This window comes from Mycetohabitans sp. B3 (assembly GCF_021498065.1).
Taxonomy (GTDB): domain Bacteria; phylum Pseudomonadota; class Gammaproteobacteria; order Burkholderiales; family Burkholderiaceae; genus Mycetohabitans.
This window is the reverse complement of the sequence record NZ_JAHLKN010000027.1, coordinates 1-57,671: the sequence shown is the minus strand read 5'-3', so window position 1 is coordinate 57,671 and position 57,671 is coordinate 1. Positions and strand designations below refer to the sequence as shown.

Annotated in this window: 44 protein-coding genes and 7 pseudogenes (1 of these 51 running past the window's edge); 24 read left to right on the top strand and 27 right to left on the bottom strand. The window is 58.6% G+C overall.

The features are described 5' to 3' along the window. Both tdh and KQH55_RS08675 read right to left on the bottom strand, forming a co-directional pair. Window positions 1–850, bottom strand: the 5' portion of a protein-coding gene (gene tdh, locus KQH55_RS08680; protein ID WP_076788480.1) for an L-threonine 3-dehydrogenase. 179 nt of this gene lie to the left of the window's left edge; the window shows 850 of its 1,029 coding nt (coding positions 1–850); the start codon lies at window positions 848–850; its stop codon lies beyond the left edge, outside the window. 9 nt (window positions 851–859) lie between these two features. Further along, window positions 860–2,059 (bottom strand): glycine C-acetyltransferase, encoded by a 1,200-nt coding sequence (locus tag KQH55_RS08675; protein ID WP_076788482.1) that lies wholly within the window; start codon window positions 2,057–2,059, stop codon window positions 860–862. 143 nt (window positions 2,060–2,202) lie between these two features. On the opposite strand from KQH55_RS08675, the gene KQH55_RS08670 reads away from it, so the two are divergent. After that, complete coding sequence (locus tag KQH55_RS08670; RefSeq protein WP_076794027.1) at window positions 2,203–2,838, top strand: helix-turn-helix domain-containing protein; 636 nt, start codon at window positions 2,203–2,205, stop codon at window positions 2,836–2,838. Between the two features lie 1,024 nt (window positions 2,839–3,862). Here the strand turns inward: KQH55_RS08670 and KQH55_RS08665 are convergent. After that, entirely contained in the window at window positions 3,863–5,032 is a 1,170-nt protein-coding gene (locus KQH55_RS08665; RefSeq protein ID WP_076794029.1) for a DNA-binding protein, read from the bottom strand. Window positions 5,033–6,919: 1,887 nt separating this feature from the next. Here KQH55_RS08665 and KQH55_RS08660 point away from each other — a divergent pair. Next, window positions 6,920–8,266 carry a replication initiation protein gene (locus KQH55_RS08660; protein WP_076788488.1) on the top strand — a complete coding sequence of 449 codons (1,347 nt, stop codon included), beginning with the start codon at window positions 6,920–6,922 and terminating at the stop codon, window positions 8,264–8,266. Between the two features lie 38 nt (window positions 8,267–8,304). Here the strand turns inward: KQH55_RS08660 and KQH55_RS08655 are convergent, their stop codons facing one another. Both KQH55_RS08655 and parA read right to left on the bottom strand, forming a co-directional pair. Beyond that, complete coding sequence (locus KQH55_RS08655; protein ID WP_235090603.1) at window positions 8,305–9,408, bottom strand: ParB/RepB/Spo0J family partition protein; 1,104 nt, start codon at window positions 9,406–9,408, stop codon at window positions 8,305–8,307. A gap of 23 nt (window positions 9,409–9,431) precedes the next feature. Beyond that, complete coding sequence (gene parA, locus KQH55_RS08650; protein WP_076788492.1) at window positions 9,432–10,091, bottom strand: ParA family partition ATPase; 660 nt, start codon at window positions 10,089–10,091, stop codon at window positions 9,432–9,434. A gap of 1,050 nt (window positions 10,092–11,141) precedes the next feature. Here parA and arsC point away from each other — a divergent pair. Further along, window positions 11,142–11,498, top strand: coding sequence for an arsenate reductase (glutaredoxin) (arsC, locus tag KQH55_RS08645; RefSeq protein ID WP_235090602.1), 357 nt, complete (start codon window positions 11,142–11,144; stop codon window positions 11,496–11,498). Between the two features lie 688 nt (window positions 11,499–12,186). Here the strand turns inward: arsC and KQH55_RS08640 are convergent. From KQH55_RS08640 to KQH55_RS08630, 3 genes are all read right to left on the bottom strand, one after another. Beyond that, window positions 12,187–13,341: a hypothetical protein gene (locus tag KQH55_RS08640; RefSeq protein WP_235090601.1), complete on the bottom strand. Its 1,155-nt coding sequence runs from the start codon at window positions 13,339–13,341 to the stop codon at window positions 12,187–12,189. 796 nt (window positions 13,342–14,137) lie between these two features. Continuing rightward, window positions 14,138–14,500 carry a hypothetical protein gene (locus tag KQH55_RS08635; protein ID WP_235090600.1) on the bottom strand — a complete coding sequence of 121 codons (363 nt, stop codon included), beginning with the start codon at window positions 14,498–14,500 and terminating at the stop codon, window positions 14,138–14,140. A gap of 152 nt (window positions 14,501–14,652) precedes the next feature. Beyond that, entirely contained in the window at window positions 14,653–15,786 is a 1,134-nt protein-coding gene (locus tag KQH55_RS08630) for an AGE family epimerase/isomerase (protein WP_076788497.1), read from the bottom strand. Between the two features lie 211 nt (window positions 15,787–15,997). Between KQH55_RS08630 and KQH55_RS08625 the strand changes: the two genes are divergently transcribed. Beyond that, on the top strand, window positions 15,998–16,786 hold the full coding sequence (locus KQH55_RS08625) for a 5'-methylthioadenosine/adenosylhomocysteine nucleosidase (protein ID WP_235090599.1): 789 nt from the start codon (window positions 15,998–16,000) through the stop codon (window positions 16,784–16,786). A 227-nt stretch (window positions 16,787–17,013) separates the two neighbouring features. Here the strand turns inward: KQH55_RS08625 and KQH55_RS08620 are convergent, their stop codons facing one another. After that, window positions 17,014–17,517: a Fur family transcriptional regulator gene (locus KQH55_RS08620; protein WP_235090598.1), complete on the bottom strand. Its 504-nt coding sequence runs from the start codon at window positions 17,515–17,517 to the stop codon at window positions 17,014–17,016. Window positions 17,518–17,527: 10 nt separating this feature from the next. After that, window positions 17,528–19,828: pseudogene (locus tag KQH55_RS08615) on the bottom strand (heavy metal translocating P-type ATPase); the annotation flags it as partial. Window positions 19,829–20,097: 269 nt separating this feature from the next. On the opposite strand from KQH55_RS08615, the pseudogene KQH55_RS08610 reads away from it, so the two are divergent. Further along, window positions 20,098–20,442: pseudogene (locus KQH55_RS08610) on the top strand (TolC family protein); the annotation flags it as partial. 135 nt (window positions 20,443–20,577) lie between these two features. Next, window positions 20,578–20,997 carry a hypothetical protein gene (locus tag KQH55_RS08605; protein ID WP_139337271.1) on the top strand — a complete coding sequence of 140 codons (420 nt, stop codon included), beginning with the start codon at window positions 20,578–20,580 and terminating at the stop codon, window positions 20,995–20,997. A 164-nt stretch (window positions 20,998–21,161) separates the two neighbouring features. Here the strand turns inward: KQH55_RS08605 and KQH55_RS16905 are convergent. Then, a pseudogene (locus KQH55_RS16905) lies at window positions 21,162–21,299 on the bottom strand (FMN-binding negative transcriptional regulator); the annotation flags it as partial. Between the two features lie 318 nt (window positions 21,300–21,617). Here KQH55_RS16905 and KQH55_RS08600 point away from each other — a divergent pair. Further along, window positions 21,618–23,126 (top strand): DUF1254 domain-containing protein, encoded by a 1,509-nt coding sequence (locus KQH55_RS08600; protein ID WP_235090597.1) that lies wholly within the window; start codon window positions 21,618–21,620, stop codon window positions 23,124–23,126. 366 nt (window positions 23,127–23,492) lie between these two features. On the opposite strand, the gene KQH55_RS08595 is transcribed toward KQH55_RS08600, so the two are convergent. The 4 genes and pseudogenes from KQH55_RS08595 to KQH55_RS08585 all read right to left on the bottom strand — a co-directional run bounded on the left by KQH55_RS08595 (window position 23,493) and on the right by KQH55_RS08585 (window position 27,688). Next, window positions 23,493–23,726, bottom strand: coding sequence for a hypothetical protein (locus tag KQH55_RS08595; protein WP_076788511.1), 234 nt, complete (start codon window positions 23,724–23,726; stop codon window positions 23,493–23,495). Between the two features lie 103 nt (window positions 23,727–23,829). Beyond that, window positions 23,830–24,870 (bottom strand): glycosyltransferase, encoded by a 1,041-nt coding sequence (locus tag KQH55_RS08590; protein WP_235090596.1) that lies wholly within the window; start codon window positions 24,868–24,870, stop codon window positions 23,830–23,832. Between the two features lie 358 nt (window positions 24,871–25,228). Further along, window positions 25,229–25,543: pseudogene (locus tag KQH55_RS16900) on the bottom strand (EamA family transporter); the annotation flags it as partial. Between the two features lie 87 nt (window positions 25,544–25,630). After that, complete coding sequence (locus tag KQH55_RS08585; protein ID WP_076794518.1) at window positions 25,631–27,688, bottom strand: sigma-54-dependent Fis family transcriptional regulator; 2,058 nt, start codon at window positions 27,686–27,688, stop codon at window positions 25,631–25,633. 474 nt (window positions 27,689–28,162) lie between these two features. Between KQH55_RS08585 and KQH55_RS08580 the strand changes: the two genes are divergently transcribed. The 10 genes and pseudogenes from KQH55_RS08580 to KQH55_RS16895 all read left to right on the top strand — a co-directional run. Then, window positions 28,163–29,224 carry an NAD(+)/NADH kinase gene (locus tag KQH55_RS08580; protein WP_235090595.1) on the top strand — a complete coding sequence of 354 codons (1,062 nt, stop codon included), beginning with the start codon at window positions 28,163–28,165 and terminating at the stop codon, window positions 29,222–29,224. Window positions 29,225–29,251: 27 nt separating this feature from the next. Further along, on the top strand, window positions 29,252–30,235 hold the full coding sequence (locus KQH55_RS08575) for a thiamine pyrophosphate-dependent dehydrogenase E1 component subunit alpha (protein ID WP_076788516.1): 984 nt from the start codon (window positions 29,252–29,254) through the stop codon (window positions 30,233–30,235). Window positions 30,236–30,367: 132 nt separating this feature from the next. Next, window positions 30,368–31,372 (top strand): alpha-ketoacid dehydrogenase subunit beta, encoded by a 1,005-nt coding sequence (locus tag KQH55_RS08570; protein WP_076788518.1) that lies wholly within the window; start codon window positions 30,368–30,370, stop codon window positions 31,370–31,372. 3 nt (window positions 31,373–31,375) lie between these two features. Next, window positions 31,376–32,488, top strand: coding sequence for an acetoin dehydrogenase dihydrolipoyllysine-residue acetyltransferase subunit (locus tag KQH55_RS08565; RefSeq protein ID WP_076788519.1), 1,113 nt, complete (start codon window positions 31,376–31,378; stop codon window positions 32,486–32,488). Between the two features lie 2 nt (window positions 32,489–32,490). Further along, window positions 32,491–33,474 carry a lipoyl synthase gene (gene lipA / locus KQH55_RS08560; protein ID WP_076788521.1) on the top strand — a complete coding sequence of 328 codons (984 nt, stop codon included), beginning with the start codon at window positions 32,491–32,493 and terminating at the stop codon, window positions 33,472–33,474. Between the two features lie 77 nt (window positions 33,475–33,551). Next, window positions 33,552–33,776 (top strand): hypothetical protein, encoded by a 225-nt coding sequence (locus KQH55_RS08555; RefSeq protein WP_076794051.1) that lies wholly within the window; start codon window positions 33,552–33,554, stop codon window positions 33,774–33,776. A gap of 331 nt (window positions 33,777–34,107) precedes the next feature. Further along, the gene (locus KQH55_RS08550) at window positions 34,108–35,274 is read left to right on the top strand and encodes an SDR family oxidoreductase (RefSeq protein WP_170872328.1); all 1,167 of its coding nucleotides are present in this window, start codon (window positions 34,108–34,110) and stop codon (window positions 35,272–35,274) included. Between the two features lie 222 nt (window positions 35,275–35,496). Further along, window positions 35,497–35,822 (top strand): annotated as a pseudogene (locus KQH55_RS08545) (type II toxin-antitoxin system RelE/ParE family toxin). Next, a complete protein-coding gene (locus KQH55_RS08540) occupies window positions 35,815–36,147 on the top strand; it encodes a helix-turn-helix transcriptional regulator (protein ID WP_076794054.1) in 333 nt (110 codons plus the stop codon). The pseudogene KQH55_RS08545 and the gene KQH55_RS08540 overlap by 8 nt, the downstream one beginning before the upstream one ends. 118 nt (window positions 36,148–36,265) lie before the next feature. Further along, window positions 36,266–36,831 (top strand): annotated as a pseudogene (locus KQH55_RS16895) (PDDEXK nuclease domain-containing protein); the annotation flags it as partial. A gap of 54 nt (window positions 36,832–36,885) precedes the next feature. Here the strand turns inward: KQH55_RS16895 and tet are convergent. After that, a complete protein-coding gene (gene tet / locus KQH55_RS08530) occupies window positions 36,886–38,109 on the bottom strand; it encodes a Tet(A)/Tet(B)/Tet(C) family tetracycline efflux MFS transporter (protein ID WP_139337272.1) in 1,224 nt (407 codons plus the stop codon). A gap of 61 nt (window positions 38,110–38,170) precedes the next feature. On the opposite strand from tet, the gene KQH55_RS08525 reads away from it, so the two are divergent. The 4 genes and pseudogenes from KQH55_RS08525 to KQH55_RS08510 all read left to right on the top strand — a co-directional run bounded on the left by KQH55_RS08525 (window position 38,171) and on the right by KQH55_RS08510 (window position 42,436). Beyond that, window positions 38,171–38,851, top strand: coding sequence for a TetR/AcrR family transcriptional regulator C-terminal domain-containing protein (locus KQH55_RS08525; protein WP_076788529.1), 681 nt, complete (start codon window positions 38,171–38,173; stop codon window positions 38,849–38,851). Between the two features lie 48 nt (window positions 38,852–38,899). Continuing rightward, on the top strand, window positions 38,900–39,709 hold the full coding sequence (locus KQH55_RS08520) for a cupin domain-containing protein (RefSeq protein ID WP_235090635.1): 810 nt from the start codon (window positions 38,900–38,902) through the stop codon (window positions 39,707–39,709). A gap of 838 nt (window positions 39,710–40,547) precedes the next feature. Beyond that, window positions 40,548–41,403: pseudogene (locus tag KQH55_RS08515) on the top strand (integrase core domain-containing protein); the annotation flags it as partial. 115 nt (window positions 41,404–41,518) lie between these two features. Further along, the gene (locus KQH55_RS08510) at window positions 41,519–42,436 is read left to right on the top strand and encodes a LysR substrate-binding domain-containing protein (protein ID WP_076794061.1); all 918 of its coding nucleotides are present in this window, start codon (window positions 41,519–41,521) and stop codon (window positions 42,434–42,436) included. Window positions 42,437–42,489: 53 nt separating this feature from the next. Here the strand turns inward: KQH55_RS08510 and KQH55_RS08505 are convergent, their stop codons facing one another. Genes KQH55_RS08505 through KQH55_RS08485 form a run of 5 tightly spaced genes read right to left on the bottom strand, consistent with a single transcriptional unit; the run spans window position 42,490 to window position 46,745 of the window. Beyond that, a complete protein-coding gene (locus KQH55_RS08505) occupies window positions 42,490–43,059 on the bottom strand; it encodes a TIGR00725 family protein (protein WP_076794063.1) in 570 nt (189 codons plus the stop codon). After that, window positions 43,013–43,831, bottom strand: coding sequence for an ABC transporter permease (locus tag KQH55_RS08500; protein ID WP_076788540.1), 819 nt, complete (start codon window positions 43,829–43,831; stop codon window positions 43,013–43,015). Before KQH55_RS08500 ends, KQH55_RS08505 begins: the two co-directional genes overlap by 47 nt. A 3-nt stretch (window positions 43,832–43,834) precedes the next feature. Further along, window positions 43,835–44,938 carry an ABC transporter substrate-binding protein gene (locus tag KQH55_RS08495; RefSeq protein WP_076788542.1) on the bottom strand — a complete coding sequence of 368 codons (1,104 nt, stop codon included), beginning with the start codon at window positions 44,936–44,938 and terminating at the stop codon, window positions 43,835–43,837. Further along, a complete protein-coding gene (locus tag KQH55_RS08490) occupies window positions 44,935–45,984 on the bottom strand; it encodes an ABC transporter ATP-binding protein (protein ID WP_076788543.1) in 1,050 nt (349 codons plus the stop codon). Before KQH55_RS08490 ends, KQH55_RS08495 begins: the two co-directional genes overlap by 4 nt. Further along, entirely contained in the window at window positions 45,981–46,745 is a 765-nt protein-coding gene (locus tag KQH55_RS08485; protein WP_235090594.1) for an ABC transporter permease subunit, read from the bottom strand. Before KQH55_RS08485 ends, KQH55_RS08490 begins: the two co-directional genes overlap by 4 nt. An 845-nt stretch (window positions 46,746–47,590) precedes the next feature. On the opposite strand from KQH55_RS08485, the gene ahpC reads away from it, so the two are divergent. After that, the gene (ahpC, locus tag KQH55_RS08480; RefSeq protein WP_041754923.1) at window positions 47,591–48,154 is read left to right on the top strand and encodes an alkyl hydroperoxide reductase subunit C; all 564 of its coding nucleotides are present in this window, start codon (window positions 47,591–47,593) and stop codon (window positions 48,152–48,154) included. A 116-nt stretch (window positions 48,155–48,270) separates the two neighbouring features. After that, window positions 48,271–49,869 carry an alkyl hydroperoxide reductase subunit F gene (gene ahpF, locus KQH55_RS08475; protein WP_076794065.1) on the top strand — a complete coding sequence of 533 codons (1,599 nt, stop codon included), beginning with the start codon at window positions 48,271–48,273 and terminating at the stop codon, window positions 49,867–49,869. Between the two features lie 23 nt (window positions 49,870–49,892). On the opposite strand, the gene KQH55_RS08470 is transcribed toward ahpF, so the two are convergent. Both KQH55_RS08470 and KQH55_RS16890 read right to left on the bottom strand, forming a co-directional pair. Continuing rightward, window positions 49,893–50,042: a hypothetical protein gene (locus KQH55_RS08470; RefSeq protein WP_370643213.1), complete on the bottom strand. Its 150-nt coding sequence runs from the start codon at window positions 50,040–50,042 to the stop codon at window positions 49,893–49,895. A 226-nt stretch (window positions 50,043–50,268) separates the two neighbouring features. Next, on the bottom strand, window positions 50,269–50,556 hold the full coding sequence (locus tag KQH55_RS16890; RefSeq protein WP_373566377.1) for a class II D-tagatose-bisphosphate aldolase non-catalytic subunit: 288 nt from the start codon (window positions 50,554–50,556) through the stop codon (window positions 50,269–50,271). Between the two features lie 107 nt (window positions 50,557–50,663). Here KQH55_RS16890 and KQH55_RS08460 point away from each other — a divergent pair, with 107 nt between their 5' ends. Next, the gene (locus KQH55_RS08460; protein WP_076794069.1) at window positions 50,664–51,797 is read left to right on the top strand and encodes a porin; all 1,134 of its coding nucleotides are present in this window, start codon (window positions 50,664–50,666) and stop codon (window positions 51,795–51,797) included. A gap of 109 nt (window positions 51,798–51,906) precedes the next feature. On the opposite strand, the gene KQH55_RS08455 is transcribed toward KQH55_RS08460, so the two are convergent. From KQH55_RS08455 to KQH55_RS08440, 4 genes are all read right to left on the bottom strand, one after another. Next, window positions 51,907–53,187 carry an AcvB/VirJ family lysyl-phosphatidylglycerol hydrolase gene (locus KQH55_RS08455; RefSeq protein WP_235090592.1) on the bottom strand — a complete coding sequence of 427 codons (1,281 nt, stop codon included), beginning with the start codon at window positions 53,185–53,187 and terminating at the stop codon, window positions 51,907–51,909. Continuing rightward, window positions 53,184–55,733, bottom strand: a complete 2,550-nt coding sequence (mprF, locus tag KQH55_RS08450; protein WP_235090634.1) for a bifunctional lysylphosphatidylglycerol flippase/synthetase MprF — start codon at window positions 55,731–55,733, stop codon at window positions 53,184–53,186. Before mprF ends, KQH55_RS08455 begins: the two co-directional genes overlap by 4 nt. 1,185 nt (window positions 55,734–56,918) lie before the next feature. Beyond that, window positions 56,919–57,293: a hypothetical protein gene (locus KQH55_RS08445; RefSeq protein ID WP_139337273.1), complete on the bottom strand. Its 375-nt coding sequence runs from the start codon at window positions 57,291–57,293 to the stop codon at window positions 56,919–56,921. A gap of 206 nt (window positions 57,294–57,499) precedes the next feature. Beyond that, window positions 57,500–57,671: transposase (locus KQH55_RS08440; protein ID WP_373566368.1), on the bottom strand; the 172-nt coding region annotated here is incomplete at its 5' end.

Below are 57,671 nucleotides of genomic sequence, written 5' to 3'. Positions count from 1 at the left end.
TGATCTCCAGTCCTTTGAAGATCACATGGTTCCAATCGATCGCAGTGCTTGCCGGCGGGATACCCAGCAGCGCAATCTTGCCACCGTGATTCATATGCTCCAGCATCGATGTAAACGCGCTCGGCGCGCCCGACATTTCGAGTCCGACGTCGAATCCTTCGGTCATGCCGAGTTCGTGCATAACCTGCGTTAATGATTCGCGCGACACATTGACAGTACGGCTTGCGCCCATCTTCTTGGCAAGCTCGAGTCGGTATTCGTTGACGTCCGTGATCACAATATTGCGGGCACCAACATGGCGGGCGATTGCCGCGGCCATTGCGCCGATCGGCCCCGCACCGGTGATCAGCACGTCCTCACCGACAAGGTTGAAACTCAACGCCGTATGCACTGCATTGCCAAATGGATCGAAGATCGCGGCCAACTCGTCGTCGATGTCATCCGGTATCTTGAAAGCATTGAAGGCCGGAATCGCCAGATAGTCGGCAAACGCGCCTGCGCGGTTTACGCCGACTCCGATAGTATTACGACACAGATGACGCCGGCCGGCGCGACAGTTCCGGCAGAGCCCGCAAGTAATATGACCCTCGCCGGATACTCGGTCGCCCACCTTGAACCCTCGCACTTCTTGCCCGATGTCGACAATTTCGCCGACGTACTCATGTCCGACGTGCATCGGAGTCGGGATGGTTTTGCTCGCCCACTCGTCCCACTTCCAGATATGGAGGTCGGTGCCGCAAATCGCCGTCTTGCCGATGCGGATTAATATGTCGTTATGTCCGATCTCCGGTTTTTTCACCCTAGTCAATGTCAGGCCCGGTCCCGGCTCCAGCTTCGCCAGCGCACGCATGGGCGCTCCTCAAATGACATTCAATGCTCGGCCGACGCGCTCGAACGCATCGACGGCCGCATCAATCTGTTCCGGCGTGTGCGCGGCGCTCATCTGGGTGCGGATCCTCGCCCGTCCTTTCGGCACCACCGGATACGAAAACCCGATTACATAGACTCCCTCGGCCAGCAATGCCTCGGCCATCCGGCCGGCGAGTTGCGCATCGCCAAGCATGACCGGGATAATCGGGTGCTCACCCGGAATCAATGTAAAGCCCAGCGAACTCATTGCGCGACGGAAACGGGCGCCGTTCTCGCGAACGCGTCGGCGCAATGCCGCCCCTTCGTCGCTGCGCAGCAATTCCAGCACGGTGAGCGACGCATGCGCGATGCTGGGCGCGAGCGTATTGGAGAACAAGTATGGCCGCGAGCGTTGTCGCAGCAGCTCGACGATCGGCGCACGGGCCGCGACGTATCCGCCCGATGCACCGCCCAGCGCCTTGCCCAGTGTCCCGGTGATGATGTCGACCCGGTCCTGCACACCACAGTGCTCGGGCGTGCCCCGTCCGTGCTCCCCAATGAAACCGACAGCGTGCGAGTCATCGACCATGACCAGCGCGCCATAACGGTCCGCCATATCGCAGATCGCCTTCAACTGCGCGATGCTCCCATCCATGGAGAATACGCCATCGGTCGCAATTAGCTTGAACCGCGCACCGGCCGCGTCGGCCGCCTGCAACTGCGCTTGCAGGTCGTCAATGTCGTTGTTCCGATATCGAAAGCGCTTGGCCTTGCATAACCGTATGCCGTCGATGATGCTTGCATGATTCAATTCGTCACTGATGACCGCGTCGTCCTCCGTCAACAGGGTCTCGAATAATCCACCGTTTGCGTCGAAGCAACTAGAGTAAAGAATAGCATCATCGGTGTGCAGGAACGAGGCTAGTGCCGCTTCGAGTTGTTTGTGAACCGATTGGGTCCCGCAAATGAAGCGTACCGACGCCATGCCGAACCCATCCCGGTCCAAGCCGTCCTTTGCTGACTTCACGATGCGCGGGTCATCAGCAAGGCCCAGATAATTGTTCGCACAGAAGTTTAGCACCTGAGCACCGTCCACCAGCGCGATGCTCGATGATTGTGGCGAGACAATCACGCGCTCTGACTTATAAAATCCGTCTGCACGGATCTGCTCCAGCATAGTGCGCACGTGCGCGAGATAAGCGTCGTTCATGAACACTCCTGAGGTGGGATGCATAATGCCGATGCAAGCCGCAGCGCTTAGCCTGTTAACATCCAAGCATTCTGGCTTGCTGAACCGATTCAATATCGAATCCATGTTCGGTATATCGAACAATTTACTCTACCGAGACATCCATGACAAGTTCCGGCCCACGCTCGCCGGCGCGCCGTACCACCCCGCGCAAACCGCCAGGCAGCACGCGGAGCGACGATGGTGTTACGCCTCCCCGTGTTGGCGCCCACATCCAGCGGTTGCGCAACGAACGCAAAATGACGCTCGAGGATTTATCCCGCGCGGCGGGGGTATCGAAGTCGATGCTATCCGACATCGAACGCGACAAAGCCAATCCCACGATCGCAGTGGCCTGGCGCCTGACCAATGCGCTCGGCGTCAACCTGGATCGCCTGTTCGCATCGGCAAGCCATGACGCGGATCCCATACAGGTCGCCGGCCCGCATGACATCCCGACGCTGTCCGGCACGGACGCGAAATATCAGCTGCGGGTCTGGGGCCCGATCGAGTTGGCAGGCCGATTCGAGTGGTATGAATTGACACTGCAGTCCACCGGTGCGCTAGTTTCCGGTGCACACGAGCCCCATACGCATGAACACCTGACCGTGCTGCACGGCACAATCGAGTTGGAATCGGGTCCGTCGAGCCGCAAACTGAAGGCGGGGGAAACGGCACGCTACCCGGCAGATAAACCGCACGCCATCCGCAACGCCGGCAAGGGCAAAGCCACGGCACTGTTGGTCGTCGTACACCCATAACGACGGCAACGTGATCCCCATCCACGTCGGCGAGTCACGACCATAGCTCGCCGATAAAGCCTCCCCCTCTCCCGTAAATTCTCACCTTAGCCGTAGAAGCCGCATTCACGCCGACTGCTCGCCATTTTTTCAAACATTAGTTGTCCGATGTTAAATCGAGGTCGGCAATCGTTGGCATATCTGCGATTTTTGCACGGGATTCTGTTGATCACACCACGATCAACGTCCATGTTGCCATTTTTCCGGGGGGCGGGTCGTACCTATGCGCACGATTTGCCAAACCTTGCCACGCACGGCAAAGGCCATTTTCTAGTAATGCAGATAGATCCCGATACTGAACAGCTGGTTGTACACGGCGCATCAAGGCTATCGACGCGTAAACACTGACGTGTCAAAGGGAGAGGCTCTAGCCAGCGGCTCTCCGCCAATCCATCGCGTTCCGCTGATTACCGAGGGAAAGATGACATCCGCGATGTGGAACGAATTGCCTGGATTTTGCTATAGGCCCCGAAAACCCTCACCTTTATGCTTATGCAGGCAGCAGCACGATGACAGGGATCCGTCGATGGTAAACGCAGATGCAGAGGCAACGTGCTCAGCCCCGACATCCAGTCAAACGAGGATACGTGGTCGGACGTGTTCAGCGAACAACCGGATGGCGCAGCAAGACGGCAGGCCTCAGGTCCCCCCCGTGGCGGCTCATGTCCTGCTCCTGTAAAAGCTCACTCCTCAGCCCCCGAAGATTCTCACCATCGTTTTCTGCGAAAGCGCTTCCATCAATGCCCTGTAAAATCTCACCTTATCTCCCGAAAAAGCTCACCTCAAAAGATATCCAGCGCCGCAATGCCCTTTTACGGCCTATTCAGATGCGAGCGCGGCCGCCCCGCAGTGCAATGTACCAAATGATAGCTCCCGAAAAATCTCACCTTTGAATGCAGTGTGACGCCTTGCGTCAGCGCATCGCTTAGCCTAGCTGTATCGTAAACCGCCAAGCTGACAGCGTTGCAAGCCGCTTGTCCCACGTTCAGCTTGATACCGATGATGAGACGGCAGCGGCAAATCGATTATAAGCGGACAGCCGAGAAGGGGCTTCACCGGAGGTGCGCTCGCATGCTGGGCATTGCAATTCGAAGCGTCCATCGTGCTCATACAGTTCAGGCTCCGCATCACCGCATGCCGCACATGTCGATGGCAGTGCGACGAAACCGTCAACAGCGGTACCAATCGACGCAATTTCCTCATGGGTGAGACGGCCAGCTAGCGCCAGGTCGGCAACCAATTTGCCAAGTGTCGACGGTACGCCCGCTTGTACGCGGAACTGCTCTATTTGCCGACTCAATCGGTCAACTTCGTCCGACTTTGTATCCAGTTGGTTTTGCAGCGTGTCGGCACGCGCCTTGATTGCCGCTAGTTGCTGGACATGCTCGAATTCCTTACGGCTTTGCTCACGCAAGCCGGCTTGGTACGAAGACGAGGCTGAACGTAGCGTGTCCAGTTCGACCAATAACGGCTTGACTCGGCGCTCAGCGTTCGCGATGGCATCCTTAATCTCGGCTGCATAGTGCTCAGTACGGGCTTTCAACTCAGTCTGTAGTGACTCGACTTTATTGCGTAACGTCGAAATCTCTGCTTCGCTATCCGCCAACCGGCCTTTCAGCAAGATCACTTGTTCGTGCGCCCGTCTGGCCATGGCTCGTTCGGTTGCCAGCCGCTCGGCCAATTCCCCTTCTTTGAGCGTTGCACCAGTCCACGCGTCATGATGCCGTTGTAATTCGGCACGGGCATGCTCATACAATAGCTGCGCATCTCGGGCTTTTTGCTCTGCTGCGGCGATAGTCTGTTGCATCTCGACACGTTTTTGCGCGAGTTCATCCCGTGCTGCGGCAAGTGCGGCATCGTAAAGGCTGCGAAGCAGTTCGCCAGCGGTGCTGTGGAGCGCTGGCGGCAGTACACCGGCATCGATCCGCACCTTTGACGTGTCGCGTACTCGCTCCCAGAAAAACTCGATATCTTTCGGAATGTCACTGGCGCTGCCGACACCGGTCAATTCCCGGACATTGGCTAGTGTTGGGCGGACCGCGTGATCGAAAAATAGACGTTTACACGCATGCAGCGACAATTCGCGACGCCGGGTGCCCTGCGCTTTCAAGCTTAGCAGTTCGTCCCGTATCGCCTGCTTGTCTTCATCATTCATCGGAGCAAGCCTAGCATAGTCAACTGGAGCAATCATAACAAACTACGTAAGATTTGCTACCAATTTATTCACTGAGCGTTACTCTCCCTGCCATGGTGTTGGATCACCATATTTTGAGTAAAAGGAACTGGAATCGGTGTGAAACATTAAATAGGGCGGTCAAAAATATCTTTATGTTCCAAGTGTTTGGCGCACTCCGCAGGATTTAACTTAATGTTTCACGAGCCCGGTTAGCCCAGTTGGTTAGGCTAGTTAATCCCCGCTGGGTGCTCCCAGAACGCCGGCTAGCTAAAGAGAAAAAGCGTAGCGGTTGCTACTTCGATGATTGCAGTGGTACAGGGTAACCACAGTAGCGCGTTATGCCATAGCTTTTTCAGAGACTCGCGGGTTTCTTGAGTCAGTTAACAGAAACACGTAGAAGTATCTTTAAAAACGTTAACGCCAGCTCAAACCCTTGTCTGGCATGGCTTTCCGGGCGACAAGGTGAGGGTTTCCAGGAACTCAGGTGAGACTTCACGGGATGCCACGGTGATGGGGTTCAGGGAGTCTGGTGAGGAGTGACAGGAAACATCGTGAGCGGATTCGGGGGCAGGTCACGCAGCTTTGGTGGCTATAGGTGAGACTTTTCAGGACGATACCCGCGCGGGCCCCCAACCAGTAAAGCGTTGGTGCGGTGGAGTATTTGGTTGAAAAACATTATGGTGAGCTTTTTCAGGAGGTAGTGGTCGCAGTGCGGGGCTGCCTTTCGTTGCTCAATTTTTTGGCAAGGTGAAGTTTTTCGGGACTTAAGCGTCTTTCAAGGTGAGCCGATACGGGAGTAGACGTAAGGTAGACGGCGTTCTGCGTATCGTGGCGCTGCAAAGGTGAGCTTTTTCGGGGGCGGTGGTTTTCTCTTCCTTCGCGGATCATGGTTCGCCTCCGAACGGCATGAAGGCGCATTGAGCGGGAGTTCAGTACGAATATTTGCTCAAGTAAGCATGGCGGCACCGTTAGGTGAGTCTTTTCGGGAGCCGGATTGCAGCTTAGGTAGGCCGTTCAGTATGCGTTACCGGGCAATAAGGTGAGATTTTACAGGATCGGCCAGCGTGAGCATACAATGCCATTTCGGCCGTTCCGTTACGTGGGGTGAGCCGTCACTTTTCATGAAGTATTTGATTTATAAGGGATTCTGAGCACCGTATCATTGCTGCTATACTATAAAGGTGAGCTTTTTCGGGGCCTCAGGACAGAAGAAGGGGGGCACTGTCGCCGGGGTTGATGCTGTTCAATGTTCTGCGTAAGGGTGAGGGTTTTCGGGACTTATAGCATTTGGTCTCGAAGCCGCATGCACTTTTAACGGGTAGGTGCCCCTTTTTCGAGCGCTATGACGAGTGTTTTCGGCGTGTTATATGGCCAATGACGGACTGTGGCGGCTTTCCTCCCGACAAAGGTGAGCGTTTTCGGGAGGTTCTGCAGCGCAATAAGAGAGCGTTGTTCTGTCGATCCCCCGCCAGCGGGGCGCAGGTCGTTGATCAACGGTGAGCGTTTTCAGGAAAGGCCTGCAATAAACCTTTGCTTATCTGCAATCGTAACAAAAACCGCTTTAAGGACAAGGACATGCAGTCCATTTCAGCCGACGTATGAATTTTGCGACAGGCCAAAGGTGAGGCTTTTCGGGACTCAATTTTAGGGTTCGTAGAGGGGGAGACGGTTATGCATACGTCTGCAGCCCCGACTACAAGGGGCGTTACCGTATCAGCCCGATTTTCATAGGTGAGAATCTTCGGGGGACCTCGCGGTGAGGTGGGTGTTTTCGCGGCGTCTCACCCGTCAGGGGTGAGACGATGGATGTAGACGGCTCTCACCATAGCGGGTATTCTTCAAGCAACCACTGTCCGGACCTGACACATGGCCACCCGCGTTGCAAAGAAGAAGACCGATGTTGTCAGCCCGAACTCCTCGGAGTTGCGCAAGGCCGTTGAAGCCATCGCGATTCAGCCCAAGAGCGGTAAGATTACCTTGCTGACTCGCAAGCTGTTCAATGTGCTGTTGGCTGTTGCGCAGCAAGCCGATGAGTCGGGCGACACCTATCGGGCGTTGCTTTCGGATATCGTCGCAAATTCCGCGTTCGACTCTAATGACACGGCGCTGGTCAAGGAACATTTGCGTCGGATGGTATCGGTGCAGGTCGAATGGAGCACTGGGACATCGAGCCAGAAACCGGGACGCAAGTGGGGCATCTCAACGTTAATCGCGGACGCCGAAATTCTCGAGGATGCGACTACCCGGCGCGTATGGGTCGAATTCTCGTTTGCCCCGAAGATCAAGAAGAAGCTTCTCGACCCGGTCCAGTATGCCCGCCTGAGCTTGCAGTTTCAAAGCCAACTGCGTAGCAGTGCCGGGTTGGCGCTGTATGAGATCTGCGTACGCTACTTAACCAATCCGAGCCATCTTACGATGCGTGAGCCATGGGAGTGGTGGCGGCCCATTTTGTCCGGGACACCGGACTCGGAGGCTGGCGATGAAGCCAAGCGCGAATACAAGTATTTCAAGCGCGATTATCTTCGTCCTGCCATCGCGGAAGTGAATGCGGTAACCAATATCAATGTTGAATTGATCGAGCATCGTGAAGGACGGCGTGTATCGGAAATCCAGTTCCGAGTAGCGGAGCGCAAGCAACCGATGCTGGCGCTCGATGAACATCCAAACGTGTTCGACAGCACGTTGGTCGATCGCATGGTCAAGCTCGGTATTCCGTTGAAAGAGGCGCAGACGCTGTACGCCGACAGTGAAGAAAATCGCATTCGCGCCGCGTTGCAGATGACCGAACAACGGATGCGCAGCACGACGCTGCCTGCGGTACGCAGTGCTGCGGCGCTGTTCAAGGACGCCCTGAAGAAAGGCTACGCGCCGCCGGTCGAGGAAGTCCCAACGCTGCAAGTCAAGAAGGTCGCTGGAGAAGAGGATCCAAAGGCCCGGCTATTGGCTGAATACGCTGCATATCGTCGCAAACAGGCGCGTGAGCTTTATGATGAGCAGGACGATGCGGGGCGGGAGCTTGCCCGGGAATCATTCGAGGACGAAGCGTTGCCGGGTCTGGGCGCTCACCTGCGGGACGAATGGCGTAAGCGTGGCATCGCGTCAAAGATCGCCGAGACGGCCTTTTTTGATTGGCTGGCGCTGAAAACGTGGGGCGAGCCGACGGATGGCGACCTGCTCGCGTTCACGTTGAACCACGCACGCGCCGCAGCATAATCGTCTTGCGGAATGCTGCCGGTGGCGCGTGCGGGGTGTTACGCGTCGGTTGTGTTGGCGCCGCGGCCACCGGTGTCCGAGGTTTTTGGCATCAATAGCGCTTCGATCTGTGCCAACAATTCGTCGCGCTTTTCCCGTGTCAGTCCCTTCAGCTTCAACTCAAGGCGGTCGTCACCATACGACTTTAGGTCGCCAAGCGTCGCTCCGCCGACTTTGATTTCCAGCCGTTGCGCGTAGCGCTGTCGGCGCAGCGACTTGGGCGCGTCACTAGATACTCCCCTGCCCTTGACGATATCGGCAACTTGCCGGGTGCTGAGGTCGTTGGCGACGATTTTGTTGATCAATCGAAGCGTGGCATCTGTACCCTTTGCGGAATGATATCGGGCAACTTGGTACGCCATGTTAGAGCCAAACCGATCCGGCCTAGCCACCATTTCCTGCATGACGGCTTCCGGGAGTTTCGCAATGCCTAATGCGACGGCAACTGTCGACTCATCAATGCCAAGATGCTCGGCAAGTTCGCGTTGACTTTGGAAATGCTGCTCGTCGAGAAAGCGTCGCCATACGATGGCGTTGTCGAAGACTGTTTGCGAGTCCCGCTGGACGTTCAAATCATAGCCGAGCTTATAGCTCTCAATGCCAATAGGCAAGTCTACGACGATTGCCCTGACACTTTCCTTGTTGGCTTCTCTCAATGCCCGCACGCGGCGGCCGCCGTCACTGACGAAGAATGTGCCGGGGTTTTGATGATCCGGAATGACGTGAATAGCCTGCTGCTGACCTTGCTTGGCAAGGTTCACGGCAAGTTCGGCAATCGACGACTTCAGGTAGAAATGGCGCGGATTGAAGGGACTGGGTTTGATCGCTTTCAGTGGTAACTCAATGACCTGTCCCGGTGTATATCCATTTGCAGTACGCCACGCGCGGTACGCCGCTGATTCGTTGGAGTGCGGGGTGATGGTCTCGGACGGATCAGGCGCCCCGTCCTTTTTAGCAATTGCGACCGGTTCGGGCGTATCGGGGCTACTGGGCTGCTTGACCCACGTGTCGATCGCGTTGAGACGTTCCAGTGCCGTTCGCTTTTCGCTGGTCGTCGTATCCGGCCGTGCCTGGAAGCCTCGGGCGAGTTGAGAGGATTTCATACGGCTCCTTTATGCGCATAAAGTCACTGCAACAGCGCCGCGATTTCATCGGCGCAGGCTCGGATTTCGGCGCTTGCCAGTTTGGCGCCACGGTCCGACATTTGCAGGACGGTTTGTCCCAACGCCATCGCCTGCTTGTAGCACTCGCGAGTAGGGATCTGTGTCTTCAGAAGTGGGAAGCCGAGTTCCTCGAGCGCGCGCTTCAATTCGCGTGTCAGCATCCGTTTTTCTTCGGTCTTGTTGAGGAGGAAGACGGCTTTCAAATCTTCGTTCATTGTCTGCGCTTGCTGGATCAGCTTGACCAGACCAACGCTCGACCAATAGTCGGCCGGCGACGACGACGTTGGCACAACCGCGATACTGGCCGCCAGCAGTACAACGCCGGAGACCTTCTCTGTGATCGATGGTGGGCAATCCACAATGATGAGATCGTAATCGTTGACGAATTTCTTGATTTCTCTATGGATCTGGCCCCCTGCCTCCGCTAAGTTCACAATCGGGAACGGAATGCCTGATTCTTCACTGGCGGCGCTAGACCAGTGGACCAATGTATTTTGCCCGTCCGCGTCGACGACCAAAACTTTCTTTTCTCTTTCGTGGAACGCTGCGCCAAGATGCATTGCGATCGTGCTCTTGCCCACGCCCCCCTTCTGCTGAGTAACCGCAATGATTTCAGCTGCCACTCGTTACTCCCTTAGATAAACTTTAAGGAGTATATCGGAGTTTGCGGTTGAAAATCCATAACCCGTTCGGAGGATGTCGTTCAGCCGAGACTTTATGCGCATAAATTAGGACGGGGACTCAGAGGCAGGAGAGCTTCGCATGGGCTGCCTACGTGGTGGTCGACAGGGTACGGTTTGACGATGCCCGCCTGCCGGCAGGAGGTGAGTAACAGCGATATCGACGAAGGCTTGTCTGATTGTTTTGTAAAGGGTGTCCCATGACTTACCGATAGTTGCGTTATATCAGAAGCCAGTTGGTTGGAGTCGCCTGGTCTATCCAATCGATCCAGGTAACCACCAATAGGTCTCACGGACAGTGAATGCTGTGCACACCTGGAGGAGGTGATTTGACAGCCTATTGGCAATAAGATATTTGATGCTCGATGATTTCTTCTTTGCCGCGACGAGTGCTTTATCAGCCTTGATCAGACATGACTTCCAATACACAAGAGAGTGGTGCGGAGGCCATGTCAAGGGGTGGGTCAGTGGCTTTTGCATGAATCGTGAGCATGATGCGGTGAACCTTAGACATGTGTTGATTTTCAGCTGCGAAGCAAAGCCAATGTTTTGGCGAGGCGTTTTGCGTAGGAGGTACCAGAGATCGACGTTAAAAGCTAGCTCCGGCCGCTAGGAAGATGGAATGGGTGAACGGCTGTCACAGTACATACGCTGCTGACTTTATGCGCATAAAGCTTCGTCTCCTCTATTGGTTCGATGCATTCTTAAAGATCGGTCATGCATCGCTGCTGCTGGTAACCAGAGATTTGATGCAGTATTGCTTTACTACGCGGTGGCTAATTCTCACGTGCCACAATTGGCTTTAACGTCGCAGGTCTCAACGACCGCCTTCATTCGATTCATATCGATGTGGTTTAAATTTTTATCAAATTATATTGCTGATAGCACTGCGGATGAGCGTTCGCAATGGTGCGATGCGTGACATGCGTGCAGGTTATTCACAGTGCACAATGATGCTCTTCATTTTCTCATCATGTCGTGACCGAGGTATCCATGATTACGATTTATCATAATCCCCGTTGTTCGAAATCACGCGCCGCCTACGCCTTGCTGGTTGACGAGTTGGCAGGACGCGAGGAAGTCCGAACGGTCGAATATTTGAAAACACCCCCTACACTCGACGATTTGAAACAGCTGCGTGCATTGTTGGGTGTGCCGGTGCGCGAAATGATCCGGGACAACGAGCCGACTTTCGCCGAACTGGGGTTGGACGATACCTCGTTATCTGAGGACGCGCTTCTCAAGGCGGTTTCCGACCATCCGGTATTGTTGCAACGCCCGATTGTTGTTCGCGATTCCCGGGCTGTAATCGGACGGCCGCCCGAGCAGATCGCCACACTGTTCGATTAAGTGACGCCAGCTTTGACAGGTCGCCAAGTGCTTGCACGAATACATCTGGTGTCAGTATAAGAATCCGATAATAGTTGGCAGCGTACAATCGAGGAACAGCGGGAGCGCATCGCGTTGGCCCTGCCCCGCACACTTGGCACGACGGGAGATGGGCCTCGATCTGTTGATCGATGACTGCCTGTGGCCGATGGAGCAAACACTGGAGTTTGAGTTTTTCACAGTAGTAGGCAACAGATGCCATCGTTACATTTCCGTCTCCGGCCTAGACTATTTTTGCTCGTGCGCCGCGACGCTGACCTGTGCCGCCTGTTCGAGTCCCGGTGCCATGTGCGATTCTCAAGCGCATACCGGCTGCAGGTATTGCGGCACAGTATGACAAGTTGAAAGTATACTGGGGACTGTGGGGCAGCCAGCTTCTAGCATATTTATAACAACATCATGTGTAGCGGATAGCGCAGGCGCTTCAGTCCCTTGGCAATGCCAGCGGCGGGTTTGTTTTTGGTTTCGGCATAGTTGCCGCTGATCTTCAGTAACTTTCAAGGCTTGCCCGATCACCAGCTTCGCTCTCAATAATGATATAGGAGGGAATATCGGATATTGCAGGGCCAAGTTTTGTCAATGGCGTGACACTCGTATGTTAAAATTCAATGTCAATCGCTCGATGACCGATGGCAGGCCGTTTCACGCATTAAGGCAATAGTTTACTCAACGCTTGCTTCAACTCGTCGCTTTCTTGGGCCTTAGGGATATCCCGTTTTGCACGGATTTTATAATCAGGTAATATATTATTATCATTGTCGAATGCTTTCAATAACCTGTCAGAGTGAGCTTGATAGGCCGGATTTGCAATAATTTGTGCCAAGCCCACCGGCTGCGGATGATCTCTTTCCCAAATCGCAAGCTGTTTAAATGCCGTGATAGTTGCCTTATCAAATGGATGTTGTTTGATAATATCGATTGCCAGCTTATCATCCGTATGCAACTGCGCATCCAGATTTCTGTTGAATACAATTTTTTCTCCTGAAATAAGGCGTTTTATTGATGCATTGATTTTTTCTTTATAAGATTTACTGGCGCTTGACTTGTAATGCTCAATGATTAAATCTATCATGTCCGGCTTTGCATTTTTGGCAATGCAATCCAGTTTGTCCGTTTGATCGTATGCTTTGGAAAACCACCGTGCCAATGATCTTAAGGCGACTTTATCTTTCGGCGACAAATGCGAAGCCTGTTGAAGCACTTTTTTATCGGTTTGCGTCGAAGATTGCGTCGCCAACCAGTACGCAATCAGTTCCTGTTTGACCTGAGTATCTATCTCTGCGGGCACAGGGTGTTTAGCAACTCCCGGCAAATCGATGCTGTCCAACGCTTGCTCGCACTCCCATACCCGCAACTTTCGTAGCCACCGGACTGAGGCGCCGATGGACGAAGCGTCATTTGGGGCGTTGTGTCCGCCTACCGGGTTGGCCTGATACCGAGTGAATAATTGCTTTTGGCCGAGATCGGACAGATGACCGGCTTCAAGCCGTGTCAGCACATTGGTCAGGCTTTGCTCAGGCTGCTCTATCAGCCATCCCGATAGCCCTTGTAAGTTACGCACGTGATGCGTTATATCCTTTTTTTTTCGAAGGTTTACCCCCTGCTGCGAGTCGCAATAGGCAAAATAGGCAGCCAGGCGCGCGGACAGATCTTGGAGAAGCGCAGCGTCCTGGGGATTGGGACGAAACGTGTAACTTCTGGCACGGGTGGCGTTGCCCAGGCCGGCCGGCGCGGTTCGGGTCGCCACGCCTGACGGCGAGGCGTCGGATGGCAATTCGGCTCGCCGCACCGGCGTTGACGTCATAGGCGATGTGGGGCGGTGGGCGGATCCCACCTGGACCGTCTGGTGCCACGTCATGCCATACGCGTGGCGGCTCTCCGGCCGCGTATGCGGTCCACGCCGATCGCTGGAGGACCAACTCAGCATCGGTAGTGCATGCCCGCTCATCGAGCGCGGAGCTGGTCGCTGAACGGGTTGCGGTGTCGGCGCTTCGGCCCTGTTGTCCATCTCGGTTCGAAGCGAGGTCGGATCCGATGTGTGGGGAGCAAACAAATAACGAGTATCCATTATGGGCTTGTCAGCCGCGTGGCGGCTGCCTGTGGTGGCAAGAAAGGTGAGGCTATTGTTGCGGCACGCACCGCACGGCGCTGAGAAGTAACCGAAGCCAGGGCATGCCATGCGAGCCATTCTGGCGGCAAACGATAAGGTGAGGTATCCTCCCACATGGTCAACCCGCGCTTTCCTCCTACCGGTCCCACTCCGGTTCTACGTTGCCTTCTCGCATATTTCACGGAATTCGCCCGGTCATTCCATGCTGTCAACAGCAACTTGGAAGTGGCTTTTTCACCGTCAGCACCGATCAACACGCGTGTACGAGATTGACATGCCCCTCGACGAGGCCGTTGCTGTAGGGCGTCATCAGTTCGCTGTGTCGTACGCGACGATGAACAGCAAGCTCGCGCTGCAGACAAAACGCTTAAAAACGCCTCGCTTATCGCGGTGTCGCTGTTTTGCCTATGCGAGTTCGTTTGAGCGTTGCGCTTTAATCACACCGATATCATCGCTGTAATTCGCGTGTTGGCCGTGACACAGAAGGTTGTCATAAACTGGCTTGCCGTCGAGATAAAAAGGCGGTGGTTTTATTAAACCAGCACAGACATACGATGTAACTGCCATAGACCGACCGTTTGCCCGCACCGGTGCTTCGTTTCGAAAGGCTGACAGTGAACTTGGGCTGAATATTAAAAACTGCTGGTGCATAGGCCGTGCGGCGGACCTGGACCTGGAAGTTCGTTCCGCTCAGCATGAGACGATCTGGACGTACAGCATGGACGAGATCGCTCAGAGGGGAGAGACGGCCGGTTTTACTCGCGTGGGTGGGCTGGACGGACGGCATGTAGCCGTTTGCCGAGACCTCGTTCGTGGCGCAATAATAGTCACCGCGGCGGCGAGACAGCGTCATCGAGTGATGCGCCGACAAGCTTGCTAGGGGCCTCGCCCGGCATGTTCGCAATGCCGTCGCTTCGAGGAAGCGATAGACTGATTGACGAGGTGCCCATACGAGCCCCCCATCGCTGGGGCCCCGCCTGCGAAAGGGCCACGAATGGACCGGCGTCACGACCCCGTGCGCAAGCGGGCAACCGCGTGGTACATGGTCGCCATGTGGTAGGGCGTCGTTGACGGCATGTCCGCGCGCACCACGGCGCCGTCCTGCGCAATCGATTCTACCCAGCCGTAGTCGCGCAAGAAGCGCTGCTTGAAACGGCCGAGTTGAGCCTTCAGGGACACGTACGCATCTTGCGCCTCGCTGGCGCCCCGCAGCGCTTGCGATGTGGCCAGCGCGCGGGCGAATTCGGTTTGCGCCCACAACCGCTCGTTTGGCTCGATCACATGGCCATGCTCGTCCAACGCAGCGCACACTCCGCCGGTGACAGGCGACACGCCGTGCCGGAGCGAGAACATATAGGCCGAGCCGAGCCACTCGGGCAGGTCGCTGTGTCCAAAGACATCCGGCGCGCTCGACGCGAGGTAGAACCATTCGAACTGGTGTCCGGGTTCGATGCGCAAGGCGCTGCAGCCGATCGGCAACTCCGCGATGCAGCCGGTCGGGCGATGCACGAATGTCGCAATCATCTGTTCCGCGATACGCTGCAGCGCATCGGAAAACCACGCGTCGCGCTGTACGTCGCGGGCGGACAGGTAGGCTTCGGCCAAGTGCATGATCGGGTTCTGCTGCGGGCCGTCGACGAGCGTGCGAAAGTCGGCGGATAGCACCGCGTTGTACAGACCGGCGTCGGTCGCGAAGCGCGTTTCAATCACGTGCAGTGTCGCTTCGAGCAGATCCAGTGCATCCCGGTTGCCCCGGTGCCGGAAATATTCCGCGCAACTGAACACGATGAATGCATGTGTGTACAAATCCTTTTGCGTCTCTTGCGGCGCGCCTTGTGCATCGATGCTATAGTGCCAGCCGCCATGTGTCGTATCCACGAACCGGCTGCGCAGCGATTCGAACAAGCGGTCTGCGTGATCGTGCCAGCCAGCTGCGCTGAACACGTAGAGTTGGCGCGCACAGGCCATAGCCCGGTAGCGCGTGGGCGGCAACGCAGGCTGTCCTGGCGGTGCGATCACGTCATAAGGCAGACCTAATGCGTCATTGAAGCCCCGGGTGGCCCACAATGGCAAAATCACGCTGGCCAGGTGCTGGTGCAACTCGTCGATGGTTGCGCTGGCGTAGTTTGGCTGGTTCATGCAACAGGCTTTTTTCCGGGAACGGCTGGGATGCGAGTGTACCGCAACTGTTGCCCCTTCCTGCTGTCGGCGTGGCGATGGAGTGCGTACCCGTCGCGCGCGGCCGGCAGCCTGCTATGCTAGCGGCTCGGTATCGCCAGAGCCCGACCTGACCCGACCCATGGGCGGCCGCGCCCGGCTTGGCCGGTGCACGCAACGTCCTTTCCGACCTATGAATACAGTACAAGAATCGAACGCTCGTCCGCTCGGCATCATGGCCGCGCTGCCGGAGGAAATCGCCCCCCTAATCGACGAAATGCGTGCCGCACCGGATTGGCGCACGGTGATGCTGGGCCGCCGCGAATACGCGCTTGGCACGCTGCGCGGCCTGCCGTGCGTGATGACGCTGGCGCGCGTGGGCAAGGTGGCCGCGGCGACCACCGCGACCGCGATGATCCACCAATTCGGTGTTGATGCCATTATTTTCACTGGCGTCGCGGGTGGTGTCGCGCGGCAGGTGCGGGTGGGTGACATCGTCATCGCGGATGCGCTGATGCAGCACGACCTGGACGCATCGCCGTTGTTTCCGCGATTCGAAGTGCCGTTGCTCGGCGTTTCCCGCTTCGGCACTGACGATAACCTGTCGGACGCGCTGGCAGTGGCTGCGGCATCGTTTGTGCGCGCGCAGGCGATGCAGCTCGTCCAGCGCTACCGTGGTGTGATCGACGATATGCCGCGCGTGCATCGGGGGCTCATCGTTAGCGGCGACCGGTTCATTGCCGACCATGCCGCACGCGAAGCCGTGCTAGCGGCCGCGCCGGACGCATTGGCGGTCGAAATGGAAGGGGCGGCGCTGGCGCAGGTCTGTCATGAGTACGACGTGCGCTGCGCGGTGGTCCGCACGATCTCGGATGTCGCTGACGCACACGCCGCGGTGTCGTTCTCGACGTTCCTCGCCGAGGTGGCGAGCGTGTATTCGGGCGGTGTGCTGCAGCGTTTTCTTGCGCAGCGCCGGGTGTAGCAATAGCGGTCGCGGCGCGTAGCCGCCGCGCGTGAGCCGGCAGTCTTCGAGTGGCGCCGGCCAGTTGGGCTTGGAGTCTGCTAGGTGAAGGCTTCTTTGAAGGAAGCAAGAACGGTATTCAGTGCCTTGATTCTCATGGCTCACCCATGGATGGCTCGGATGATATGGACTATCAGGCAACGATCGGCCGGTCGACGGCCCGATCCTTGGCCCAAAGCCGCTTTACGTTACGCAGCCTTTGCCGCGCATTCTGCGCACAAGCCCTTGAGTTCAAGTTCGCCTCGGACAAGTGTGAAGCCGGTCGATTCAATCTTGTTCACCAGCGCGTGATGAACACCCGGCGCATCGATTTCCGCGACTGCGCCACAGGACTGGCAGACGATCAGGATTCCGTGCCGGCAGTGCGTCAAGTCATGACATACCGTGAACGCGTTGATCGATTCGATCCGATGCACCAATCCCACGGACTGCAGGAAATCGAGCGCGCGATAGACGGTCGGCGGCGCGGAACCCGGGTGAATCTTGCGCATTTCGTCGAGCAGCGTGTAGGCCTTGGTGGCGCGGCCGGATTGCAGCAGCAACGACAGGACTTTCTGCCGTAGCGGCGTCAGCGATTCGCCGCGCTCCTGGCAGTACGCGTGCGCGAGCTGCAACGCCTGCGTGATATCGGCCACCGGTGAGCCGGCCTGCGCCGCGCGAGCAGCGGGAGTACGGGATGGAGTGTTGGGCATGCCAATGATTCTACATGGGCCGGCGCGCCCGTGCGTTGCTGCTGCGCCATCGCCGCAGCAGCAACGCATTGCCCACGACGCTCACGCTGGACAAGGCCATCGCCGCGCCTGCGATCATCGGATTGAGCCACCCGAGCGCGGCCAATGGCACGCCGACGACGTTGTAGACAAAAGCCCAGAATAGGTTTTGCCAGATTTTGCGATATGTACGTCGTGATAGGTCCAGTGCGTCGGCCACCAGTGCAGGATCGTCACGCATTAACGTGATGCCGGCAGCGTGCATCGCGACGTCCGTGCCGCTGCCGATCGCGATGCCCAAGTCGGCGGCGGCCAGCGCCGGCGCATCGTTGACACCGTCGCCAACCATCGCCACCACATTGCCTTGCTCGCGCAACCGCGCGATCATCGCGGCCTTGTCCTGCGGCGACATGTCCGCATGCACTTCGGCGATGCCAACCGCTGAGGCGACTGCCGCTGCGCTGCCGCCGTTGTCGCCCGTCATCAGCAGGGTGCGCATGCCCGATGCAGTGAGCCGGGCGAGCGCCGCCTGGGCCGATGGCCTGACCGTGTCGCCGAACGCGATTAGCGCCAGTGGGGCGGGCGAAGGTGCCACGCGCACCAGCCACGATACGGTGTTGCCGGCCCGCTGCAGCGCGTCCGAACGCGCCTGCAGTGCCGCATCGGGCGCGATGCCAAGCTCGCGCAGCCATCGCGTGCTGCCGATGCCAAAGATCGCGTCGCCGATCGTTGTCTGGATGCCACGTCCAGCGATAGCTCGGGTGTCGCGCGCCTTGGCGGCAACCACCTGCCGCTGCTGTGCCAAGGCGACGATTGCGCGCGCCAGCGGATGTTCGCTGTGCTGCTGCACACCGGCGGCAATCGACAGCGCGTCCTCGTCTGTGCCCTCTAATGCATCGAAGGCCACGACGACGGGCTTGCCGTCGGTCAACGTGCCGGTCTTGTCGAGCGCGATGACGTTCACTCGATGAGCAAGCTCCAGTGCCTCGGCGTCCTTGATCAGCATCCCATGCCGGGCCGCGACGCCGGTGCCGGCAAGGATGGCGGTTGGCGTCGCAAGCCCAAGCGAACAGGGGCAGGCGATCACCAATACGGCGATTGCGTTCAAGATCGCATGTTGGACCGGTGCGCCGGCGAGCAACCAGCCGCACAGCGTGACCAGTGCAATCGCGATGATGGCCGGCACGAATACGGCGCTGACGCGATCCACCAGTCGCTGGATGGGCGCCTTCGCGGCTTGCGCGGTCTCGACCAGCTGGATGATCTGAGCCAGCATCGTTTGTGCACCGATCCCCGTCGCCTCGATCACGACTGCGCCTTCGCCGTTCAGCGAGCCGGCGTGCACTGTGTCGCCTTCGTCTTTCGCCATGGGAAGGCTCTCGCCACTTAACATGGCTTCGTTCGCGTGCGTGCGGCCGCCGACGATGCGGCCATCGACCGGGAATCGCTCGCCGGGACGCACGATCACTTGCATGCCGACGCGCACGTCGGACAGTGGTAGCTCACGTTCAGTGCCGTCGATACGCACGCGGGCTGTATCGGGCCGCAGCGCGTTTAGTGCGCGGATCGCGGCGGTGGTCTGTCGCTTAGCGCGGGTTTCGAGCCACTTGCCGAACAGCACCAGCGTGATGATCACGGCGGATGCCTCGAAATAGAGGGGGGCACCGCCATGTGGGTGGGTCGCCCATTGGTAAAGGGACAATCCATAAGCGGCCGATGTGCCCAGCGCGACAAGCAGGTCCATGTTGCCGGACAGCGCTAGCACGGCCGTGTAGCCGGATACGTAGAAGCGCGCGCCGAGCACGAACTGGATCACGGTCGCCAGCACGGCTTGCAGCAGAATCGGCACGCTCGGCGCACCGTGGCCTATCGCCGCCTGTATGTCCGCCATCGGCTCGCCGGAGTGGGGCGATGGCGCGGCGCCTGCCAGCATCTCGATCATGGGCGCCAGCAGCGGCAGTGTCAGCAAGGTGGAGACGATCACCGACGCCAGCGGCCGCATTGCGTTCTCGTGTGAAGCCGCAGCGGGCGTCTCGGGCGTCAGACGTGCGTCGTAGCCAGCCTTCTTGACGGCGGCGACGAGTGTGGGAGCCGCCACATCGAGCCCGGCCGTGACCGATGCCCGCTCGGTCGCCAGATTGACGGTCACATGGGATACCCCCGGCACCTTGCCGAGTGCGCGCTCGACACGCGTCACGCAGGAGGCGCATGTCATGCCTTCAATATCCAGCGATGTCATGTAGGTCGGGGAGGTTTTCATCATGTCGGGGCGCGATACAGGAGGAATGCAGTATCAGCCTTCCCATGATGGGAGGGTCAAGGTCACACGGCGACCCGTCACGCCGCTGCCACGCGCGACAGCACGACCGCCACGATGCCCATCCCGGGTCCGGCGCCGCGACCGAAGAGGCTACCGTCGGTCGATACGGCATCCAGAGCGGCGTGCTCAGGGTCCAGTCTCCGAGCGACGAAAACGCATCGGGCGAGTTCGATGATGTATCGAGCATCGTGCTGCTCCGTTACTCCGCTGGTTGTGTATTCGGCATGCTATGGCGCGCAAGTCGCATGTCATCCGATCGGCAGCAGGTGCTCGTCGCGTTCCAGGAAGTTGAGGATAACCTCGCAAACTTGCGCATCCTGACCGACCAGATCCAGGCGCAGAACGACGACTCCGTGCAGGCATCGGGTCGGACTGCACAGTTGTCGCGCGCGCAGTACCGCGAGGGCTCAGTCAGCTATCTGGACGTGATCGATTCGGAGCGCACGGTGCTACAGAACCAGCGTGCGGCCATGCAGCTGACCGGCGCGCAGGCGGTGTACACGGTGAACCTGATACGCGCGCTGGGCGGCGGCTGGGATGCGCCAACGTCTCCAACGCAACCGGCCTCGCCGCTGGCTGCGCGCTAAAGGTTTTTCGCCGGCCGCCATGGAGCGGCGCGACGGTCATCCGACGGATGGCTGCCGCGCCGATTGTTCATCCAATCCAACAAGTCCATTTCGTTGCAGCCGATTTATCCGTTCTCGCGTAGTTCCTACCATGCCATGCATCGACGTAGGAACAGCGATATCGTGCGGCTCGGTGGCCACGATGCACGAGGCGATGTCGCATCGCAAGTGGAGCATCCGATGAGAGCGCTGATTGAACGCCAGTTGTACCACCCTACATTCGTGCTGCCGATGATCGCACTGATGCAGTTGATGGTCGCGCTCAACTTCAACCCGACACAAGTTATCCTCATCGTGGTGACCAAAGGTGTGCAAAGCGGCTGGCACGTGTTGCACCATGCGGCTGTGCACCCCTACTGGGCTGCTCGGTCAATCCACTCGGCGATCGCGACCGCCTCTGTGGTTGCCATTGAACGCAACCCCCTGCGAACGCAACCCCGCGTTCGCGCGTGCCCGATCCTGCGCGCTGCGATGCTGGCTAACCGTCCACTTACCGAGCAAACGGGTAACCGTTAATTCGATGCTGACCACTTGATTGGCTAAATGATCGAGAAAGTCAGGCGGCGCGTCGCTCAGTTTCCATGGTGAGTCCGCCACATGCGTTCCATAACGAGTCTGTCACACGTACCTGCATCTGTCGCATGAGCCGGGCGAACAGCGCGCGCACCTATCACGAATCGTCATGTACGACGAGGCGGTCCTAGGCGTGCATCGCTGCATAAGTCGTAGGTCGGTGCGGCACGATGGGCCTGTTGTTTGCTCGGATACCAGCCTGGCGACACGTAAGCGCTTGAGCCTTGCAACAAAGCGAGCGCGTCCGAATCAGTGCGCGCGTCACGTCACACCGGATCAGGGTATGCGACGGGGCGCTGCGGCGTGTCGAGCCATTCTGCGCCGGCATCGATTTTGAAAGGCATGGGGTTGGCCTTCGGCGTGCTGCAGAAACATGGGTGTCGTCCATCGGTAGGTGCAGCATGTGTTGTCCAATTGACAAGAGCCAACCGCATGTCAACAATCTTGTCGCGGTTTATAGTTTGCAGCCGGCCGAGGACCACGGCCGCAGGTCGCAGCACGGGGTCCGGGGCGGAATGGGCCGCATCGGGTGGTCTGCGAATAACAAATACGAGGCAATCCTGATGATGCAACTCAAGTCGCTGCTGCATGCGTCGCGCGTCGTCGCACGCGTGCCTACCCCTGTTTCATATTGTGGCGCATTGGCCGCCGCCGTGCTGGCCATCGGCTGCGCGGGGCCCTCGCCGTCGAGCGCGAGCAATGCCGGCTGGACGGCGACAGAGGTGGCCGATTCGTATGTGTTCGGCTATCCCCTGGTGGTGATGGACGTGCTGCGCGAGGCGCAGACGGCGACGCGTCCGGTCAACCAACTCTATACGGGGACGTCCGGTGAGCCGGGCTTTGTCAGCAGCGGGTGGCTGGATCTCGGCCCTGAGCCAGTCGTGCTGTCGTTGCCCGACGCACATGGCCGCTACACACTGGTGCAGGCCAATGACATGTGGACCAACGTCGCCGTGTCGGCTGGCACCCGCACGACCGGCTCGCGCGCGCAAACCATCGCGTTCGTCGGGCCGGGCTGGATGGGCAGCTTGCCGCCTGGCGTTGCACGCGTGGATTCGCCAACCCGTTATCTGATGCTTCGCGTGGTGGAGCCGGGGGTGGCGCGCGGTGCCGCACGGTCGCATAAGCCGAATGCAACTCCACGGGTCGCGCCACTAACCGCATGGCTGGGCAAGCACGGCGCCGTACCGTCGTCGGCGTTTGCCCGCGTTTCGCCGTCGCCGGCCGGCACATCAACAGGCAGCCGTATGACCGGTAGCGCCGCGCGTGGCGCGTGGCGCCCGGCCGATGATGGCTCGACCGTTGCCGCCGCGCTCGCCCGCGTCGACCAGATGAGTGCTCAGGCCTTCTTTACCCGCTTGTCCGCGGCGCTGGTCGATAGCCCACCGGTGGCTGACACGGACGATCACGCGTTGCAAATGCTTAAGCAGCTCGGCATCGTGCCGGGCCAGCCTTTTACACTGTCGCCCGTCTCGGCCAAGGCATTTGCGGTCGGTATCGAGCAGGGCAGGGCACGCGTGCGTAGCGTGCCCCCGAACGGTGTCGTGGCGGCGAACGGATGGCGTTGGTTTGATGACGATGCGGGCAGCTACGGACAGGATTATGCGTATCGCGCGTACGTTGCCACGGTGGTGCCCGGCGCAGGTCTGACGGAGGATGTGTTGACGCTGGTCGCCGATGTGGACCGCGACAACCGCCCGCTATCGGGGAAGAATGACTACATGATGCATTTCACGCGTAACCAGTTGCCCGTCTCGGCCGGCGGCTGGACGCTCGTCGCGGAGCCGTTGGATGACGACGAAGCCGGCGGCGTCGGCGCGTCGTTTAGGGGCGACGCGCATAGGCCGGGGTGGCGTAATCGCCATGTCGTGCTGACCGATCGCGATCATCTAGTGCGCAACCAGGACGGGTCGATTGATATCACCGTGCAGCCGACCGCGCCAGCGCGCCCCGCCGCAGCGAACTGGCTCGTATCGCCGACCGGCCATTTCAGGATGGTCATGCGGATCTATGGCCCAAGTGCAGTGATGCGCCGCTCGAACTGGCGGCCGCCGGCATTGGATCGCCAGTAGCCGAGACAGTGCCGCGAAAGTGGCCCGACTTGCCGGTGGCGTGAGAATGGCGCTGGGCCGCTGGTTACTTCATCGGACTTTTATAAGGTATCCAGGCGCTATCTAATTACCGCAACGGCATAGCTGCACCGCATGATCGTTGTGACGCGCAATATGGCCGATTTGTTGAAACCGGCGTGTCCCTAGTGAATCCTTGGGACACGTTCGTATTGCCGTCAATGGTTTTGCCCGACGCAGTGCAACCGGTCTACGCGGCTCGCGCTCGCCGATAATGCCAGGAGGCACTCGATCGCCGGTAGCGTTAGGTCGGCCTTCGATTCGTCATCGCGCGAGCCGGCTCGTGGCGCCGGTATGCCGAACGTCACCTCATGCTGCCTTGAGCCGGTGCTGTGTATCAATCCACAATTTTCCCCAGTGCAATGCGTATGCGGTGGCCTGTTCGGCCTCGAAGAAATAGTCGAGCGCCTCGAAATGCTCCACGTGCGACCGTGTGCCATGCTGCTGGCCTTCGAGGTCGAGATTGGCGGCATACAGGCCGTTGCCCAGCGGCTCTGCGCTGGGCAATATCGTGTAGCCCTTGTAATTGCGGCATATCTCCATGGGTATCTTGCAAGCTGGCGTGACGCCTATAGCATACGCCGGACAAAATCGCCGCGAACGAATCAATAGTGCAATTGATATGAAGACGGCTGTTCGACGCTGGTCAGGATGTTCCGGTCGCCGCCGGTACGGCGCGCCTGGATGCAAGAATCGTGTCGACATACGCCTTCAGTCTCGCGTTGCTTGCGTCGATGCCGTAATGTTGCGCTCGCTGGCGAGCGCGTCCGGCGAGTTCGGTGCGCAGCGCAGGGTTGGTCAGCACCGTGCGCATGGCGTCTACCATCGCGTCGACGTCACCGACCGGAACGAGAATGCCGGCACGGCCGCCATTGAGGATTTCGCTGGGCCCGGTCGGGCAGTCGGTTGCGATAATCGGCCTGCCCAGCGCGAGGCCCTCGAGCAGCACCATCGGCATGCCTTCGTAGCGCGAACTCAGTATCTGGAGTGTCGCGCCGGCGATCACTGGATGCGGGTTGTTCAATTGACCGGTGAAGTGCACACGCTCGCCGATACCCAACTCGCGCGCCAATTGCTCGAGTTCGGCGCGAAACGCTCCGTCGCCCACGATCACCAAATGCTCGCGTACGACGTGCGCCATCACCAAACGTTGATATGCTCGCAACAGCGTGCGATGGTCTTTCTGGATCTCGTCGAGGCGGGCTACCGAGACGATATAGGGCTCATCAGGCATTGACGCGCTGCCGACCTGATGGGACGCACGTTCGTGGATTGCCGCGATATCGATCGCATTCGGCAGCACCAGCAGCGGAGGTAGCCGCGAGCCGAACATCGCCTGTGCTTCATCGGCCATGTGCTCGGTCAGCGCCGCAATCCGATCGTAGGCTTGATATTGTTTCAGCAAGCGCCGGATTTTGCGGGGCCGGCCACCAAGCCGAGCATCGAAGCTGAAGTGATTGACTCCGAGCCATCCGACACCGTACCGGCCTGCGATGCGGCGCAGCGACATATCGAAATCGACGATTAGATGATGCTCGCGGGCAAGATGGGCGATGCGCTGTGACACATAACGGCGCACAACAACCGTATTGAAGATGTCGCGCGCGATGCGTTCGAGTTTGCTGCGCTTGCCCAGATGTTGTCGTGCTTGGAAAAAATTCAGCCATTTGCGATCGAAGACGCGCAACTATTGGATCAGTGTGCTCTCAATGTCATCGTCGTTGAATTCGGTGATGTGGAAAATAATCCGGACGCGCTGTGCCGTGCCGGCCTCCCTCGATGATAATCGTTCCATGAGCAGCGTGTGGTGGATGGCTATGACGGCTCGACGACACGTTGATGGCGCGAAGGCGTACCCGTAGTCGCGAAGCGTTATACCACAGTCCTGTGCGGACCCTTTTCGTTCGCGCGCGAGCGTTTATGCTGCGCGGCAAAACTTTATGCGCACAAAGCTTGCGTGAGAGCCCGCGATCGATGGTGATGCCGATGAGGGATGAAGCCCTACCCCTGATTGCCATCAACGCCACCGCCCACTAGCATTGCCCTGGCGGCATCGCGGGCCAAAGCGCGAGCGACAATACGACGCCGAACAGCGGTGCAACTAAACAGCGGTGCCACCAAGAAATAGTCGCCGGCGCAGGCCGTGCCTAGGTTGCGCAATGCGACAATGAATAGCATTAGGCTGACGCCGTACCCGGCAAAACCTGTCGGCGCGCGGCGGCGGCCTGGAATGCCGTAGGGAGTGGCGCGCCAGCAGTCCATGCCGGCGCGAACTTGACGGGCTCTCTGATCCATCTTTTCATGCAGGCGAGGACCGTCGCGTCACGCATTGAGCCCTTGTGTGTCAAATGGCTGTCGACGATTCAGCCTAAGCATGCCGCCATCCGGCGAGACGCGCAAGACAGGCGCCGAGCCAAATGACAGGATACCGTATGTTCTGCGTGGACCTATGCGGCCGGCAGCCGGTGGGGTGGGACGATGCCCAGCTTGGCGATGCGCCGGTACAGCGTTGCGCGCGATATGCCAAGTGCCTGCGCCGCCGGAATGGGGCGCCACTGATTCCGCGTCAGCGCAGCGACGATACGTTCTCGCTCGTCGGTCAGTGATTCGAGCGTCACCGGCGGCGTCGCCGGTGAGCTTAGTTCGGATGCGATTTCGGCTGGCAAATGGCACCATTCGACCCGGTTTGTATCGGTTACGGCGCATGCGTAGCGCAATGCGTGGCGCAGTTGCCGCACGTTGCCGGGCCACGGATGATGGCACAGGCGTTCAAGTACCGCGGGATCGAGCACGAGCTTATGCGGCACGGTGCGCGCTTCGTCGTCGAAAACGGCCTGTATCAGCGCCCGAATGTCGATACGTTCGCGAAGCGGCGGCAGCCGTAGTACCGCCCCGCTGAGGCGGTAGTACAGGTCCTCGCGAAAAGTGCCTTGCGCGACCATTGCGTCCAGGTCGCGGTGTGTCGCGCAAATCACGTTTACATCGACGCGGGTCGCCGTCTCGGCGCCCAACGGTAGTACCTCGCCGTCGGCTAGTACACGCAGCAGCCGTGTTTGCAGCGACAGCGGCATGTCGCCGATCTCGTCTAGGAATAGCGTGCCGCCATGCGCGAGCGCGATCTTGCCGCGCGTGCCTTTGCTGCGTGCGCCCGTGAACGCGCCGGCCGCATACCCAAACAACTCGCTTTCGATCAGCGACTCCGGCAGCGCACCGCAGTTCACCGCCACGAAGGGTTGCTGGCATCGGATGCCCGACTCATGAATCGCGCGCGCGAAGACCTCTTTGCCGCAGCCGCTTTCCCCGAGAATCAGGATCGGCAGGCGCCGCTCCGCGACGCGCAGCGCAATGCTCGCCGCCTGGGCGACCCGCCGATCCTGGCTCTGCGCGAAGGCTTCCAGTGGTCCAGTGCCGGCCGGCGTATCGGATAGACGACCGGCTGGCATACCGGGCCGCATACCGGATGGGCCGGGCGCCCTACCATCGTGCGGCAGCGCGCCGCGTAACGATGATGCAGGCCGTGCTGACGCCGCTGGCCTGGCAGCACGCGCTGAAGTCAAGACGCCCGCCGCGTGCCCGCGCCGTTGCGGTCTACGGATTCGCGCATACAGGATCGTACCCGACGCGTACAGCCGCAACGGCAGCACGTCATGCAGGTTCGACGCATCGAGCATGCGCGCAAGCGGCACGTCGAACAAGTCAGCCAGGTGGCCACGGGCACCGCCGGAGAGCCCTGGAATGGTCTCGCGAGCGTGGGCGTTGGCCGCAACAAGGTTGCCGCCCTCGTCGAACGCGATCAGTACCTCCGGCCACGCCTCGACGAAGTGCCGGCTGGTGTGGCCGAACAGGATCCAATGGTGGGTGGTCTGGTTCAGGAAGTAGGCGTCCTCGATCAATCGGGCGTTTTGTCGCACCAATTGGTAGATCAATCCCTGGCTGTCGCGATTGTCCGGCGAGCGGATTGCCGACGCATCGAGCACGCCAATCAGACACCCGTCCGGCGCGAAGATCGGCGCCGCGCTGCACGTAAGCGTGGTGAACGCGGCGCGGAAATGATCCGTCTTATGCACGGTAATTGGGGCTAAGTCGGCGAGCACGTTAGCGATGCCGCACGTGCCTTCCTCCTGTTCAGACCAACACGATCCGATGTGCAAGCCCGCCTGCTTGAAGTCCGGGCGACGATCGCGGTCGATCCGATAGTCGATCGTCACGCCATGTGCATTAGTTAGCAATACACAATAGTCAGCGGTGCGGACCGTCGCGTGCAGCCTAGACAGGCATTGGCCCGATGCACGCAAAAATGCCTCTTCGCGCTCGCGCAACTCGCGCAGTTCGCTAGCGGTGACGACGCGCGGCCCCACGCGCGAGGACGGATCGAGCCGGTACCGCTCGAGCGAACGTTGCCAAGACGAAACGAGGCGCGACGCTTCATTATTGAGTGGTGTGTTGTGACTTTCGATCGCGCTGTGTACGCGCTTGATGTGCTGGTTGGATGAAACGTACGGCATCGCGAACTCCGTCAGAGAACCTGCAGCTTGAGCTGTTTTTAGCACATTCATCGCCTTCGGCACACGTTGCATTGCAACATGCCAGTGGCGTGAGACGATCGTCTCATCAGGCGGCGCCACGCGTCTCACGCTCGTCTAGGCATGTTGCGCTGGCCTGTCAACTTGTCCCCACCCCGTCGCAGCGGGCTTGTCCCGGCTTGATGTCGTCACGCTGTGCCGCCAGTCGATGCGGGCGAGCGCATACGGACGGCGACGTATTGAGACAGCCAGGAGACGCACAGCGTGGCGCCACCGCGCGTGCAGTTTCTTCGTATGGGCCACGCAGCCCCATCGCGATGGGCTGGCGCGGATGGCGTGAACGTGGCTCGCTCATATTGGCATGCACATTGCAATGACAGTGCCTGTCAGCAACATGTCCGCTCATGCTGATGAGCGGTGACGCCGGGCGGCAACGCCGGGCAAGGAGACAACGCCGTGTCAAGCACCGTTCCGGCGGTCGGTATCATCGTCAATCCTGCATCGGGTCGCGATATTCGTCGCCTGACCACGCATGCGTCGGTGTTCCCGACTGCCGAAAAAGCGAACATGGTGGTCCGGCTACTTGCAGGGCTGGGTGCGTTGGGCGTGCGTCGCGTATTAACACTGCGGGACAAAACAGGTGTCGCGGCGCTCGTGTTGCGCGCTGTGCAGACGCAGGCGGCCCTGGGCGGACGCGAGCGGTGGCCGCAGGTGGAGTTCATCGACCTGCCGATGACGCAGCGCGTGGCCGACACGCATGCGGGTGTGGCGTACATGGTCGAGCGCGGCGTATCGCTGATCGCCGTACTGGGTGGCGATGGCACCCATCGCGCGGTGGCGATGCACTGCCGCGACGTGCCGCTGCTCACGTTGTCCACTGGCACTAACAACAGCTTCCCGGATCTGCGCGAAGCGACCGTGGCGGGCCTGGCCGGCGCCCTGGTCGCGATCGGCGCAGTTCCCTCGGACGCGGCACTGTCACGCAACAAACGCCTCGTGGTGCGCTGTGTATCTGGACGCAAGCGCGGACATGAGGAGATTGCGCTGGTTGACCTGTGCGTGAGCCGGCAGCGCTTCATCGGCGCGCGTGCGGTATCCGATCCGTCTGATATTCACGCCTTGTTCCTGACCTTCGCCGCCGCCGATGCCATTGGCCTGTCGTCGATTGGCGCCGCGTGGGCGCCGGTGGCCCGCACTGCGCCGCATGGCTTGCAGATGACATTTGCCGATGCACCGCCGGCTGGCGTGCCGCTAGTTGCACCCATCGCGCCGGGCCAAATCGGCACCGTGTGGATGACTGACTGTAAGCGGTTGGAGGTCGGCCAGCAGGTCATGCTCGACGCCGTTTACGGCACGTTGGCGTTCGACGGCGAGCGCGAGATCGAAATTGAAAAAGGTGAAACCTATGTCGTTTCGCTCGACTGGGAGGGACCGCTGACGGTCGATGTCGAACGAACCCTGCGTTTCAGCGCGGCACGGCAATTCCTGCGCGAACGCGCAGCAGCGTTGTTTAACTAGCACGATACACTAATAGGAGGCCTAACCATGTCGATATCGAGCCAGCTTACCCGCGAGACATTGCTCGACGCGTACCGGTCGATGCGTACGATCCGCGAGTTCGAGGAGCGTTTGCACGTCGAGTTCGCGACCGGTGAAATCCCAGGCTTCGTTCACCTTTACGCGGGTGAGGAAGCGTCCGCGGTCGGCACGATGATGCACCTGAACGATATCGATTATGTGGCGACGACGCACCGTGGCCACGGTCATTGCATTGCCAAGGGCGTCGACGTGCATGGCATGATGGCCGAGATCTACGGCCGCCGCACTGGCGTTTGCCGGGGCAAAGGCGGCTCGATGCACATCGCTGACCTGTCGCGCGGCATGTTAGGCGCGAACGGCATTGTTGGCGCAGGCGCGCCGCTGGTGTGTGGCGCCGCGCTAGCCGCCAAGTTCAAGAAGACCGGCGGTGTTGGCGTTTGCTTCTTCGGTGACGGCGCGTCCAACCAGGGTGTGATTTTCGAATCGATGAACCTGGCCTCGGTCTGGCGGTTGCCGGCTATTTTTGTGGCTGAAAACAATGGATACGCTGAAGCGACATCGGCAGCGTGGTCCGTCGCGGCCGACAACATTGCCGACCGCGCCAATGGCTTCGGTATGCCCGGCGTGATTGTGGACGGATTCGATTTCTTCGCTGTGTACGAGGCGCTGGGCGAAGCCATCAGCCGTGCTCGACACGGCGGCGGCCCGACGCTGGTCGAGGTCAAGTTCACGCGCTATTACGGGCACTTCGAGGGCGACGCGCAGACGTACCGAGAACCAGGAGAAGTGCAGAAGGCTCGAGAAGAAAACGACTGCTTAAAGCATTTCGAGGAGCGCGTGGTACGCAGCGAACTGGTCCAAGTGGATGAGCTGCGCGCGATCGATGAGCGCGTCAAGGCGCTGATAGACGACGCGGTGCACAGCGCGAAGGCTGCCCCGCTGCCGACCGAAGCGGACTTGCTGAGCGACGTCTACGTCGCCTATCCGTGAGGAGGGCGTAATGGATGCGATGCGCAGCGGGGCGATGCCCCGTCAGACGTCGCGGCACGATGCGAGAAGCGACGCGCGGCGTGCGTGCGCCGCGCTCCGATCCAATTCGAAACGAGCTACCAGGAGACGGCCATGGCCAGGAAGATCACTTACCAACAAGCTATAAACGAGGCGTTGAGCCAAGAGATGGCGCGCGACGAAAACGTCATCGTGATGGGTGAGGACAACGCCGGCGGTGCGGGCTCGCCCGGCGAGCAGGATGCGTGGGGTGGCGTGCTCGGGGTGACCAAGGGGCTGTTCCATCGATACCCTGGGCGGGTGCTCGACACACCGTTGTCCGAGGGCGGGTTCATTGGCGCGGCAGTTGGTGCCGCCGCATGCGGCATGCGGCCGGTCGCCGAACTAATGTTCATTGACTTCATGGGAGTGTGCTTCGACCAGATATTCAACCAGGCGGCCAAGTTCCGTTACATGTTTGGCGGCAAGGCGGTTACCCCGGTGGTGATCCGCACGATGCAGGGTGCGGGACTGCGCGCTGCCGCCCAACACTCACAAATGCTCACGTCGCTGTTTACGCATGTGCCTGGGCTGAAGGTGGTATGTCCGTCCACGCCCTATGACGCGAAAGGGCTGTTGATCCAGTCGATCCGCGATGATGACCCGGTGATTTTCTGCGAGCACAAGCTGTTGTACAGCCGAGAAGGGGACGTGCCGGAGGAGTCTTATGCGATTCCGTTTGGCGAGGCCAACGTGGTGCGCGACGGCGACGATGCGACGATTATCACCTATGGACGGATGGTGCACCAGTCGGTGGAGGCGGCCAATGTGCTGGCCAGGCAAGGCATCGACGTCGAAGTGATCGACTTACGCACGACGTCGCCGCTGGACGAGGAAACGATCTTGGAGAGCGCGTCGCGCACCGGTCGAGTGGTGGTCGTCGATGAAGCCAACCCCCGTTGCTCGGTGGCGACTGACATTGCCGCACTCATCGCGCAGCGCGCATTCAAATCGCTCAAGGCGCAGATCGAGCTGGTGACCGCGCCGCATACGCCAGCCCCGTTTGCCGGCGTGTTGGAGGACATGTACATCCCGTCGTCTGAGAAGATCGCGGCGGCCGTGACGAAGGTAAGGAGCTGATCGATGCCGATTCACATGATTACGATGCCCAAGTGGGGACTGTCGATGGAGCAGGGCCAGGTCAACGGGTGGCTCAAGCAGATCGGCGACAAGGTATCTAAGGGCGATGAGTTGCTTGACGTGGAGACAGAGAAAATTTCCTCTGGCGTGGAATGTGCATTTGACGGTGTGTTGCGCCGGCAGATTGCCGTCGAAGGCGAAACGCTGCCGGTCGGCGCCTTGTTGGCGGTGGTGGCTGATACCGACGCGAGCGATGCCCAAATCGACGAAGCCGTTGCGGCGTTCCAGCGCGATTTCGTGCCGGCCGCGGCCGATGCGGCTGACACGGGACCGCAGCCGCAGAAGCGCATCGTCGGCTCGCATACGATCCGCTACTTGAAGCAAGGCGATGGCGGCGTTCCGGTGTTGTTAATCCACGGGTTCGGCGGTGACCTGAACAACTGGCTGTTCAACCACGCCGAGCTGGCGGCGCGTCGCGCGGTATGGGCGCTGGACCTGCCGGGGCATGGGGAGTCGAGCAAGCCGCTGAAAGCCGGCACATTGGACGAGCTTGCCCAGTATGTGTCCGCGTTCATGCGCGAAGAGGGGATCGAGCGTGCGCACCTGGTGGGCCATTCGATGGGCGCCGCCGTTGCACTGCAGATCGCCAGCGTGGAGCCGCAGCGAGTTGCGTCGCTGGCACTGATCGCCAGCGCAGGACTAGGCCGCGAAATCGACGCAGATTACATTAGCGGATTCGTGGCCGGGACCAGCCGCAATACGCTCAAGCCGCACCTGCTGAAGCTGTTTGCAGATCCTGCGCTGGTCACTCGCCAATTGGTTGAGGACATCGTTAAGTACAAGCGTCTGGACGGCGTAAACGAGACGCTCGCCAAGATCGCGGCGGCGGCATTCGGCGATGGTGTTCAGCGGCACGTGTACCGTGACCGGCTCGCCGAGCTGGCACCGCGCACGCTGGTGATTTGGGGCAGCGAGGACCGCATCATTCCGTCGCTGCATGCACAGGGGCTGCCTGCGGGCGTGCAGTCACACATCATCGAAGGCAAAGGGCACATGGTGCAGATGGAGGCGGCTGCCGAGGTCAACCAGGTGTTGAACGCGTTCCTCGGAGACTGACGATGGGAACGGTGACGCCGTACCGGAGCTTGACTGCGCTCGGGCAGCGCGGCGCGCGCAGTCACGACAAGCTCGCTCGTATCCCGGTGAAGGTCGTGCATCCGGACGGTGCGCCGTTGCCAAAGCCGGCATGGCTGCGGGCGCGGCCGATGATGAGCGAAGCCGTCGCACACGTGGCTGCGGTACTGCGCGAGCACGGCCTGCACTCGGTATGTGAGGAAGCGATGTGCCCGAACATCGGCGAGTGCTTCGCTCAGCGCAGTGCGACGTTCATGGTGATGGGGGGCATTTGCACGCGCCGGTGCCCGTTTTGTGACGTCGCCCATGGCCGGCCACCGCCGCTGGATGAGCAGGAGCCGGCGAGATTGGCCGATGCAGCGGCCGTACTCGGTTTGCGCTACGTCGTCGTGACCTCGGTGGATCGCGACGACTTGCGCGATGGTGGCGCGGGGCACTTCGCGCGCTGCGTGCAGACATTGCGCGCACGCGTGCCGGGCGTGGGCGTGGAAATCCTGACGCCGGATTTTCGCGGCAGGACCCATCGAGCATTGGACGCACTGTCGATGTCGTGGCCGGATGTGTTCAACCACAACATCGAAACCGTTCCTTCACTGTACCGTGTCGCGCGGCCGGGCGCCGATTATGCCGGATCGCTGGCGTTGCTCGCACAGGTTAAAACGCGTAACCCAGCGCTGCTGACTAAGTCAGGCCTGATGCTCGGCCTCGGCGAGCGTGACGACGAGGTTATTGCGACACTGCAGGACTTGCGTCGGCACGGCGTGGACATCATCACGCTCGGGCAGTATCTGGCGCCGTCGCCAGGGCATTTGCCGGTGAAGCGCTACGTGAACCCCGCGGCGTTCGACGCGTTGCGCACGACGGCGATGGAACTGGGTTTCCGGCAGGTGATCGCCGGGCCATTGGTGCGCTCCTCGTACCACGCGGCGCAAACCGTGCAGGGCGTCGAACGAGTCGACTCTATTTAGCGCAGCGCTGACTGCCGTCGGCGCGTAGCTGGATCCTCAATATTGCACCAGTATCGTCGCGCGGGTTGGTTACGCGAATGGCTGCATCGTTGCCGATGGCCAGCGGGACGTTGTCGGCGCGCCTCACGGCGGTAAGCCGTCGTGGGGTGATGCCGTATGCCCCCAGCAAGCGTACGACGGTGCCGGCACGGGCTGATCACAGTTCCCAATTCGCTGCGGATCTGGCCGTGGGGGAGGATATCGTCGGTGTGGCCTTCGGCGAGGATGTCGTAAGCACTGTGCTGTTTGAGCATGTCGGATGAATGACTGCGTTATCGATCATTTTCAGCGGCGTGTCGGTCGCAACGATCGCCTACGGCATTCCGCACCGTTCGGACGCAAGCGTGACGCCTACAGCCCGGTGATTTCGTCAACCATGTGTTAACGACCGGCAATGATTGCCAGCGGTCGGCCTGCGACAGCGTGAAGCTAAATTGACGACCTGCCAGCCGAAACAGTGATGTGTCCAGCGGTCGGCCAATGGTATACCGCGGACAGATTTTCGCATTGCAGCATGCAGCGTCGCACTTTGCTGTGTCCGAACCTCGTGGCTTGATGAAATCCGGGTTACGCCAGCCACACAGGACATGCATCATGCAGCGGTTTTATAGCAAAAAGCAGGTATTGATCACCGGCGCCACCGGATTCATCGGATCCGTGCTGTTGCGCACCATATTGGACAAACTGCCTGACATCGGCCGCATTTACTGCTTATATAGAAAGCAGCCAGGGGGCAGCCATCCGAAGGTCGTGTGGATCAATGCGGACGTGACACGACCTGCATGGGGCTTAGACTGTGATACGGTGCAGAAATTGGCCCGCGACGTGCACGTCATCTTTCATTTGGCAGCATACACTCGTTGGGATGTCGGTTTATCCGCACAAGTTGCCGCCAATACGCTGCCCGTCCTGGAAGGCGCTGCCCTTGCATCGCAGTTCAGCAAGCTGCGCGCTTACGTCGTCACCTCTAGTTACTGGGCGGCGTTGCATCTGCGCACGCCGCGGATCGCGGAAACGGTGTTTCAAGACTATTCCGCCGAACAGGAACTTAGCGCCGTACTGGCCGGAGACGAGGCACGCCTGCATGAATGGCCGAACGCCTACTCATACGCGAAAAATCTCGCCGAGCGGCTGCTGCACGAGCGCTATCCCGGCTTGCCAATCTTACTGGCGCGCGTCACGTCAGCGTGCGGCGCATGGGAGTTCCCGGCACGCGGTTTTTGCCGCTTCGACAACGCGCTACCCGCGCTGTTAAAGGCGATCGCGCGAGGTATACGCGTCTTTCCTGACTCGGCAAGAACGGCCGTAAACGATTCGATTCCGGTTGACCTGTGCGCGAATCTGCTACTAGCCAATGCGGCAGCGCATCCAACCAATGGCTTTTCAGTGATTCACTGCGCGTCCGCCGCGCGTAACATGCCGCCGCTCGGTGACGTCATTTCAAGGGCCGGCGGGATAACATATGTGCGTGACCGTGCCGAACTCGATGCCGAGCTGGCCAAACTCGGTGACAAGCGGCTCACGGCACTCAATAGAACGCTGCTCGAGGCCTACCGCTTTGCATTCGACGATGCAACGGTATTCCTCGATCATCATGCCCGCCGTCCGCTCACATGGATGGACGATGAGACACGAACGCGGTTTCCGATGGATGTGGAAACCATCGAATGGCCAATGCTGATCGATGCGATGCTTGCGCAGCTGCCGCTTAACAGCACTTACCGAACTTCTCGCCGTACCGGCCTTGCTGGCGCTCTGTAGCCGCACCGACCATCCTGGCGCAATGCCTTACTCTCGTAGAACGCTCGTGCAGCGGGCGACTTAACTGACAACAGGCGCACATACACGGACCACGGCAGCGCGAAACGCGTGGCCAGTTGCGCGAACTGCGGAAGTAACATCCTCCCATGAGGCAACACGCCGGCCACGATGATTGTCGCTGTCCAGTTTGCCGAAAATTAGCAAATTTGCTATGATTGCTCCATGAATTGGGCTGTCACCTATTATAACGAACGCGTCAAACGCGACGTTTTCGCCATGCCAATAGGCATCCTCGCTGATTACCGGCGATTGCTCTCGCTTATGGAAGACCATGGCGCGGATTTACGACTGCCCCATTCGCGTGCGATGGGGGAAGGCTTGTTCGAATTACGCCCGAAGGGCCTGAAGGCATCGGGCGCGTGTTTTATTGCATGCAGGTGGGCCGGCGCATTGTCGTGCTGCATTCTTTTACGAAGAAGACACAGCGGACACCGGAGAGTGAATTGCGCATTGCCCGCAAACGTCTCAAGGAGATAGGCAATGGTTAAGAACCGATTGGGACAGGAACTCGATGAGCGGTACAACCCAGTGCCGCACACTGCGGAGGATGATGCGCGTTTGTTTGCAGATCCGACGTTCAAGGCAGCATACGACGCACTCGAAGAAGAGTACGCGGCACTGCACGCGTTGCTTGCCGCTCGACGGGAAGCTGGACTTACGCAGGCCCAAATCGCCGAGCGCATGGGCACCACGGCGTCCGCAGTGTCTCGACTCGAAGCCTCGCTCGCCAGCGAGAAGCATTCGCCATCGTTCGCAACGATGCGCAAATACGCCGCCGCGTGTGGCAAGAAGCTTGTGATCTCGTTTGCGTGAACAGGTAGGCGTCGAAAGACGTGAGCTTGGAATCGAGGAAGTAGCGGGTCTTCCATGGACTACGCGGAACGCTCGTCGTTGTGATTCCCGAGTGGTTCGTTCCTGGCTGCGCGATAGTGCGTTGCTGACGCGCCTGGCCGAGGACTTGACCGGCCGGTTTGGCCGCGGTTTCAGTCGAGCGAATTTGGTCAGCATGAGCGCGTTTTACCTGGCTTGGCCGCCGGAGCAAATTTGTCAGACACCGTCTGGCAAATCTGCTGACGCGGAAAAGGCCAAACATCGTTTGGCAAATCCCTGTCGGCAGCGTCTGGCACGGTGTCGCCCCCGCAGTTTGCGCAACTGGCCGCGCGTTTCGCGCTGCCGTGGCCCGCGTATGTGCGCCTATTGTCGGTTAAGTTGCCCGCTGCGCGAGCGTTCTACGAGAGTGAGGCATTGCGCCAAGGATGGTCGGTGCGGCAACTGGACCGGCAGATCGGCAGCCAGCTGTATGAGCGGCTTGCGCTGTCACGTAACAAGGTCGCGTTGCTCGACAAGACGGGGAAGTCACGCCCGGAGGATGCGCTGACGCCTGAGGAGGCGATCCGCGACCCGTTCGTGCTCGAGTTCCTCGATCTGAAGGACGAGTATTCCGAATCGGATCTCGAACAAGCGTTGATTCAGCATTTGGCGGATTTCCTGCTCGAGCCAGAAAGCGGATCGCCATGGACCGGTGAAGGGGTAGGCATCGCTAAGGTTGTCTCAGGGGGCGCGACGCGAAACCTGCGTTGCGGCGACGGCCGGACCGCGCATCCGTGCGCTGAGTAACAACGGCACTACCAGTAGATAGCTTGCCGCACCCAATGCCCACACCAGTCCCGGGAACCATGTCACGCTCCACGCATACACCGCGGTGACCGCAACGGGCCCGCCTACGCCGATCAGGCTGGACAGGCTGGCAAGGGCACCCTGCAATTCGCCTTGAGCCTCATCGCTGACCTGGCGCGCGATCATGGCTTGCAGCGCCGGCATCGTCATCCCGCCTGCCGCGAACAGCGGGAGCAGGGCGAATGGCACCCATGCGCTGGAGGCTACCGCCAGCAGCGCGAGTCCCGCCGCGTCGGCCGCCACGCCTAGAAGCAGTGAACGCCATTCTCCGATCCGTCCGACCAGTGGTCCAATTACGAATGCCTGTGACAACGCATGGCATGCGCCGTATCCTGCCAGCGACAACCCGGCTACGGCGGCTCCCCAGCCGAACTGGTCCTGGCCATACAGGATCCAGAGCGTGGCGGGCACCTGCGACGCGACCATGATCGTGGCATAGATACCGATCAGCGGCGGCAATTGTGTGCCAGCTCCAAGCCGACTCAGGCTTCCTCCCCAGTTTAGCTTCAAATTCATTTTCCACCCCGTCGTTGTGCCGCGGATGTGGCGTGATTCCGGCAAGACGAGCAATGCGAGCAGCAGGTTCAGGCCGTTCATTACGGCTGCCGCGACGAACGGCGCACGCAGGTGCATCGTACCCAGCAGGCCGCCGAGCAGCGGTCCGCCGATTAGGCCGACGCCCATCATCGCGCTCAGTTGGCCGAAGCGCTGTGCGCGACGCGGTTCTGGGGTAATGTCGGTGATGTAGGCAGTCGCGACGGCCGCTGTCGCGCCGGTGATGCCTGACAGGGCCCGGCCCACGTATAGCCACGGCAAACTGGGTGCCCACGCCATCACAACATAATCCGCCGCTGCGCCAGCCAATGAAAGCAACAATATCGGCCGACGACCAAAGCGGTCAGACAGCGCACCCAGTATCGGCGCAAAGACGAACTGCATCAGCGCATACAACGCGAGCAGTATGCCGTAATGGGTGCTGCTGTCCGTCTGTGTGCTGCCCAGCGAACGCAGCAATGCGGGCAGGATCGGCATGATCAAACCGATGCCGGCAGCGTCGAGCATCACGGTCGCTAGGATGACGAAAAGAGGTTTGGCCACTATGTCACTCTATCAGTGATAGAGTGACGATTATCGCAAAAATACTTTATTAGTGATAGAGATGCCAAAGAACGTCCTGTCTTCCACCGCGCGATTGACCCGCCAGGCTGTACTGCGTGCCGCGTTGTCCTTGCTTAACGACGTCGGCATCGACGCACTTTCGACGCGAAGGCTGGCCGAGCGGCTTGGCGTGCAATCGCCGACGCTGTATTGGCACTTTCGCAGCAAGGCTGAATTATTGGCGGCGATGGCGGAGACGATCATGCTGGAGCGCCATCGCGACTCGACACCCAAGCCCGGTCAACCGTGGCAGGCTTGGCTGCTTGACAATGCGCGCAGCTTCCGGTCTGCATTGCTCGCGTACCGCGACGGCGCACGGTTGCATGCTGGCAGCCAGCCACGCGGCGCCCATTTTGATGCGATCGAGGTCAAGATGCGGTTCCTGTGCGACGCAGGATTGTCGCCGGACATGGCGTTCATATTGATGTTCTCGCTGGGCCGCTTCATCGTAGGCTGGGTACTGGAAGAGCAGGCGGTAGCGCGATCCGACGCCTCGACGGCGCACGGCGATGCGGGCCCGGATCCTGTTGCCTACCCGCTCCTTGCGCGCGGCTGGGCGACATTGTCCGATGAGCATCCGGATCGACTGTTCGAGCGCAGCGTGCGGCTCTTCATGGCTGGCGCGCAGGCAGCGTTGCGTGATCGGGCGGACTGGCCGTCGGATACATCGGATCGGCGTTGATTGCGCCCACGGACAACCATCGAGCATCAATTGCCGAAATCCAGTGCCATGTCGTATGTGCTGCAAGCGGGCGATGCGTTATTGCTGCCGCAAGGTGGCGCACACGAACTGTTGTTTGGGCCGGACGTGACCAGTCGATCCATCACGGCGTTCGAGGCGGCCATGCTGTGCAAGACTGTTGCGTTGGTGGACGCGGTGCCGCGTTGTGCGATGCAGGTGGCGGCGCGAGCGCAAGGCCGTGATGACGCCGGCGACACGCCGGATGATGCGTTGATCTTCAGCGCCTGCATGGAGTTTGACCTTGGTGGCATGCAGCCGCTGGTCGCGTCGATGCCCAAAGTCATGCTCGTGGGCACATTGCTCGAGCGCTGTCCGGAGATTGGGCCGATGCTCGATGCGATGGAACGGGAGTCTTGCGGGGAGCGGGCAGGATTCGCGGGGATACTGTCCCGGCTGGCCGACGTCGTTGCGACCTTCATCATCCGGGGCTGGGTCGAATGCGGTTGTGGCGACGCGACGGGTTGGGTGCAGGCGTTGCGCGACCCGCGTTTGAGCCGGGCCACCCAGCCATGCGCCGAAGTTTTTTCGTCGGGAGCGTCTTGCATCAGCGAAGGCCCTTTACTATTATTAAGTGCAGTTGCGCGAGTGTGCCGCCCGGGCGTTGGCGTTGTCCTGCCTGGCGTTCGGTCAAGTGGCTTGGCTGATGATGTTAGTAGTGCGATGAGACGGCGTTTGAACGAATTCTCCGTTGCGATAGAAAAAGTACCGCGTTACAGGTATCCAATCACCATGGTACGACCAATCGATTTTTATTCCAATGGGGTTGATTCCCCAATCGATTCCGATATGGCGCGATGACCGTGCGGCACCCCTTTCCAGATGGATGTCTTTCATGCAGCTTTCTACAATTAAGGAAAAGACGGGTTCTGCAGTGTCATCTTTTACCCGCAACACATAAAGGACACCTTCATCTCCTGAAGAACAATAGTGGTTCGGACGCCGGTGGGAACGATGGTTGATCACCGTGAGGACATATTCTGCTCCGTCAATGATCTTTGAATGCATTGTGGGGAACGTGAAGCTCGACGCGGTTAACAATTTTTTGCGTAACATTACTGGTATCTGCAGTACCATTCGCTGACTGCCGTTGTCTTTTAGAACCGTTAGCTCATTGTTAATGTACTGGAGAACCCTACCGTCACGAAGGTCCACGTATTCCGACGAATTATATTGGTAAGCGTGGGTTGAGACGCTAAATCCGTAAAGAATCTGGACGAGAAATGCTTGGGCCGTTCTTTTCAAACTGTTTAGCATGCTTAATCCCAAGTATCGCTAAAAAGTGAATATGATAAAGAGTTCGATGTGCTTGCCGACCTTCATCAGGGAGATCGGTGGCCCGCTCGCAACACCAGCAGATGCTGTCCGTCGGCACGCCGTCTGTTTCAGCGCAAAAATGTTGTGGTCGAGATGAAAATGTAATTGACAAAAGGCATCTCGACCATTGAATATTTGGATGCCGATTGTTGAACAACAGAAAACTGTCCCTGCTCAAAAGAGCATGTTTCACGATGCAGGAACTATTGGCGCTCGATGCTGCCGCTAAGCATGAGGCTTTACTCGATCAGCAAGCTTCTTATGCATTACCGTCAGTGGCGTGAGTGAGAAAATTTAAACGTTGGAGGCTTTCATCGGGTGGTTGAAGAAGCTGTTGGCCGAAGCGATGCTCGCATGGAAGCGCTGAAGGTTATCGTTGAGGTAAAGCCCTGAGCCCACAAGCCAAACGCGGAGCAGTGGCAGCGATTCGGAGAAGATCAACATCTCGGAGCGCTGCGCCTGCCGGCTTGCCGGACTTTCTCGCAGCGTGTTGCTTGACAAAGCGAGTCCTGGCTACGAGAACGAAATGCTGATGGCGAGTCTGGTGGAATTGGCGCATGAACGTCGGCGGTTCGACTATCGGCGATTACACGCGTTGATGAAGCGCGACGGTATCCACGCGAACTACAAGCGTGTGGATCGTTTTTATCGTGAAGCGGGGCTGGCTGTGCGGTGCCGTTGCCGGCACCACGGTGTCATGATTGAACGCGAGCGACGGGCTTTGCCGAGCGAGCCGCGAGGCTGGGTCAATTGGTTTCGTGGTGGACGCATTGTCGAAGGAGCGGCGTCTGAAGTGTAACCATCGTCCACGATTTCCACAAGAATGCTGTCGATATCGTCGTGAACTCCGGCATCTCGGGCTTGTAAGTCTCTTGAGCGTTGACCGAGCAGCGCGTGTTCGGGGCGATTCCGAAGTGCTGCGAACGGAGCAGGGACCGGAATTGACGAGTCGGCGCTCGGCCAATGGGCCGTACGCCAATGACGTGACGTTGAAATTGATTGAGCCAGGCAAGCCGACGCAAAATGCCTACATCAAATTGCCTAACGGTAAGTTCCGCGTCGAATGTCTCAACGAGCACGGATCTACGACGCTGACCCATGCCTGCGCAATCACCGCGGCATGGCGTCAGGACTATAGCGAGGAATGGCCACGCAGCCCACTAAACTACCTCTCGCCCAGGAGAATTAGTGGTCCCTTGTGGCTCTTTTTGTATGATCTTTTAGCTAAAAGTTGACTAAATCACCTGCGACCATTGAATATATGACCGTGAGTGACAGGAAATAATTAGGCCAATGAAGAGAGCATGCCCAACCATCCAGGAGTTGCTTGCGTTTGATGCAGTCGCCAAGCATGAAAGTTTCACGCGTGCAGCTAACGTACTGTGCGTTACGGTCAGCGGCGTCAGTAAACAAATTGCCAGCCTAGAATCCTTCGTGGGGCGCCCTTTGCTTCAAAAAGCGGGACGCGGAGTCACACTGACCGCTGTAGGGCGGGAATATTGGAGAAAAATATCCCCAAGTCTGCGCGTGATTGAATCCGCAACCTTTGAAGCTAGACTAGACGAGTCTAGCGCGGGTGTGCTGACCCTAGCTAGCGTACCCACCTTTTTAACAAAGTGGCTTATTCCGCGGTTACCCAGCTTCCGCAAGCTTCACCCTGGCGTCACCTTCAGTTTTGGTCAGCATCTCAGGCTGAATGACTCGCAGCCAGCTGATATTGATGCGGCTATCCGTTTTGGCCCAGGTAATTGGTCATCTGTCATCTCCGATTACATTGCAGGCAAAGAGTTTATCTGTATCTACGCTGCCAAACTGGAGCAACAATTAGGTTACCCCATTAAACAGAGTGACGTATTAAAGCAGACTTTACTACACCATGAGGAAGCGCCTTTTGTCTGGCGGAAATGGGCAGCGCAGTGGAACATAGACGAAACAAGTACTCTTTCAGGCCCGCGTTTCACACAATATTCCGCCATAATCCAGGCAGTTGTAAACGGTCTAGGGGTAGGCCTCGTGCCGCAGATTCTTGTAGAAGAAGAACTTGCGCAAGGCATCGTGATGCAATTAGGGCCAGCTATAGAGTTTGATCTAGGGCATTACCTGTGTTTCAACCCAAACCGAATGAATCGACCGATATTTTCCGCGTTCCACTCTTGGATGCTTACGCTCAACAAAGCAGAACAGTTATGTAACAAGGTTCCGGCGGCATAATCCAATAGAGTCGGCGTTGCCGCCAGTCAACGAAAATGCAAAGATCGAGGCTATTATTGAGGGCCCGCATCGGACTCACGAACTAGATATTCGATTACCCATTCGAGAAGCTGATCGGTATTTTCAGCTGCCCGAGCACCGGGTAGCCTAAATTCTTCGTATAACGTAAAAACGGCCTTGCTCCACTTTACGCCCAATGCCATCTCAGAAAGTGTTCCCATTCCACCTCCAATGGCAACCACGCATACGCTACCGCGCACGACCAGCACATTGCGTATTTCACCAATCCCTGTAGGAAGCGCCAATGTAACGTATTTGTTAGCGCTACACCGGTCTTCTTCTGGGAGAATGCCAATGGCTATTCCTCCCATGTCATATGCGCCATGGCATGCAGCTTCCATTACACCGCCCCGTCCTCCGCAAATGATAGGCACGCCGGCACTTGCCAAGACGCTTGCCACTTTGTATGCCGCTGAGCGGCATGCCTCATCACAAATACTTGGTCCAATTATTCCTACCGGTTGAGGATTGCGATGTGGCCCCGCTTGAATTTCGATTAACCGGCGAAGTTGCTTGTTAACTTTTTTGGGTAGCAGCGTATTCACGCCGGCTTGTGAAAACATTACCCACTCCCAAGACAAAAACACAAAGACTCAATAGTATTAGCGAAACGGCTGATGCTGCAGCCAAATCGGCGTTACTATCATTGATTTTGGAAAACAAGAACAACGGAAGAATATTGAGTTGCGTTCCCACTAAAGCAAGTGCGGTACCATAAGTGCCCATGGCTAAAGCCGCAGCTAGGCAAGCGTTCGCAATGATCGATGGTGCAACTTCAGGTATGACCGTATCGAAAAATGCGCGTGTACGCGAGGCGCCGAGTGTACGAGCTGCTAGCCACGGGCGTTCATCCAAGTTGGCGAAGACCGGATAAAGTGATAATGCCACGCGGGGAATCAAATAATACGCGTAAGCTAAAGCAAGCCCGACAGCTGAGTAAAGCCATCGCCCGCCCTGAGCAGGGTCGCCACCAAGCATCACTATAAGCTGTGTCACGAAGCCCGCCCTACCGTAAGCTAAAATAAAACCATAAGCAATAACCAGACCTGAAAAAGCAAGTGGGATCCCTAGTAACATCATTAGCCAGTGGCGGCGGGATTCCGGCTGCCTCGTCAGTTCGATAGCAATCGCAGTACCTACGATAGCCGAGAGGCAGCCGGAGAACAGGCCGAGCATCACCGTATTCCTAAATGCGCTTAGGAATAAATGATCGGCAATCACTTGACCGAATGCTTCGCCACCGCTCCTAACGGTCTCGGGGACGAGAGCAAGGAGCGGCAGAACGAAAAACAAGCCGAGAAAGGCCCAGGCTGGAAGTAGGCCAAATCGCTTCATGAATTAATTTTTCAAAACGGCCTTCGCCCATAAACGATCGACTTCGCTCTTGCGAGCAGATGCCTTAATCACATCAAGAGGCCGTGTTTGTGGTGCGTCTGGCATCTTTTGCTGAATATCGGGAGGCAGTGAAATACTCTTCACCGAGGGTCGGACAAAGCCCTTGGCAAACAGTTGCTGTCCGATTTCGCTCATGATGAAGTTAAGCCACAATTTTCCCGCATTCGGGTGCGGCCCATTCTTCACTAGGCTAATGCCATAAGGTGCCGCAACACTAGCTTCTTTAGGAATCACGACATCAACAACATCGGTCATGCCTTTTTCTGCGTATTTAGCTTTAAGTCCATCATTTTCGTAACCGATCCAGATCGGTATTTCGCCCTTCATGAACTTCGAATAAGGCGTTGTTCCTTCAGTTCGAATGACATTGCCCGCAGCATGCAGTTTCCCCAAATAATCGATGCCGGGCTTAACGTCGTCTACGGAACCTCCATTGGCGTAGGCCGTAGCGAAGACGACAACCTGCCCCACACCCGCAGAGCGCGGATCGAGGTAGACGATGCTATTCTTGTACTCTGGCTTGAGCAAATCAGCCCAAGAAGTGGGCGTATTGCGCACAAGTTTTTTGTTTACAATGAATGCCACGTTCAGCGTATGGATGGTAAACCACTTGCCCTCTGGATCTCGAAACACCTCGGGCAGCGTATCGAAGTGGATCGGCTTAAAAGGTGCCACCACACCCTGTTTTACAGCATCCACCGCGGATGCTGCAAAATAATAAGCTGTGTCTGCTTGAGGCCGACGCCGGCTTTTATTCAGCGCAGTCACAGTCGCAGCAGAACCCAAATCATTATAGTGCAGTTTGATTCCCGGATAGCGCTTGTTGAACGCATCGAATAGTGCCTTCCAATTGGCCCATGTTGGCCCCGTATCCCACGAAACGACCTCGCTTTCTTTTTTGGCAGCCTCGTAAAGCGCAAGCTCACCAGGATAAAGCTGCACTTTTTCCCAAACGATATCAGAAGTAGAAGCAACAGTGGAAGCAGTAGTTCCAAACCCTGCAAATGACACTAGCGCTGCCGATTGAACAAAGCGTCTGCGTTTCATAAGACCTCCTGTGAAGGGTCGTCGTCAAGTAGTTGAACACACTGCGGTGGAATAGAAATGCCGCTTACCGGCACCTCGATTGCTTCGCCTACGATCGGTTTGGAAGCGCCGTTTACTTGAAAGTCGTACCGAACCACTGAGCCCAAGTAGCGCTGGTTAACTGTACAACCTACCAAATAGTTCAGTGTTCCTTCTGGAGGATCCTTTACCACATGCTCGGGACGGATCAGAATAAGTACCTTCTCTCCCAAACGTCGCCCATCAGTATTGGCAGCGATTTGAGCAAATCCTAAATCCACCTGATTATGTGCTGAAATTTTTGCGGGGAGTAATGTCGATAATCCCACAAACTCGGCTACCGCTCGGCTATTTGGATAACAGTAAATATTTTTTGGCGAGCCAAATTGTAGGAGCTTACCGTCTTTGAGCACGGCGACATAATCGGATAGCGTCAACGCCTCTTCTTGATCATGTGTGACCAATATAGTTGTTGCATTAAATTTCTTCTGAATTGACCGGATCTGATCGCGCAAATATCCTCGAATACCTACATCGAGTGCAGCCAATGGCTCATCGAGCAATAACGCTTTGGGATCGATTGCCAAAGCTCGAGCCAGCGCGACTCGCTGCTGTTGTCCGCCTGATAGATTGTAAACTGGCCTGGTGGCAAAGTTTTCTAAACCCACTGTTTCTAATAATTCGGCTGCTTTAGCTAGTCGGTTTTTCAGCGGGATCTTTTTTAAAGCGAGTCCGTATGCTACATTCTCGATTACATTGAGATGCGGGAAAAGCGCATAATTTTGGAATACCATTCCGATATTGCGCTTATGCACAGGTTTTCCTGCTAAATTTTCGCCGTCTAGGGTGATCGACCCTGATGCTTCGCTAATTAGGCCAGAAATAACCTTCAGAAGCGTTGACTTACCAGAACCGCTTGCTCCAATCACGGCTACCATTTCACCGGTCTCGACCTCAAACGAAATATCAGTTAACCCATGTCCGGTCCCTGGGTATTGATAACTCACTCTATCCAGAACCAGGCTCATGATTTTTTGATAACGGTAGAAGAAACAAATGCCGCTGTACTGGCTAACACAAGAAGAATAACGGTGGCCGCACAAGCAAACCCAGTTGTACCATAAAAAGCTTGCCACAAGACAACCGGATAAGTGCGATTCTGAAAGCTGGCAAGTAAATTGGATAAACCAAATTCACCCACCGAAATAGCAGCAACCATCATAAGACCGCTTAACAGGCTTTTTCGTAGATTAGGTATGGCAATCCCAAAAAACTGCTGTAGTTCCGTAGCTCCCAACGTCGCGGCTGCGCGTTCTAGCGTCGCCAAATCGGAATGCCGAAGGTCGGATAACAAAGTATTAGTAAGGTAGGGCAACGTATGAACAGCGTGTACTACGATCAGCAATGGCAAGGTTCCGAGCCAAGGGAAAACATCTGTGTTAAACACAATGATATAGCCAAAACCCAACGTGATGGTCGGTACGACTATGGGCATCATACTCACAATTTTAGCTGCGGCGCTCCCACCCCGTCCGGCTTTATGGTATAAGGAGTAAGCAAGTGGGAGGGCTAAAATCGTATTGATCGCGCACGCGCTCAGCGCCACCACGAGGCTCGTCGTAAACGCACTACGAAAAGACGAATCCAACCAAATATCAGCGTACCATTTAACTGTTATCCCGCTAGGAAGTAGCGAGTTCATCCATAGCTCACCCACACTACCAATGCTCAACAGCAGGATGGGCAGTAATAGGTAAATTGCGTAGACAGCAGCAATGCCTCGAATCACTATTCTCTCCACTTCAAGCAATTACCCAATACGCTTTGCTACTATGCAATCCTGGTAATGCTGATAAAAGCGAGCCGCCGCTTCCGCTCCATATAGGAAACAGCACATCCTGAATTGGTTTAAGTTGAGGCCGTCACAGTAACATCGTTGATCATTTGCGACCGACAGTTTGCCTCAAACTTTGGCGGAGCGATAGGTTGTGTCAATTAGCCTAAATTACATTGAAATCCGCCATATTCGAAATTAAGTTTTTGATTTTAATGTAAAATTTTCCTTTGAGTCGAATGGAGAGACGGCGCCAAAGACTCATCATGTAATCACCTTGCCGTTGAACATCCGCCATTGTGCGAAGTCGTTAAACTGCTCGCTCTGGTAGGCTGATGCGTGAGTCCTGCGATGTGGATAAGTGGCTTCAATTGTTTGGATAATGTTATGAGATTTTTAAGTGGAACATTGGGTTAGTCACATCGTCGATTAATTGTAGGCAGCATCGCGAAGTATGCCTTGTCCGGCGTCTGCTCGGCCAGATTGGAGCGGGACCGTTTCCCGTTGTACAGGCTGAATTACTTGACGACGGAGTGCGACGGTTCGTGTTCGACGGTGACAGGCGGGACACTGGCGTGCCACCACTGAGTGCGGGCTCCCTATCGAGGTGGTTGGTCGCAGGTAGAGCAAGTCGCCATCATCCATGCCGCGAACGTGCCCTGCACTGCGTTTCATAATGCGAAAAATATTCGGCGATAGATGTAGCCAATCGGTCCGATACAGCTAAACAACTTCACCGCATCGCACCATTTGTCGTAAGCTTCGGGGTGGTCGTCTTCAACTCAAGAAGGAAAAGCGCAATGTCTCTTATCAACACGCAAGTCAAACCGTTCAAGGCAACTGCCTACCACAATGGCAATTTCGTGACAATCACGGAAGAGAACCTGAAGGGCAAGTGGTCGGTCGTCGTGTTCTATCCGGCTGACTTTACGTTCGTGTGCCCGACCGAGTTGGGTGATTTGGCAGACCACTACGCCGAATTCCAAAAGCTCGGTGCTGAGATTTATGGCGTGTCGACAGATACGCATTTTACGCACAAGGCCTGGCACGACACGTCGGAAACGATTGCCAAGATCAAGTATCCGTTGGTGGGCGATCCGACGGCCACCCTGGCTCGCAACTTCGAGGTGCTGATCGAGGACGAAGGCCTGGCGCTGCGCGGCACGTTCGTGATCGACCCGGAAGGTCAGATCAAGCTGTATGAGATTCATGACAACGGCATCGGCCGTGACGCAAAGGAATTGCTGCGCAAAGTGCAGGCTGCGCAGTACGTCGCATCGCACCCCGGCGAAGTGTGCCCGGCCAAGTGGACCCCGGGCGCCGAGACGCTGAAGCCGTCGTTGGACCTGGTCGGTAAGATCTGACGTTCATGCGCCGTCCTACGCCGGACGGCGCATGAATGCGGCGTCGCGGCACTGCGCCGCGACGTGCCGCCTACTCGGCGCGCCCCTTCTTCGTTCCCTCCGTTGGAATCCTCGCGATGCTCGACGCCAATCTCAAGGCCCAATTAAAAAGTTACCTGGACAACGTTACTGAAGCGATCGAGATCGACGCGTTCGTGGATGACAGTGCTAAATCGGGTGAACTGTGCGCACTGCTGCAGGACATCGCATCGCTGTCCACGCGCATCGTGGTGACCGAGCACACGGGTCATGACATGGAGCGCGTGCCATCATTCGCGATCCGGCGCGCTGGCACGGATATCGCTGTGCGCTTCGCCGGCATTCCGATGGGTCACGAATTCACATCGCTAGTGTTGGCGTTGCTGCAAGTCGGTGGCCACCCGGTCAAGCTCGAGCCGGATGTGATCGAGCGAATCCGGAGTTTGGATGGCGACTACACGTTCGAGACCTATGTCTCGCTGTCTTGCCAGAATTGCCCTGAAGTCGTCCAGGCATTGAACGCGATGTCGGTGATCAATCCCAAGATTCACCATGTGGCAATCGATGGCGCGCTGTTTCAGGACGAAGTGCAGTCGCGACAGGTCATGGCGGTGCCGACCCTGTATTTGAACGGCGAAGTGTTCGGCCAAGGCCGCATGGGTGTCGAGGCATTGTTGGCGAAGCTGGACAGCAGCGGCGCCGCGCACATGGCCGACAAGCTCAACGCGAAGGAAGTGTTCGACATGCTGATCGTCGGCGGCGGGCCGGCTGGCGCTGCCGCGGCGATCTATGCCGCGCGCAAGGGCATCCGCACCGGTGTGGTGGCCGAGCGTTTTGGTGGGCAAGTATTGGACACACTGGCAATCGAGAATTTTGTTTCGGTTCAGGAAACGGATGGACCGAAATTTGCGGCGGCGCTCGAGCAGCATGTGAAGGGCTATGACGTCGACGTGATCGATTTGCAACGCGCCGAATCGTTGCAGCCGGGCGACGTGATCACGGTGCAGTTGGCCAGTGGTGCACGGCTGCGCGCGCGCAGCGTGGTGCTTGCCACAGGTGCGCGCTGGCGCGAGATCGACGTGCCTGGCGAGCGCGAATATCGCAATCGTGGCGTTGCGTACTGCCCGCATTGCGATGGTCCGCTGTTCAAGGGCAAGCGCGTGGCGGTGATCGGCGGCGGCAATTCTGGTGTTGAGGCCGCGATCGATCTAGCGGGCGTTGTCAAGCATGTGACGTTGCTGGAGTTCGATGGCCAGCTGCGTGCCGATGAGGTGCTGCAGCGCAAGCTGCGCAGCCTGGGTAATGTGACGGTGCACACGCACGCGCAGACGACCGAGGTCACCGGCGATGGCAATAAGGTTGATGGCTTGACTTACGTGGACCGTTCGTCGGGCGAGCGTCACCATCTGGCGCTCGAGGGCGTGTTCGTGCAAATCGGCTTGGTGCCGAACACCGAATGGCTCAAGGGCAGCGGCGTCGCGCTGTCGCCGCGCGGTGAGATTGAAATCGATGCCAAGGGTCAGACGTCGGTGCCAGGTGTATTCGCGGCTGGCGATGTAACGACGGTTCCGTACAAGCAGATTGTGGTTGCCGTGGGCGAAGGCGCGAAGGCGGCGCTGGGCGCGTTCGAGCACCTGATTCGCACCTCTGCGCCGACCGATGCGGCACTGCAGCAGCCGATCGAGGCGGCCGTTTAGTCTATCCTTGCGGCCCAGCCGATTCACGGCTCGGAATAGGCGAGCCGGTGGCGCGTATCTGAAGTTAGATAGCCGAGACTCACACTTACGCCGAGCATGTTGGCGGGAACCAGCACGATCCACGGGATACCGCTGACGAGCCGTTCGCCGGTAAACACGTGTGCAGCGAGCAAGCCCGTCTCGAAACAGCCGTACAGTTGCGGCGATGCGCCATTTAGCCGTGACGCTTGGAGGTTGTCGGTGTATCGTCACGGGTCGCTAGCTATCGAAAGTCATCAGGCCACGCGATGACAAACGCGTCTTAGTGCTTTGCTTTTCAATCGTCGCGCGCCAAGGATTGCTGCCGGGCTGCTTAGCGCTCGCGTCCGCGCGAGGCTGCGCCCTGGTAGCTGTAAAGGCCTACTTCACTGTACATCGGCGAAATCGGGATGCCCACGTTGTGGGAATGACGGACATCGCCCGCCGATTCGTCAGCTTTCGCGCAGCGAGTTGCTCTACGTGCCCTGCTGACGTAGCGCGCATGCGTGTTACGCCAGACCCGATCTTCAATATAGCAAATGGATCGCGGACATGTTCCGCAAGGTGGACCTGTGCCCGGTAGTCGGTAAAGCGGGCCGTGTGCACAAGTCCGGGCCGGCCCTTGATGAAGAAGATTGGCGCATGAGCGTTGCGCGGATAGCCACTGATGACCTTGGGTTGATCGAATTCGACGCCGTGTCGCGCGCCGTCGGCAAGGCTGGGGTGTCCAGCTAACGGTGCACAAGGAAGTAAATTAGGTAAGACTTATTGATTAGATGCTGAATAAAGCTATATTGACCACGAGCACCACTATCTGCACGATATTAGCCACGACGGCCCAAGCGCAGCGTTCCGTGGCACTGCATGGCACGGTGGACACGGGCATTGCGTACATTCTTCACAGTGCGGGACAGCACTCGCAATGGAAGATGTCACCAGGAACGCTGTCATCGAACGAATGGGGATTGCAGGGTAACGAAGAGCTTGTTGGCGGCCTCGCGGCCCACTTCTCGGTCGAGAACAGCTTCGACATCGGCCACGGGCAGTCGATCAGCAGGGGCCAGATGTTCGGGTCCAAGGCGTTCGTGGGTCTGTCGCACGAGCGTTGGTGTGCGGTGACGTTTGGCCGGCAAAGCGATCCGGTGGCGGACTTGCTGCAACCGCTGACTGCCGGTTCGTACAGCGGGGTGTTCGTGGCGCCGGGTGATGTCGATAGCGGCGGCGGCAGTGCCACGTTCAACCACGCGGTGAAGTGGACGAGTCCGAATTGGAGCGGGGTGACCGTTGAAGCCATGTACGCGTTTGGCGCAATTGCCGGTGCACCTGGGTCCGGTCAGGCTTATTCCGGTGCACTGGTGTATGCGGGTGGGCCGCTGAGCTTGGGCACTGGCTTCCTGCATATCGATAATGGCAATGCGGCGCGCTCGATGCGGGGCGTGTCCTCGCCCGATTCACTGTTCAACACTTCGGTCAATTCGGCATATGCCTGCGCGCGTTCGGTCGGCATTTTCAGGGCAGGCGGGCAATACGTGTTCGGCCTCGTGACAGTGGGTGCCGCTTTCAGTTTTTCACAATACAATCCGGACACCTCGTCTGGGTTCTCCAACGCGCAAAAGTATGGCAACGGCTCGGTATTCGCACTTTGGCAGGGATTGACATCGCTGCAGGCGCTGGTGGGATACAACTATACCCGCTCCAGCGGCGCCTCGTCGGCCGTGTACCAGCAGGTCAACGTTGGCGTCGATTATCTGCTGAGCAAGCGCACTGATGTGTATGCGATGCTCGGCTATCAACATGCTTGCGGTCAGAACGGCCTGGGGCCCGCGCAAACCGTGATCGGCTCGTACAACGTGGAGGCCGGAGCCAATTCTCAACTGCTCACCATTGCGGGGATTCGTCACCGGTTTTGATCAGCCAGGCGTGCGTTACCGCCGACGCACGAGCATGTGCGAACAGGGGCGGCACAACTGAGCGCCACCGACGGCGTAATCGAGCGCTGCGGACGGCGCAACCGGCAAACTAGTGGCGAAGCGCGATTTGCTTCTTCCAGCCGGCCAGGATCCGTTGCGTCAACGTATCGTAGTCGCGTCCGAAGTGGTGATCGCCGGGCATTTGCACCACGTCGACGCCGGTGCCGGCCAACGCTGGACATAGCGTGTCGGTTTCGTGCTCGCCATACACGCATTGGACGATCGATGCGGGCAACTTCGCGACCTCGGGCTTGGCGGGCAGTGCGTCTGCGCTGGCCGGCATGCCGAGCCAGCCCGTGACGCGGATCTGAAAGTCGGCGGCCGGCGCGAAGCCAAGCAACGACACGTACGACACGCGCTCGCGCAACGGCTGCGGCAAGCGGTTATACAGGAACGGCATGACGTCAGCGCCAAACGAATAGCCGATTAGCGCGATGTCGCGTGCCTGCCAACGGGCGCCGTAGACGCGCAGCACGCGTGCAAGGTCGTGTGTGGTCTGCTCCGGTGTCTTGCGGCTCCAGAAATAGCGCAGACTATCCCAGCCGATCACCGATACGCCGTCTTTTTGCAGATTTTCCGCGATGGTCTTGTCCAGGTCGCGCCATCCGCCGTCGCCGGACATCACGATCGCCAGCATGTTGGAAGGCTTAGGCGCTCGCAATTCGACCAGTGGCAGATCGGACACGTCCTCGTCGCTGGTGGACGGCGCGCGCAGGTACGGCGCCGCCCATGCGCGCAGCCGTTCCGCCGGGCTTTTGCCCGCGGCTGTACCGGTCACGAAAAAGCCTGGCAGCCCGGCGCCGCGGCTCACCGTCGGGTCGGGCGGGCACGGCTGGAACCGCGCGTCGAGCGTAGGCGCTGGATCGAGCGATAGTGCGCCGGCCACCGTATTCGCCGGAGCTTGGGCGAGAACTTGCTTGGCCAGCGTCGCGCCTTGTCCGGTTCCCGCGACGATCGGCGCGAAATAACGGGACGAATTCCACTGTCGTTCCAGCTGGTGGCTCAACGCTTCGGCGTCACCGACCAGATGTTGGCAGCTTTGCGGTTTGGCGGCCAAATTCGCCGCATAGCGACGGGTATCGACGCCGACAACCAGCACGCCCTCGCGCGCCAACGCCTGCGCGGTGTCGTGATCCGATCCGCTCCAGCCGTTTGCGTCGGAGAACAGCACGACGAAGCCGCGCAAGGGACCGTCCGGACGGGTCAGCGTGACTTCACCATAGCGCCCGCCGGGTAGCGTGCTGGTGGCGGCGGCGTGCGCGGCGGGCAGCGCGAGCGTGCATGCTGCGATCGCGTGAGCCGCGGCGATGATCAAGGAACGAATTTTCACGAGCGCCAGCCTCCTGCCAGCAGCGAGATGTCGGCCAGTGTCACGAATAGGCCGAGCGAGCCGGACACCGCCAGGTAACGTGGTTCCCAGCGCGGCTGAAACTTGCTCTTGAACCCACGCAGGCCGCGGAAATTGTAGAAGCGTCCGCCAAGGTGCCACGCCAGTCGCGCGACGCGCTGCCACAGCGACGGAAATGGCGTCGGTTGCACGCCCGACAGTGGCGCGATGCCCAGACTCAACGTGCGCAGTCCCGCCTCCTTTAAATGCAGGGTCAGCTTAGTGAACAGATATTCCATCGCGTACCCGGAGGCATCCGGCAGGTGGCGCATCACGCCAACGGTCGCCTCGGTGTGCACGTCCGTGGTCATGAATGTGACGAACGCGACCGCACGGCCGTGCTGGCGCAGCAACATGACCGATTGCGCGGCCAGATACGACGGGTTGAATGCGGCCACCGAAAAGCTCTTTTCTCGCGCCACGCGGCTTTGCAGCCATGCGTCGGAGATTGACTTGAGCGTCGGCAGGCATTCCGGCATGCGCGCCGGTTCAACTACTTCGACAGCCAGCCCGTCGCGTTCGCCGCGCTTGAGGGCGTAGCGAAGATGGGCGCGGTGAGACCCCTTTAGATCGAAGTCGGCTAGCGGGATGTTCGCCTCCTCGCCTAGTTTCATCAGGTGCAAGCCGGTATCGAGGTAGAACGGTAGTGCGTCGGCGCGCACCTGGTAGAACGCGGCGCGGCCGCCGTGCGTGTGCGCGAGCGCGACGAAACGGCGGATCAGCTCGGGCCATTCGTCGCGCGGGCCGACTGGGTCGTGCAGCGCCACCCACGTGCGTCCACGCTTGGCATACATCAGGAAGGCCTGGCGCGATGCGGAGAACAGGAAGCTCTTGTCGCCCATCATCGCGAGTCCTGCGTCGCTGCGTTCTTGCGCACGCACGATACGCGCCGCGTCGGCCAGATCCTGTTCAGCCGGTTTCACGAAGCGGCCGGCCGCCGGTCGTAGCAACTGCCAGAAGGCCAGCGCTGCCGCGCATAGTGCGGCAGCCAACGTAGCGCGTAACGCGCGCGGGGCCCGGCCGTCGAACGCGAATTGCCGCCATAGCTCGTGGGTGTACGGCACGTCGCGGAACGCGTACAGCATGATCCATGTCGCAATCACGATTACGATGCCGACTGACACCAGCCAACTGGGCGTGAAGCGCTCCGCGAATAGCGACGAGCGGCGGTTGAAGTGGTGCCGCGTTGCGATTAACAGCAGCACCAGGATCCCGAGCACGCCGGCTTCAATGAACGCCAGCCCCTTGGTCAACGATAGCCCGAGGTTGACGCTGGTCAGCAGCAAGGCTAGCCACCATGCGGCATCGAGCCGGCGCAGCAGTCCGCGGGCGACAAATAGCAGCAGCACGCCGAGTACGCTGGCGAGCAACTGCGAGCTTTCAAGGACCCACAGTGGCACGAGCGTGCTTAGCACCGCAATCCGGTGCATGAACGCTGGTGTTGCGCCGGAGACAATCAGCATGCAGCCGACTGCGAACGTGATGGTGCTCAGCAGTAGCGGCGCGAGCTGTGCGAGGCTGCGTGCGGCGTGCAGTGCGGGAGAAGTCATCACTACGCGCTTGAGCGTGCGTCCTTCGAACATAACCAGCGCGCCACCGCAAACGAGCAGCGGCAGCCCGAAGTAAATGGCCCGGTAGGCGAGCAACGCGGCCACCAGTTGCGGCATCGGCAGGTCTCGACCGAAGGCGATTAGCACCACGCCTTCGAATACGCCGACGCCGCCAGGGGTGTGGCCGACCATCCCGAGCAGCAACGCCGCCGCATAGACCGTCATGAACGTGGCGGAGCCAATCGACGCATCCGGCAACAGGACCCACAGCGCCAGCGCGGCGCCGGCGACGTCAACAACCGCCCAGCCCAGCTGGGCGATCAAATTGCGCCGCGACGGAATCGTCAGCGCGAGCCAGCGCCGCGTGCCGCCGCCAATCGTGCGTGGTTGGCTGCGGCATGCCATCATTAGTGCCGCGATTGCCGTGAGCGCGAGCACACCCGCGCAGCGCAGCATCAATGCCGGCAGGTGCAGCGCTGACTCGAGCTGGCCGGCGGCGATCAGCATGCCGGCGGCGCTTATTAGCACCAGCGCCGCGGCCAGACCGATGCCCGTGAAGACGGTCAGGCGCCCGACTTGTGCCGGCGTCACGCCCGCCGCGCCGTAGATCCTGCAACGTACGGCCCCGCCGGTCAACGCGCCGAAGCCCGTTGCGTTGCCGATGGCCGAGCCGACCGTCGCACCGAGTAGTAACAATGCGCGCGGTACCCGTGCGCCGATGTGGTGCAGTCCGGCCATGTCTCGCCCGACGAGTCCGATGTAGCTCAGGACCGTGGCGGCGAGCGCGCCGGCCCATTCCGCGGCGCTTAATTGGCGCAGTTGATGGATCACCGAGCGGTAATGGACCGCGTGAGACAAATGTTGTAACAGTACGAGCAGCAGCGCGCAGCCGCCCAATGCAATTGCTGGGGTAACCAGGCGTTGCGCGTGTCGCAGCATGGCCCAGCGGTGGGTCTCGGCGCGTGCGGTCGAAAGAGTCAGTTTGATTTGGGGACGCATGAGTAGTGCGCGACTTCAAGAAACCGCAGCTTTGCTTCACGACGGCGATGCTCAGGTTGCGGAAAGACGCCATCAAAACGTCTATATCGGCACTTGCGTTGACAGGGTTTAGAAATTGGGCGTGCGGTAATGGTGCACTAACGGAGGGACGGGCGACTGCAGAACTTCAAATGGTCAGCCCGCTGCTCCCTATTGCTCGCGGCAGGTATGTCTGCGAAGACATGGGGGAAGCCCTAAGCTGCGTTTCCCCCTTGTGCTTTAGTTGTTGGCTGTAGCACCGTCCCATGCTTGTGCTGGAACGTCGCCGATCGCGCTGCTCAATTCCCGTACTCTCGCGGAATCGGTGGTGTTGGCGGCAGATCACTGATGTTTACTTTAGGGCGGTTGCGTAGGACATTCCGGATTAGTTTTGTTTCCGCGCTATCTCTGTTCGAGTTTCCCTGCCTCGTGCCGGCCCGGTTGCTCGACGCCCATGGTAACTCCTTATTAGACGCCGATGACGAGTAGGGCGGCGGTGGGGTGACAGGTGACTGCTGCGGGGATTGTTTTGCGGCGGAGGCTTCTCTTTCGGCCAATTTAGAAAAATAATCGCGATCTTCTGGTCGAAGTGATCTTATCGAGCCATTTTCAGGCAATCCCTTTTTAGTATTGATCTTTCTAATGGCATCGTCATCTAGATATGCGGGCCCATCAAATATGCCACCTCCCTTTTTTTTGAAAAGGTTGTTAAGACCCGATAAAAATCCCGATGCGGAGCGGCGTGTCGCTGACGACGATGACCGCTCGTTTTTGGGAGTAGCTGACTCATTATTTGTGCGGCGAAAAAAGGAGGAAGGAGGAAAACGGAGACGTTCCATACCAATGACCATCAATGAGTGGTGAATGTCGAATAGAGTAAGGGTTGCGTCCGTTGCTTTTCCGTCATATCCGATGTATTGGCGATCGAAGCGAAGCGCGGTGTGTCGAGAGGCTACATCGTTAGCGCATGGCGGCGAGCCATGCGGGCCGGCACGTCTCCCGGTGATTACCGCTGTGCGCAGCACTTCCGTTTTCGCCAGTTACGGAAGGGCCCATATGGGGGCATTTTCCCTGGTCACTCCATCACGGAACCTTTATCCGATTTGCTTAGGCCTGTTGATGAAGTGTGATTTCAGGATCGACATGTAACCAACGCCCCGTTTCTTTCGCCGTTTTCAGCCCTTCGATGATCAAGGTCTCTTCGCGCAAAGACGCTATCTTCATTTTATCGGTGGCGAGTAGGATTATTTGCGAGGGTCTTTTATTTGATTTCCGTGGACGGGGCGGTGCTGCCTGAGTGGTTTGCTTCGATGAAATGTTGCCTTTGGTAGGACGGAAAGTTGGGATGGGCGGTCTTTTTGCTGACTTCGATGGACGTGACGGTATGGCCGCGTTGGCTTGCTGCAGTTCCGTATCAGACGGACCGGAGCCACGAAGTTGCGCCGCGTCGCGCGACGAGTAGGCTTGAAAATGAGCAAGCAATTATTTTCGTTTGGGCGGGGTAATGGTCGTGCTATTTACCGCGACCGTACCAGTTTGAGGCGACTTTTTTGTCCCAGCTCCGCCCCGATTGTCGTTGAGGGTAGGATGTGGCGGAACTTAAGTAAACGACTTAATGGATTTGCTTTCCGGTGTAATAAGTTCGTTCTCCGGCATAGTCAACTTGGTTGCAGTCTGACTAAGAGTCGCTAACACAAGTCGTCCACGAAGCGTGAACAGATAATGGCAGCGGCCAAGCGGAGCAAGGCGATATGAATGTCCAGACGCCGCTCAAAGCGGATGCGCAGCTTACCAAAACCGGCAAACCAGGCGTGCGTGCGCTCGACTACCCAGCGATGCCGTCCAAGCCGCTCGTGCTTT

Coding starts and splice junctions, on each gene's coding strand:
- KQH55_RS08675 (WP_076788482.1), bottom strand. CDS start 2,059: ATGAACGACGCTTATCTCGCGCACGTGCGCACTATGCTGGAGCAGATC.
- KQH55_RS08670 (WP_076794027.1), top strand. CDS start 2,203: ATGACAAGTTCCGGCCCACGCTCGCCGGCGCGCCGTACCACCCCGCGC.
- KQH55_RS08665 (WP_076794029.1), bottom strand. CDS start 5,032: ATGAATGATGAAGACAAGCAGGCGATACGGGACGAACTGCTAAGCTTG.
- KQH55_RS08660 (WP_076788488.1), top strand. CDS start 6,920: ATGGCCACCCGCGTTGCAAAGAAGAAGACCGATGTTGTCAGCCCGAAC.
- KQH55_RS08655 (WP_235090603.1), bottom strand. CDS start 9,408: ATGAAATCCTCTCAACTCGCCCGAGGCTTCCAGGCACGGCCGGATACG.
- arsC (WP_235090602.1), top strand. CDS start 11,142: ATGATTACGATTTATCATAATCCCCGTTGTTCGAAATCACGCGCCGCC.
- KQH55_RS08640 (WP_235090601.1), bottom strand. CDS start 13,341: ATGACGTCAACGCCGGTGCGGCGAGCCGAATTGCCATCCGACGCCTCG.
- KQH55_RS08635 (WP_235090600.1), bottom strand. CDS start 14,500: ATGACGCTGTCTCGCCGCCGCGGTGACTATTATTGCGCCACGAACGAG.
- KQH55_RS08630 (WP_076788497.1), bottom strand. CDS start 15,786: ATGAACCAGCCAAACTACGCCAGCGCAACCATCGACGAGTTGCACCAG.
- KQH55_RS08625 (WP_235090599.1), top strand. CDS start 15,998: ATGAATACAGTACAAGAATCGAACGCTCGTCCGCTCGGCATCATGGCC.
- KQH55_RS08620 (WP_235090598.1), bottom strand. CDS start 17,517: ATGCCCAACACTCCATCCCGTACTCCCGCTGCTCGCGCGGCGCAGGCC.
- KQH55_RS08605 (WP_139337271.1), top strand. CDS start 20,578: ATGCATCGACGTAGGAACAGCGATATCGTGCGGCTCGGTGGCCACGAT.
- KQH55_RS08600 (WP_235090597.1), top strand. CDS start 21,618: ATGATGCAACTCAAGTCGCTGCTGCATGCGTCGCGCGTCGTCGCACGC.
- KQH55_RS08595 (WP_076788511.1), bottom strand. CDS start 23,726: ATGGAGATATGCCGCAATTACAAGGGCTACACGATATTGCCCAGCGCA.
- KQH55_RS08585 (WP_076794518.1), bottom strand. CDS start 27,688: ATGCCGTACGTTTCATCCAACCAGCACATCAAGCGCGTACACAGCGCG.
- KQH55_RS08575 (WP_076788516.1), top strand. CDS start 29,252: ATGTCGATATCGAGCCAGCTTACCCGCGAGACATTGCTCGACGCGTAC.
- KQH55_RS08570 (WP_076788518.1), top strand. CDS start 30,368: ATGGCCAGGAAGATCACTTACCAACAAGCTATAAACGAGGCGTTGAGC.
- KQH55_RS08565 (WP_076788519.1), top strand. CDS start 31,376: ATGCCGATTCACATGATTACGATGCCCAAGTGGGGACTGTCGATGGAG.
- lipA (WP_076788521.1), top strand. CDS start 32,491: ATGGGAACGGTGACGCCGTACCGGAGCTTGACTGCGCTCGGGCAGCGC.
- KQH55_RS08555 (WP_076794051.1), top strand. CDS start 33,552: ATGGCTGCATCGTTGCCGATGGCCAGCGGGACGTTGTCGGCGCGCCTC.
- KQH55_RS08550 (WP_170872328.1), top strand. CDS start 34,108: ATGCAGCGGTTTTATAGCAAAAAGCAGGTATTGATCACCGGCGCCACC.
- KQH55_RS08540 (WP_076794054.1), top strand. CDS start 35,815: ATGGTTAAGAACCGATTGGGACAGGAACTCGATGAGCGGTACAACCCA.
- KQH55_RS08525 (WP_076788529.1), top strand. CDS start 38,171: ATGCCAAAGAACGTCCTGTCTTCCACCGCGCGATTGACCCGCCAGGCT.
- KQH55_RS08520 (WP_235090635.1), top strand. CDS start 38,900: ATGTCGTATGTGCTGCAAGCGGGCGATGCGTTATTGCTGCCGCAAGGT.
- KQH55_RS08510 (WP_076794061.1), top strand. CDS start 41,519: ATGAAGAGAGCATGCCCAACCATCCAGGAGTTGCTTGCGTTTGATGCA.
- KQH55_RS08505 (WP_076794063.1), bottom strand. CDS start 43,059: ATGTTTTCACAAGCCGGCGTGAATACGCTGCTACCCAAAAAAGTTAAC.
- KQH55_RS08500 (WP_076788540.1), bottom strand. CDS start 43,831: ATGAAGCGATTTGGCCTACTTCCAGCCTGGGCCTTTCTCGGCTTGTTT.
- KQH55_RS08495 (WP_076788542.1), bottom strand. CDS start 44,938: ATGAAACGCAGACGCTTTGTTCAATCGGCAGCGCTAGTGTCATTTGCA.
- KQH55_RS08490 (WP_076788543.1), bottom strand. CDS start 45,984: ATGAGCCTGGTTCTGGATAGAGTGAGTTATCAATACCCAGGGACCGGA.
- ahpC (WP_041754923.1), top strand. CDS start 47,591: ATGTCTCTTATCAACACGCAAGTCAAACCGTTCAAGGCAACTGCCTAC.
- ahpF (WP_076794065.1), top strand. CDS start 48,271: ATGCTCGACGCCAATCTCAAGGCCCAATTAAAAAGTTACCTGGACAAC.
- KQH55_RS08460 (WP_076794069.1), top strand. CDS start 50,664: ATGCTGAATAAAGCTATATTGACCACGAGCACCACTATCTGCACGATA.
- mprF (WP_235090634.1), bottom strand. CDS start 55,733: ATGCTGCGACACGCGCAACGCCTGGTTACCCCAGCAATTGCATTGGGC.